At 71.7% G+C, this 56,003-nt stretch carries 53 protein-coding genes; 27 read left to right on the top strand and 26 right to left on the bottom strand.

Annotation, left to right across the window (positions count from 1 at the left end; genetic code table 11):
• Nucleotides 1-139: 139 nt before the first annotated feature.
• A complete protein-coding gene (locus AB0J67_RS07460; protein ID WP_363477508.1) occupies nt 140-661 on the bottom strand; it encodes a hypothetical protein in 522 nt (173 codons plus the stop codon).
• 83 nt (nt 662-744) lie between these two features.
• On the opposite strand from AB0J67_RS07460, the gene AB0J67_RS07465 reads away from it, so the two are divergent.
• Nucleotides 745-1,854: a D-alanine--D-alanine ligase family protein gene (locus AB0J67_RS07465; RefSeq protein WP_363477511.1), complete on the top strand. Its 1,110-nt coding sequence runs from the start codon at nt 745-747 to the stop codon at nt 1,852-1,854.
• A 68-nt stretch (nt 1,855-1,922) separates the two neighbouring features.
• On the opposite strand, the gene AB0J67_RS07470 is transcribed toward AB0J67_RS07465, so the two are convergent.
• Nucleotides 1,923-2,495: a DUF3515 family protein gene (locus AB0J67_RS07470; protein ID WP_363477514.1), complete on the bottom strand. Its 573-nt coding sequence runs from the start codon at nt 2,493-2,495 to the stop codon at nt 1,923-1,925.
• Entirely contained in the window at nt 2,492-2,725 is a 234-nt protein-coding gene (locus tag AB0J67_RS07475) for an Lrp/AsnC ligand binding domain-containing protein (protein WP_203751125.1), read from the bottom strand. Before AB0J67_RS07475 ends, AB0J67_RS07470 begins: the two co-directional genes overlap by 4 nt.
• A 118-nt stretch (nt 2,726-2,843) precedes the next feature.
• Between AB0J67_RS07475 and AB0J67_RS07480 the strand changes: the two genes are divergently transcribed.
• Nucleotides 2,844-3,785, top strand: a complete 942-nt coding sequence (locus tag AB0J67_RS07480; protein WP_363477517.1) for a thiamine-phosphate kinase — start codon at nt 2,844-2,846, stop codon at nt 3,783-3,785.
• A gap of 26 nt (nt 3,786-3,811) precedes the next feature.
• Nucleotides 3,812-4,276: a GNAT family N-acetyltransferase gene (locus AB0J67_RS07485; protein WP_363477520.1), complete on the top strand. Its 465-nt coding sequence runs from the start codon at nt 3,812-3,814 to the stop codon at nt 4,274-4,276.
• Nucleotides 4,277-4,545: 269 nt separating this feature from the next.
• Here AB0J67_RS07485 and rpmB read toward each other — a convergent pair whose 3' ends face one another.
• Nucleotides 4,546-4,737, bottom strand: coding sequence for a 50S ribosomal protein L28 (gene rpmB, locus AB0J67_RS07490; RefSeq protein WP_363477523.1), 192 nt, complete (start codon nt 4,735-4,737; stop codon nt 4,546-4,548).
• A gap of 204 nt (nt 4,738-4,941) precedes the next feature.
• Between rpmB and AB0J67_RS07495 the strand changes: the two genes are divergently transcribed.
• From AB0J67_RS07495 to AB0J67_RS07510, 4 genes are all read left to right on the top strand, one after another.
• Entirely contained in the window at nt 4,942-6,549 is a 1,608-nt protein-coding gene (locus AB0J67_RS07495; protein ID WP_363477526.1) for a DAK2 domain-containing protein, read from the top strand.
• A 124-nt stretch (nt 6,550-6,673) separates the two neighbouring features.
• Complete coding sequence (gene recG / locus AB0J67_RS07500; RefSeq protein WP_363477529.1) at nt 6,674-8,893, top strand: ATP-dependent DNA helicase RecG; 2,220 nt, start codon at nt 6,674-6,676, stop codon at nt 8,891-8,893.
• A 141-nt stretch (nt 8,894-9,034) separates the two neighbouring features.
• Entirely contained in the window at nt 9,035-9,757 is a 723-nt protein-coding gene (locus tag AB0J67_RS07505) for a polysaccharide deacetylase family protein (protein WP_363477532.1), read from the top strand.
• A gap of 10 nt (nt 9,758-9,767) precedes the next feature.
• Entirely contained in the window at nt 9,768-10,892 is a 1,125-nt protein-coding gene (locus AB0J67_RS07510; protein WP_363477535.1) for a hypothetical protein, read from the top strand.
• Between the two features lie 161 nt (nt 10,893-11,053).
• Here the strand turns inward: AB0J67_RS07510 and AB0J67_RS07515 are convergent, their stop codons facing one another.
• A complete protein-coding gene (locus tag AB0J67_RS07515; protein WP_363477537.1) occupies nt 11,054-12,295 on the bottom strand; it encodes a glycosyltransferase family 2 protein in 1,242 nt (413 codons plus the stop codon).
• A gap of 167 nt (nt 12,296-12,462) precedes the next feature.
• On the opposite strand from AB0J67_RS07515, the gene AB0J67_RS07520 reads away from it, so the two are divergent.
• On the top strand, nt 12,463-13,359 hold the full coding sequence (locus tag AB0J67_RS07520) for a glycoside hydrolase family 16 protein (RefSeq protein ID WP_363477540.1): 897 nt from the start codon (nt 12,463-12,465) through the stop codon (nt 13,357-13,359).
• Nucleotides 13,360-13,361: 2 nt separating this feature from the next.
• Here the strand turns inward: AB0J67_RS07520 and AB0J67_RS07525 are convergent, their stop codons facing one another.
• The 5 genes from AB0J67_RS07525 to AB0J67_RS07545 are packed head-to-tail and all read right to left on the bottom strand — an operon-like array spanning nt 13,362 to nt 20,446.
• On the bottom strand, nt 13,362-16,127 hold the full coding sequence (locus tag AB0J67_RS07525; protein WP_363477543.1) for a hypothetical protein: 2,766 nt from the start codon (nt 16,125-16,127) through the stop codon (nt 13,362-13,364).
• Nucleotides 16,124-17,413: a hypothetical protein gene (locus tag AB0J67_RS07530; protein WP_363477546.1), complete on the bottom strand. Its 1,290-nt coding sequence runs from the start codon at nt 17,411-17,413 to the stop codon at nt 16,124-16,126. Before AB0J67_RS07530 ends, AB0J67_RS07525 begins: the two co-directional genes overlap by 4 nt.
• Complete coding sequence (locus AB0J67_RS07535; protein ID WP_363477549.1) at nt 17,410-18,360, bottom strand: glycosyltransferase family 2 protein; 951 nt, start codon at nt 18,358-18,360, stop codon at nt 17,410-17,412. The genes AB0J67_RS07530 and AB0J67_RS07535 overlap by 4 nt, the downstream gene beginning before the upstream one ends.
• Nucleotides 18,357-19,652 (bottom strand): glycosyltransferase, encoded by a 1,296-nt coding sequence (locus AB0J67_RS07540; protein WP_363477552.1) that lies wholly within the window; start codon nt 19,650-19,652, stop codon nt 18,357-18,359. Before AB0J67_RS07540 ends, AB0J67_RS07535 begins: the two co-directional genes overlap by 4 nt.
• Nucleotides 19,652-20,446, bottom strand: a complete 795-nt coding sequence (locus AB0J67_RS07545) for a glycosyltransferase family 2 protein (RefSeq protein WP_363477555.1) — start codon at nt 20,444-20,446, stop codon at nt 19,652-19,654. The genes AB0J67_RS07540 and AB0J67_RS07545 overlap by 1 nt, the downstream gene beginning before the upstream one ends.
• A 347-nt stretch (nt 20,447-20,793) precedes the next feature.
• Here AB0J67_RS07545 and rsmD point away from each other — a divergent pair, with 347 nt between their 5' ends.
• The 5 genes from rsmD (at nt 20,794) to rpmF (ending at nt 23,487) form a co-directional block, all read left to right on the top strand.
• Nucleotides 20,794-21,390: a 16S rRNA (guanine(966)-N(2))-methyltransferase RsmD gene (rsmD, locus tag AB0J67_RS07550; protein ID WP_363477558.1), complete on the top strand. Its 597-nt coding sequence runs from the start codon at nt 20,794-20,796 to the stop codon at nt 21,388-21,390.
• Between the two features lie 7 nt (nt 21,391-21,397).
• Entirely contained in the window at nt 21,398-21,886 is a 489-nt protein-coding gene (gene coaD / locus AB0J67_RS07555) for a pantetheine-phosphate adenylyltransferase (RefSeq protein WP_363477561.1), read from the top strand.
• Nucleotides 21,887-21,993: 107 nt separating this feature from the next.
• The gene (locus tag AB0J67_RS07560; protein ID WP_203751140.1) at nt 21,994-22,488 is read left to right on the top strand and encodes a hypothetical protein; all 495 of its coding nucleotides are present in this window, start codon (nt 21,994-21,996) and stop codon (nt 22,486-22,488) included.
• A gap of 147 nt (nt 22,489-22,635) precedes the next feature.
• Nucleotides 22,636-23,226, top strand: a complete 591-nt coding sequence (locus AB0J67_RS07565; protein WP_363477564.1) for a DUF177 domain-containing protein — start codon at nt 22,636-22,638, stop codon at nt 23,224-23,226.
• Nucleotides 23,227-23,313: 87 nt separating this feature from the next.
• Nucleotides 23,314-23,487, top strand: a complete 174-nt coding sequence (gene rpmF, locus AB0J67_RS07570) for a 50S ribosomal protein L32 (RefSeq protein WP_363477567.1) — start codon at nt 23,314-23,316, stop codon at nt 23,485-23,487.
• Nucleotides 23,488-23,582: 95 nt separating this feature from the next.
• On the opposite strand, the gene AB0J67_RS07575 is transcribed toward rpmF, so the two are convergent.
• The 4 genes from AB0J67_RS07575 to AB0J67_RS07590 form a co-directional block, all read right to left on the bottom strand.
• Nucleotides 23,583-27,464 carry a ThuA domain-containing protein gene (locus AB0J67_RS07575; protein ID WP_363477570.1) on the bottom strand — a complete coding sequence of 1,294 codons (3,882 nt, stop codon included), beginning with the start codon at nt 27,462-27,464 and terminating at the stop codon, nt 23,583-23,585.
• Between the two features lie 889 nt (nt 27,465-28,353).
• The gene (locus AB0J67_RS07580; RefSeq protein ID WP_363477574.1) at nt 28,354-29,211 is read right to left on the bottom strand and encodes a GNAT family N-acetyltransferase; all 858 of its coding nucleotides are present in this window, start codon (nt 29,209-29,211) and stop codon (nt 28,354-28,356) included.
• A 216-nt stretch (nt 29,212-29,427) separates the two neighbouring features.
• Complete coding sequence (locus AB0J67_RS07585) at nt 29,428-29,736, bottom strand: hypothetical protein (RefSeq protein ID WP_363477577.1); 309 nt, start codon at nt 29,734-29,736, stop codon at nt 29,428-29,430.
• A gap of 191 nt (nt 29,737-29,927) precedes the next feature.
• Nucleotides 29,928-30,158, bottom strand: a complete 231-nt coding sequence (locus AB0J67_RS07590; RefSeq protein WP_363477580.1) for a hypothetical protein — start codon at nt 30,156-30,158, stop codon at nt 29,928-29,930.
• On the opposite strand from AB0J67_RS07590, the gene AB0J67_RS07595 reads away from it, so the two are divergent.
• The gene (locus tag AB0J67_RS07595; protein ID WP_363477583.1) at nt 30,157-31,323 is read left to right on the top strand and encodes a peptidoglycan DD-metalloendopeptidase family protein; all 1,167 of its coding nucleotides are present in this window, start codon (nt 30,157-30,159) and stop codon (nt 31,321-31,323) included. The genes AB0J67_RS07590 and AB0J67_RS07595 overlap by 2 nt on opposite strands.
• 180 nt (nt 31,324-31,503) lie before the next feature.
• Here AB0J67_RS07595 and AB0J67_RS07600 read toward each other — a convergent pair whose 3' ends face one another.
• Nucleotides 31,504-32,925, bottom strand: coding sequence for a serine/threonine-protein kinase (locus AB0J67_RS07600; protein WP_363477585.1), 1,422 nt, complete (start codon nt 32,923-32,925; stop codon nt 31,504-31,506).
• A gap of 105 nt (nt 32,926-33,030) precedes the next feature.
• On the opposite strand from AB0J67_RS07600, the gene AB0J67_RS07605 reads away from it, so the two are divergent.
• Both AB0J67_RS07605 and AB0J67_RS07610 read left to right on the top strand, forming a co-directional pair.
• Entirely contained in the window at nt 33,031-34,062 is a 1,032-nt protein-coding gene (locus AB0J67_RS07605) for an NAD(P)-dependent alcohol dehydrogenase (RefSeq protein WP_363477588.1), read from the top strand.
• Between the two features lie 683 nt (nt 34,063-34,745).
• Nucleotides 34,746-36,029 (top strand): ricin-type beta-trefoil lectin domain protein, encoded by a 1,284-nt coding sequence (locus AB0J67_RS07610; RefSeq protein WP_363477591.1) that lies wholly within the window; start codon nt 34,746-34,748, stop codon nt 36,027-36,029.
• A 295-nt stretch (nt 36,030-36,324) separates the two neighbouring features.
• Here the strand turns inward: AB0J67_RS07610 and AB0J67_RS07615 are convergent, their stop codons facing one another.
• Entirely contained in the window at nt 36,325-36,900 is a 576-nt protein-coding gene (locus AB0J67_RS07615) for a TetR/AcrR family transcriptional regulator (protein ID WP_363477594.1), read from the bottom strand.
• 79 nt (nt 36,901-36,979) lie between these two features.
• Here AB0J67_RS07615 and AB0J67_RS07620 point away from each other — a divergent pair, with 79 nt between their 5' ends.
• Nucleotides 36,980-37,486: a hypothetical protein gene (locus tag AB0J67_RS07620; protein WP_363477597.1), complete on the top strand. Its 507-nt coding sequence runs from the start codon at nt 36,980-36,982 to the stop codon at nt 37,484-37,486.
• 172 nt (nt 37,487-37,658) lie between these two features.
• Here AB0J67_RS07620 and AB0J67_RS07625 read toward each other — a convergent pair whose 3' ends face one another.
• From AB0J67_RS07625 to AB0J67_RS07635, 3 genes are all read right to left on the bottom strand, one after another.
• Entirely contained in the window at nt 37,659-38,090 is a 432-nt protein-coding gene (locus AB0J67_RS07625) for a hypothetical protein (RefSeq protein WP_363477600.1), read from the bottom strand.
• A gap of 259 nt (nt 38,091-38,349) precedes the next feature.
• Complete coding sequence (locus tag AB0J67_RS07630) at nt 38,350-39,501, bottom strand: aminotransferase class I/II-fold pyridoxal phosphate-dependent enzyme (protein WP_363477603.1); 1,152 nt, start codon at nt 39,499-39,501, stop codon at nt 38,350-38,352.
• A gap of 393 nt (nt 39,502-39,894) precedes the next feature.
• Complete coding sequence (locus tag AB0J67_RS07635) at nt 39,895-40,617, bottom strand: GntR family transcriptional regulator (RefSeq protein ID WP_363477606.1); 723 nt, start codon at nt 40,615-40,617, stop codon at nt 39,895-39,897.
• A gap of 184 nt (nt 40,618-40,801) precedes the next feature.
• Between AB0J67_RS07635 and AB0J67_RS07640 the strand changes: the two genes are divergently transcribed.
• Nucleotides 40,802-42,073 carry a glycosyltransferase gene (locus tag AB0J67_RS07640; RefSeq protein WP_363477609.1) on the top strand — a complete coding sequence of 424 codons (1,272 nt, stop codon included), beginning with the start codon at nt 40,802-40,804 and terminating at the stop codon, nt 42,071-42,073.
• A 240-nt stretch (nt 42,074-42,313) separates the two neighbouring features.
• Here the strand turns inward: AB0J67_RS07640 and AB0J67_RS07645 are convergent, their stop codons facing one another.
• Complete coding sequence (locus AB0J67_RS07645; protein ID WP_363477612.1) at nt 42,314-42,853, bottom strand: nuclear transport factor 2 family protein; 540 nt, start codon at nt 42,851-42,853, stop codon at nt 42,314-42,316.
• A gap of 52 nt (nt 42,854-42,905) precedes the next feature.
• On the opposite strand from AB0J67_RS07645, the gene AB0J67_RS07650 reads away from it, so the two are divergent.
• Both AB0J67_RS07650 and AB0J67_RS07655 read left to right on the top strand, forming a co-directional pair.
• Complete coding sequence (locus tag AB0J67_RS07650) at nt 42,906-43,511, top strand: TetR family transcriptional regulator (protein WP_363477615.1); 606 nt, start codon at nt 42,906-42,908, stop codon at nt 43,509-43,511.
• 201 nt (nt 43,512-43,712) lie between these two features.
• Nucleotides 43,713-44,375, top strand: a complete 663-nt coding sequence (locus AB0J67_RS07655) for a hypothetical protein (RefSeq protein ID WP_363477617.1) — start codon at nt 43,713-43,715, stop codon at nt 44,373-44,375.
• A gap of 226 nt (nt 44,376-44,601) precedes the next feature.
• Here the strand turns inward: AB0J67_RS07655 and AB0J67_RS07660 are convergent, their stop codons facing one another.
• Complete coding sequence (locus tag AB0J67_RS07660) at nt 44,602-44,829, bottom strand: hypothetical protein (RefSeq protein WP_363477620.1); 228 nt, start codon at nt 44,827-44,829, stop codon at nt 44,602-44,604.
• Between the two features lie 288 nt (nt 44,830-45,117).
• Between AB0J67_RS07660 and AB0J67_RS07665 the strand changes: the two genes are divergently transcribed.
• Nucleotides 45,118-45,705: a dihydrofolate reductase family protein gene (locus tag AB0J67_RS07665; protein ID WP_363477623.1), complete on the top strand. Its 588-nt coding sequence runs from the start codon at nt 45,118-45,120 to the stop codon at nt 45,703-45,705.
• A 48-nt stretch (nt 45,706-45,753) separates the two neighbouring features.
• On the opposite strand, the gene AB0J67_RS07670 is transcribed toward AB0J67_RS07665, so the two are convergent.
• Together AB0J67_RS07670 and AB0J67_RS07675 are read right to left on the bottom strand one after the other, a co-directional pair.
• Complete coding sequence (locus tag AB0J67_RS07670; protein WP_363477626.1) at nt 45,754-47,694, bottom strand: BTAD domain-containing putative transcriptional regulator; 1,941 nt, start codon at nt 47,692-47,694, stop codon at nt 45,754-45,756.
• Nucleotides 47,695-47,796: 102 nt separating this feature from the next.
• Nucleotides 47,797-48,783: an SDR family oxidoreductase gene (locus AB0J67_RS07675; protein WP_363477629.1), complete on the bottom strand. Its 987-nt coding sequence runs from the start codon at nt 48,781-48,783 to the stop codon at nt 47,797-47,799.
• An 81-nt stretch (nt 48,784-48,864) separates the two neighbouring features.
• On the opposite strand from AB0J67_RS07675, the gene AB0J67_RS07680 reads away from it, so the two are divergent.
• Nucleotides 48,865-49,176 (top strand): VWA domain-containing protein, encoded by a 312-nt coding sequence (locus tag AB0J67_RS07680; RefSeq protein WP_363477631.1) that lies wholly within the window; start codon nt 48,865-48,867, stop codon nt 49,174-49,176.
• Nucleotides 49,177-49,211: 35 nt separating this feature from the next.
• Entirely contained in the window at nt 49,212-49,433 is a 222-nt protein-coding gene (locus tag AB0J67_RS07685) for a hypothetical protein (protein ID WP_363477634.1), read from the top strand.
• 342 nt (nt 49,434-49,775) lie between these two features.
• Here AB0J67_RS07685 and AB0J67_RS07690 read toward each other — a convergent pair whose 3' ends face one another.
• Complete coding sequence (locus tag AB0J67_RS07690) at nt 49,776-50,783, bottom strand: hypothetical protein (protein ID WP_363477637.1); 1,008 nt, start codon at nt 50,781-50,783, stop codon at nt 49,776-49,778.
• Nucleotides 50,780-52,582, bottom strand: a complete 1,803-nt coding sequence (locus AB0J67_RS07695; protein WP_363477640.1) for a hypothetical protein — start codon at nt 52,580-52,582, stop codon at nt 50,780-50,782. The genes AB0J67_RS07690 and AB0J67_RS07695 overlap by 4 nt, the downstream gene beginning before the upstream one ends.
• Nucleotides 52,583-52,742: 160 nt before the next feature.
• Between AB0J67_RS07695 and AB0J67_RS07700 the strand changes: the two genes are divergently transcribed.
• The 4 genes from AB0J67_RS07700 to AB0J67_RS07715 all read left to right on the top strand — a co-directional run bounded on the left by AB0J67_RS07700 (nt 52,743) and on the right by AB0J67_RS07715 (nt 55,200).
• Nucleotides 52,743-54,065 (top strand): CHAT domain-containing protein, encoded by a 1,323-nt coding sequence (locus tag AB0J67_RS07700; RefSeq protein ID WP_363477643.1) that lies wholly within the window; start codon nt 52,743-52,745, stop codon nt 54,063-54,065.
• A gap of 9 nt (nt 54,066-54,074) precedes the next feature.
• Nucleotides 54,075-54,458 carry a hypothetical protein gene (locus AB0J67_RS07705; RefSeq protein WP_363477646.1) on the top strand — a complete coding sequence of 128 codons (384 nt, stop codon included), beginning with the start codon at nt 54,075-54,077 and terminating at the stop codon, nt 54,456-54,458.
• Between the two features lie 68 nt (nt 54,459-54,526).
• Nucleotides 54,527-55,075 carry a hypothetical protein gene (locus tag AB0J67_RS07710; RefSeq protein WP_363477649.1) on the top strand — a complete coding sequence of 183 codons (549 nt, stop codon included), beginning with the start codon at nt 54,527-54,529 and terminating at the stop codon, nt 55,073-55,075.
• Nucleotides 55,063-55,200, top strand: coding sequence for a hypothetical protein (locus AB0J67_RS07715; RefSeq protein WP_363477652.1), 138 nt, complete (start codon nt 55,063-55,065; stop codon nt 55,198-55,200). The genes AB0J67_RS07710 and AB0J67_RS07715 overlap by 13 nt, the downstream gene beginning before the upstream one ends.
• A 296-nt stretch (nt 55,201-55,496) precedes the next feature.
• On the opposite strand, the gene AB0J67_RS07720 is transcribed toward AB0J67_RS07715, so the two are convergent.
• Complete coding sequence (locus tag AB0J67_RS07720) at nt 55,497-55,988, bottom strand: GNAT family N-acetyltransferase (RefSeq protein ID WP_363477655.1); 492 nt, start codon at nt 55,986-55,988, stop codon at nt 55,497-55,499.
• Nucleotides 55,989-56,003: the final 15 nt, after the last annotated feature.

The raw sequence follows: 56,003 nt of genomic DNA on the forward strand, positions 1-56,003 counted from the left end.
CCCCGACGTCGCCTTCGTCGAGCCCGAGGCCGGTCCCGCCGCCCCCGACACGTACGCGGTGAGACAAATACGCACCGGTGCGTATTTGTGTGCAGAGCAAAGCGGCTCCGGCGGGTGCCCCGTGACCGAGGCGGGCGGCTCAGGCCGCGGTTCCGACGGCCGGGGCCGGCGCGGGCTGGTCGGCGGCCAGGGCGAGGACGTGGCGGCGCACGATCAGCAGCGGGATGACGCCGACGAGGCCGAACGAGCAGTCGATCGGGATCCACCACCAGGGCAGGTCGCGGATCGGCGCCATGATCAGCGCCAGCGGGATCACGGCGGCGCAGCACAGCATGGCCCAGTGGATCACCCAGAGGTTGCGCACCGGGTCGCGGTACGGCCCGTAGAAGGCCATCGCGATGACCAGGTGGGCGAAGGCCAGCCAGTCCGTGCCGTACAGCAGGAACGGGAAGTCCCGGTCCGCGGTCTGCAGGCCGGCGTGCACGGTGCCGATGAAGTCCGTCAGCGCGTCCGGCGCGGGCACCCAGCCCTCGCGGAGCAGGCCGTCCAGCCATCGGACCTCGGTGACCAGGGGAAAAGCCGTCGCGCCACTGAGCACGAGGCCGATGATGAACAGGACGAGCCAGATCCGGATACGCCGCAAGCGCGCGTGAGGGGTCACGCTGCGGGATGGTAGTGCCACCCTCGGGTGCCCTGCGACGTGCTCTTCACCGGATCCCCACAACGCACGGTAGGGTCAGCCGCGTGAGTGAAAGCAGCCATCGTAAGACTCGTGTCGCCGTCGTCTTCGGCGGTCGCAGCACCGAGCACGCCATCTCCTGCGTCAGCGCGGGCAGCATCCTCGGCGCGCTCGACCCGGCCGAGTTCGAGGTCGTCCCGGTCGGCATCACCCGCGAGGGCCGCTGGGTGCTCACCTCGGGCGACCCTGCGCAGCTCGCCATCTCGGGCACCAGCCTGCCCGAGATCACCGCCGCCTCCGGGCAGGCCGTCGTGCTGCCCGCCGATCCCACCAACCGCGAGCTGGTCGTGCTGGAGCCCGCCGAGGGCGCGGCGGCGCTGGCCGGCGTGGACGTGGTGTTCCCGGCGCTGCACGGGGCGTACGGCGAGGACGGCACCATCCAGGGGCTGCTGGAGATGGCGGGCGTGCCGTACGTCGGCGCCAACGTCTTCGCCTCCGCCGCCGCGATGGACAAGGAGTTCACCAAGAAGCTCGCCATGGCCGAGGGCATCCCGGTCGGGCCGTACGTCGTGCTGCGGGCCGGGCAGGAGCTCACCGAGGCCGACAAGGAGCGGCTGGGCCTGCCGGTCTTCGTGAAGCCGTCGCGCGCCGGCTCCTCGTTCGGCATCACCAAGGTCAGCAGCTGGGACCAGCTCGACGCGGCGCTGGCCACGGCTCGCGCGATCGACCCGAAGGTGCTGGTGGAGCAGGGCATCGTCGGCCGCGAGGTCGAGTGCGGCGTGCTGGAGAGCGAGGTCGGCGGCAGCCCCGAGGCGTCCGTGCTGGCCGAGATCCGGGTGGTCGCCGGCGGGCACGAGTTCTACGACTTCGAGGCGAAGTACCTCGGCGAGGACTGCCAGTACGACCTGCCCGCGAACCTGCCCGAGCACGTCGCGGCGCAGGTGCGGGAGCTGGCCGTGCGCACGTTCACCGCGCTGGACTGCGCGGGCCTGGCCCGGGTCGACTTCTTCGTCACCGACGACCTGCAGGTCTACCTCAACGAGATCAACACGATGCCGGGCTTCACCTCGACCAGCATGTTCCCGCGCATGTGGGCGGCGAGCGGCCTGGACTACGCCAAGCTCGTCTCCCGCCTGGTCCGCACGGCCCAGCGCCGCGGCACCGGCCTGCACTAGCTGATGGTCGAAGCTCCGTCCCGCCGCACTCACCGCGGGGACGGAGCTTCCATCATGAAAGGCGCAGGTCAGGAGCGGGTGCCGCAGCCCGACGGGATCTGTTTGGCGGAGGGCACGGTGGCGATCAGCGTCTTCGAGAAGGCGATGACCCACTGGCCCGGCGTCTCGTACGAGGCGGGCACGGTGACGCGGACCGGCACCTCGCGGTCCACCGTGGTCCAGGCCTGGCCGGCCTGATGCCAGCACACGCCGTCCAGCGTCCACACCTTCTCGTCGGCGGCGAGGTTTCGCGCCGGTCCGCCGCAGGCTACGGTCAGCGCCGGATCGCCGTACGCGGCGTTCTGCTCGTGGCCCGCCACGACGGCGCGGCGGGGCATGTCCTGCACCTGGTCGGGCAGCTGGGAGAGCAGCGCCCGGCATACCGTGGTCTGGCGCGCGTCCAGCGCGGGCGCGGGCACCGCCACCGGGGCGGTGGGCATCACCCGGGGCGCCGCGGCGCTCGGGCTCGGGGTGGCGGCGGGCGCGGGCCGCATGACCTGGAAGAAGCCGAACCCGGCGACCAGCGCCAGGGGCACCGCGATCAGTGTCGCGATCGTCTTGGCGGAGCGGTCGCCCGACCGTGCCGTCTCGTCGTTACTCATAGGTGGATGATCGGGCACGTGAGCGTACGGGTGATGTTGGGGATCAGCTGAATCTGTGAGAGCACGAGTTTGCCGAGCTCATCGACGGTGTTCGCCTCGACCATGGCGATGACGTCGTACGGGCCGGTCACCGCGTCCACCCGGGTGACACCCTGGATCTCGCCGATGGCCGCGGAGACGTCGACGGACCGCCCCACCGACGTCTGAATCAGGATGTAAGCGTGAACCACGGACGACTCCTTCACACGTGCCGCCAGTGAAAGTACCTCACTGAGGGTGCATGGGCTGCGGCAGGAGGCGCAAGGGCGAGGAAGGGAACAGTATGCGAGAACCTGGCGAGGGGACAGTATGAGCGTCGCGCGGACCGGAGAGTTCGGGCTGATCGAGCGGGTGGTGGCGCGGCTGGGCACCGGCCCGGCCACCATCGTCGGACCCGGTGACGACGCGGCCCTGGTGACCGCCTCCGACGGGCGGGTCGTCGCCTCCACCGACGTGCTCGTCGAGGGCCGGCACTTCCGGCGCGACTGGGCCGAGGCCGAGGACATCGGCCGGCGGGCCGCCGCGGCGAACCTGGCCGACATCGCCGCCATGGGCGCCACCGCGACGGCGCTGCTGGTCGGCCTGTGCATGCCGCCCGACCTCGACGCGGCCTGGGCCGAGCAGCTCGCCGACGGCCTGGCCACCGAGGCCGCCCTGGTCGGGGCGAGCGTCGTCGGCGGGGACATGACCGCCAGTCCCACCCTCACCATCGCCGTGACCGCCCTGGGCGACCTGCACGGGCTGCCGCCGGTGCTGCGCTCGGGCGCGCGGGCGGGCGACGTCGTCGCGCTGGCCGGGCGGGTCGGGTACGCCGCGGCCGGGTACACCGTGCTGTCGCGCGGGTTCCGCACGCCGAAGCTGCTGGTCGAGGCGTACCGGCGGCCGGTGGTGCCGTACGCGCTGGGTCCGGCGGCGGGCCGGGCCGGGGCCACCGCGATGATCGACGTGTCGGACGGGCTCATCGCCGACCTCGGGCACATCGCCGCCGCGAGCAAGGTCGGCATCAACCTGAACCGCAGCACGTTCAAGGTGCCGGAGCAGATGCGCGACGCGGCGCTGGCGCTGGGCGTCGACCCGTACCAGTGGCTGCTGGCCGGGGGCGACGACCACGCGCTGGCCGCCACCTTCCCGGCGGGCGCGCCGCTGCCCGAGGGCTGGCAGGTCATCGGCGAGGTCACCGAGGGCAGCACGGTCACCGTGGACAGCCGCCCCTGGTACGGCCCCAAGGGGTGGGACCACTTCCGGGCATAGCGGGCGTGATCAGTATCCTCGGCGCCGTGACCCAGATTGAGATCAAGCCGACGCGGTACGGCGCGCCGGTGGCCCGCAAGCTGATCGCCGAGCTCATGGCTGACCTGGCCGAACGCTACGGCGACGCCGACGCCACGCCCATCGAGGCTGTCGAGTTCGACCCGCCGGACGGGGGCTTCTTCGTGGCGTGGCTGGACGGCGCGCCGGTCGGCTGCGGCGGCTGGCGCAGCTGGGGCGGCTCGGAGGAGATCGCCGAGATCAAGCGCGTCTACACCGCCGGGGGAGTGCGGGGCAAGGGCGTCGGCAAGGCCATCATGGCGGCGCTGGAGGCCGACGCGCGGGCGCACGGCCGGGTGCGGGCGATCCTGGAGACCGGCACCGCCCAGCCCGAGGCCATGGCGCTCTACCACGCCATCGGCTACCAGCTGATCGAGAACTTCGGCCACTACCGCGACGAGCCCGGCTGCCGCTCCTTCGGCCGCACCCTCTGATCCGCGCTCTGCTCGCACGGGCCGTCACCGCCCCGGTCGCCGGCGCCCGCGGGCGCTGCTTTTGCATAGACGTTGGCCTATGTGGATGAAGGTTCGTAGATCACGTTCATCCACATAGGCCAACGTCTGTGACGGGACGGGCCCGCGCGGCGGCGTCCGCGGCGGAGGGCGGGAGGTGCCGGGTGGGCGATGCCGGGTGTGCCGTGCCGGTGGGCGCACGGCGAAGAGGCCGCCGAGCGGGTGCTCAGCGGCCTCTTCGTGAGTCTGCGTCAGGCGCGGACGACCTTGCCGGCCTTCAGGCAGGAGGTGCAGGCCTGGACCTTCTTGGAGTTGCCGCCACCAGCGGGGGTGCGCACCGTCTGGATGTTCGGGTTCCAGCGGCGGTTGGTCTTCTTCTTCGACCACGGCACGTTGTGACCGAAGCCCGGTCCCTTGCCACAGACGTCGCACACGCTAGCCACGGAATTCTCCTGAGTTCGTCTTGATCAACAACCCGACCAAGCGTCACTGTGCCGGGAACTTTGCCAGGGTACCTGACGCGCAGGGCACGTGCCCAATCGGGGCGGAGCCACACGGCACCGACCGCGCACGATGTGGCTGCCATGACTGTACCGCCCGCCACGCCGTGCGTGAGAAGCGGGTGCGGCACCGATAGGCTGGCCCCCGTGCTGGAGGTCCTGGACATCGCGGCGGTACGGCGCTGGAGTGGGCTGGCGGTCGCCGGCGTGGGTCGCCACGAGCAGGCGTTGAACCAGCTGAACGTGTATCCCGTGCCCGACGGCGACACCGGCACCAACCTGCTGCTGACGCTGACCGCGGCCGAGCAGGCGCTGGCCGGTCCGCTGGTCGAGCCGCAGTCGGCCGGCGGCGTGCTGCGCGCCATGGCCCGCGGCGCGCTGATGGGGGCGCGTGGCAACTCCGGCGTGATCTCGGCGCAGTGGCTGTCCGGCCTGGCCGACAGCGTCGACGCCGACGGTCTCGTGCCCGCCCTGGACGCGGCCGCGAAGTCGGCGTACGCCGCCGTGGCGCGCCCGGTGGAGGGCACCATCCTGACCGTGGCCCGCGCGGCGGCCGAGGCGGCGCATCGCGGCTCCGGCGACGCCGAGGCGGTCCGCGCCGCGGTGCAGGGCGCCCGGGAGGCGCTGGCCCGTACGCCGGAGCAGTTGCCGGTGCTGGCGGCGGCCGGGGTGGTCGACGCGGGCGGGCAGGGGCTGGTGCTGCTGCTGGAGGCGCTGCTGGAGGCGCTGACCGGCGAGCACGACGAGAGCACGGTGGACCTGCACGCCGCCGGGCGTGGCGGGTATGACGCGCACGGCCACGCGCACGGTGACCATGAGCACGGCGCGGCGCGGGCGGTGTCGACCTATCGCGGGCCCGCGTACGAGGTGCAGTTCATGATCGACACTGGGGCGCCGGAGATCGCGGACCTGCGCGCCGCGCTGGACCGGCTCGGCGACTCCCTGGTCGTCGTGGGCGGCCCGGCGACCTGGCGGGTGCACGTGCACGTCGACGACGCCGGTGCGGCGCTGGAGGCGGGCCTGGCGGCCGGGCGGCCGTACCAGATCCAGGTGACCCACCTCACCAGCGCCACCGCGGAGGGCGCGCCGCGGCGGCCCGATCCGACCGCCCGCGCGGTGGTGGTCACCGCCGCCGGCGACGGCATCGAGGAGCTGCTGATCGCCGAGGGCGCGGTCGCGATCGGCGGCAACCCGTCCACCGCCGAGGTGCTCGACGCGATACTGGCCACCGGCGCGGGGCGGGTCGCGGTGCTGCCCACCGACACCAACCTGCGGGCCGTCTGCCAGATGGCGGCCGAGGAGGCGTTCGGCGAGGGTGTGAAGGTGCGCGTCATCCCGACCCGCTCGCCGGTGCAGGCGCTGGCCGCGCTGGCGGTGCGCGACCACGCGCGCCGCTTCGAGGACGACGTGATCGCGATGGCGGAGGCGGCGGGCGCCTGCCGCTCGGCCGAGGTCACCACGGCGAGCCGGGAGGCCCTGACGGTGGCCGGGCGCTGCCGCCCCGGTGACGTCATCGCGCTGGTCGAGGGCGAGGTCAACCTCATCGGCGACGACCTGGTGACGGTATGCGCCCAGCTGCTGGACCGGATGCTGGCCAGCGGCGGTGAGCTGGTGACCCTGCTGACCGGTGCGCAGGCGCCGGACGGCCTGGTCGAGGCGCTCACCGCGCACGTCGCGGCGCGCTGGCCGTTCGTCGAGGTGCACGCCTACTCCGGCGGCCAGCCGCACTACCCGCTGCTGGTCGGGGTCGAATGACGGCCGGGCGCCGGGGCCGCCGCGCGGCCGCTGTCGGAGGGCTGCGGCAGGATCAGGCCGCGGGAGGGGCGGGCATGGGCGAGGCGACGAGCGGATCCGGCGGCAGGCACGGCGGGAGGCGGCCGTGACCACCGCCGACGTCGACACCGACCTGTCCAAGCTGGTCGGGGAGAAGACCGCCAAGGCGCTCAAGACGCACCTGGACCTCTACACCGCCGGTGATCTGCTCTACCACGTGCCCCGGCGGTACGACCAGCGCGGCGAGCACACCGACATGCGCACCCTGGAGATCGGCGAGCAGGTGACGGTGCTCGCGCAGGTGCTGCGCACCACCACCCGGCCGATGCGGCAGCGGCGCGGCAACATGCTGGAGGTCGTGGTCGGCGACGGCGAGGGCGGCCAGCTCGTGCTCACCTACTTCCAGCAGGCCTGGCGCGAGCGCGACCTGCGCCCCGGGCGCTGGGGCCTGTTCGCCGGCAAGGTGAGCGACTTCCGGGGCCGCCGCCAGCTCAACAGCCCCGAGTACGTGCTGCTCGACCAGGGGGCCGCCGACGGCGAGGTGGCCGCCGAGGTGGAGGAGTTCGCCGGGGCGCTGATCCCGGTGTATCCGGCCGCGGCCGCCGTGCCCACCTGGGTGATCGCCCGGTGCGTACGGGTGGTGCTGGACACGGTGACCATGCCGCCGGACGCCACACCGTCGCGGACCCGGGCGCAGCGCAAGCTGCTGGACCTGGCCACGGCGCTGCACGAGATCCACCGGCCGTCGTCGCGGGAGATGCTGGCGCTCGCCCGCCGCCGGCTGGCCTGGGACGAGGCGTTCGCGGTGCAGCTGACCCTGGTGCGGCGCAAGCGGGAGGCGGCGGCGTGGCCCGCCAGGCCCAGGCCGCGCCGCGAGGACGGCATGCTCGCCGGGTTCGACGGATCGCTGCCGTTCACGCTCACCGACGGGCAGCTCGCCGTCGGCGAGGAGATCGCCGCCGACCTGTCCGTGGCGCACCCGATGCACCGGCTGCTGCAGGGCGAGGTCGGCGCGGGCAAGACGCTGGTCGCGCTGCGCGCGATGCTGCAGGTCGTGGACGCGGGCGGGCAGGCCGCGCTGCTCGCGCCGACCGAGGTGCTCGCCGCCCAGCACCACCGGGGCATCACGAAGCTGCTCGGCAGGGCCGCCCGCGACGACGCCGACACCCTGTTCGGCGCGGCCGGCGGCGACGAGGTGCCCGGCACGCAGGTCGCCCTGGTCACCGGCTCGCAGGGCGCGGCGGCCCGGCGCAAGGTGCTGGCGAAGGTCGCCGACGGCTCGGCGGGCCTGGTCGTCGGCACGCATGCGCTGCTCTACGAGGGCGTCGACTTCGCCGATCTGGGCCTGGTCGTCGTCGACGAGCAGCACCGCTTCGGCGTGGAGCAGCGCGACGCGCTGCGGGCCAAGGCCGAGCAGCCGCCGCACGTGCTGGTCATGACGGCCACCCCGATCCCGCGTACGGTCGCCATGACCGTCTACGGCGATCTCGAGGTGTCGACCCTGTCCCAGCTGCCGGGCGGGCGCTCGCCGATCGCCTCGCACGTGGTCCCCGTCGCCGAGAAGCCCGCGTTCCTGGACCGGGCCTGGCGCCGGGTGGTGGAGGAGGTCCAGCAGGGCCACCAGGCGTACGTCGTGTGCCCCCGCATCGGCGACAGCGGCGCCGAGGACGACGACACGCCGCCGCCGGACGACGCCGTCGAGGACGAGCGCCGCCCGCCGGTCGCCGTGCTGGAGGTGGCGCCGCTGCTGGCCGAGGGGCCGCTGCGGGGCCTGCGCATCGGCGTACTGCACGGGAGGCTGCCCGCCGACGAGAAGGACGCGGTGATGCGCTCGTTCTCCGCGGGGCAGCTCGACGTGCTCGTCGCGACCACCGTGATCGAGGTCGGCGTGGACGTGCCCAACGCGACCGCGATGGTGATCCTCGACGCCGACCGGTTCGGGGTGTCGCAGCTGCACCAGCTGCGCGGCCGGGTCGGCCGGGGCGCCGCGCCGGGCCTGTGCCTGCTGGTCACCGAGGCGGTCGCGGGCACGCCCGCCCGCGAGCGGCTGGACGCGGTGGCCTCCACCCTGGACGGCTTCCGGCTGGCCGAGCTGGACCTGGAGCAGCGCCGCGAGGGCGACGTGCTGGGCGCGGCGCAGTCGGGGCGGCGCTCGCACCTGCGGCTGCTGTCGCTGCTGCGCGACCGCGACCTGATCGGCGAGGCCCGCGCCGAGGCCGAGTCCCTGCTCGACGCGGACCCGGACCTGTCGGCACACCCGCTGCTCGCCGCCCAGATCGGCCGCCTCGTCGACGCCGACCGCGCCGACTACCTCCAGAAGGGCTGACCGCGGGCGGGGTTGGTCATGATCGCTGATCGGTGTCAGAAAGTCAGGTGGGACTTCACTTTCTGACACCAGCCAACGATCTTGCTGGCCGGCCAGGCCGTCCGTGAGCCGGTTTCGCGCTTTCTGGTACCGTCACCGACCGTGATCCTCCGCTCCCTCGTGCACCCGGTGTACCGCTGGGTCACCCGGCCGGTGGGCACCGTGCGCGCGGTGGCGACGCGCGAGCCGCGGATCGTGCTGACGTTCGACGACGGGCCCGATCCGGTGCACACGCCGCGCGTGCTGGACGCCCTGGACCGGCACGGCGCCGCCGCGACCTTCTTCGTGCTGATGACCCGTGCCCGCCGCTACCCGCACCTGGTCCAGGAGCTGCTGGACCGGGGCCACGAGGTCGCGCTGCACGGCGTCGACCACACCCGGCTGACCCGGCTGACCCCGGCCGAGACGCAGCGGCGCACCGCGGCGGGCAAGGACGAGCTGGAGCAGCTCATCCAGCGCGAGGTGCGCTGGTTCCGGGCGCCGTACGGCGCGATGCTGCCGGGGCACAAGCGGGCGGTCGAGCGCACCGGCCTCATCCCGGTGGGCTGGGGCCCGTTCGTGGGGGACTGGCGCGACCTGCCCGAGGAGCAGCTGGCCGCGGACGGCCTGCGCGACTGCGCGCAGGGCTCGATCATGCTCGTGCACGACGCGGCGGCCGGCCCGGACGACGGCGCACCGGACGACGCGCCGCCCCCGGCGATCGACCGCGGCAAGGTCGCCGAGCTGCTGCTGGCCGGTGCGGCCGCGCGGGGCTGGCAGAGCCGGTCGCTCGGCGAGTTGTCTTCCAGCGGGCGCCTGCGCCGCTGGGGTTGGTTCTACCGCTAGAGGGTGCCGCATGGCCACATCCCCCGTCCCCGCCTTCGTCTTCGCCGAGCACGCCCGCCAGGGCGCGTTCAGCCTGCTCGCGGCCGCGCTGCGGCGGCGCGGTATGCGCACGATCCACGTGACGACGGCCCGCCCGCTGTGGATCAACCGCTTCATCTCGTGGCTGATGTACGACCGGAGCCTGTTCGTCACCGAGGAGCAGCTCGGCCGGATCGGGGAGCTGCTGGGCGGCGAGGACGTGCGCGACGTCCAGCACACCGAGTACGTCCTGGAGCGGCTGGCCGCCGGTGCGGCGACGCTGCCCGGCGAGCTGGGCGCGCAGGTGGCGCACCGGGCGGCGCTGCTGGACAAGTTCGCCCTCGGCGAGCTGTGCGAGCGCCGGGGCATCCGGGTGCCGGAGAAGATCGAGGCGGCCGGGTGCAGCCCGGCGCGGGCGGTCGCGGCGTTCGGCCTGCCGCTGGTGGTCAAGACGAAGGTCGGCGCCTCCGGCCTGGGGGTGCGCATCGCGTCGACCGAGGCGGCGGTGGCGCAGGCGCTGGCCGAGCTGGGGCCGGTCGAGAACGTGTTCTACGAGCGCTTCATCGAGGGCGACTACCTGGACTACTCGGCCGTGGCAGGGCCGGACGGGCCGCTGCAGGAGATCGGCACCCGCACCGTGGCCGCGACGAGCACGGCGCCGCCGTCGTCGATCGAGACGGTGGACGATCCCGGGCTCATGGAGATCGGCCGGCAGACCGTGCGGGAACTGGCGCTGACCGGGTTCATCCACCTGGACACGGTCCGCGACGCGCAGGGCCGGTTCTGGATGATGGACGCCAACCTGCGGGTGTGGGGCTCGATGGCCTCGCTGCGCAGCGCGGGCATCGACTTCACCGAGGGCTACCTGGCCATGCTCGGGCTGTCCGACCGGCCGCCCGGCTGCGAGACCGGCACCGCCGGGGTCACCGTGACCACGTTCACCGGGGTCGTCGACGCGCAGATCAGCCGCAAGCGGGTGTTCGGCACGCTGCTGGCGTTCGGGCGGTACTCCCCGCCGTACATCCGGCGGTTCGGCCTGCGCTACGCGGCGGGCTCGCTGACGTCGTCGATGGCCAGCGTCGCGGCCCACCTGCTGACTGCGCCTATTCCGTGGTGAGGACGCTGGGTGGGGTGATCACCGTCCGGTGTCAGAAAGTGCGGTGAGACTGCGCTTTCTGACACGGAACAGCGATCTTGCCCGGTGGCGGGAGGGCGCCGAGCCGCCGTGCCGGGTCACGCGGGAGGCGCGTCGTCTCGCCGGCCGCCGTGGGCGAGGGGTCAGGCAGGTGGGGTCAGGGCGCGGGTCCAGCGGCGGACCGTGCGGCGGCTGCGGAGGTAGCGCCAGGGACCCGCGATCAGGCCGCGTAGTTCCAGGCGGGACAGCTCGCGGGGGAACTCGCCGGTGGTGACGGCCTCGCGGCGGGCGCCGCCGAACTTGCGCAGCAGCAGCCCCACCGCGCGCAGCCCGAACGCGGCCAGCCCGAGCACGTGCCGGGGGTCGCCGAAGGCCAGGCCGGTGAGCATCGCGGTGTAGCCGCAGCCGTAACCGAACATCCGGCCGCGCAGCTCGTCGTACTCGCCGACGTGGGTGTGCAGGATGTACACGCGCGGGTCGAAGACCAGGGTGTGCCCGGCGAACAGCAGGCGCACCAGGATGTCCGGGTCCTCCCCGGCCAGCGCTGGCGTGCCGGTGCCGAGCACCGTGTCGAAGCCGCCGATCGCGCGCAGCACGTCGGCCCGGAACGACATGTTGGGCCCGTCGCCGAAGTGGCCGGACTGGTAGAGCGACCTCACGTCCCCGCCCGAGGTGGTGACCAGGAACGTCCCCGGGCGGCGGCGGAAGGCGACCCGCCGGTACACGGGCGCGGCGACCCCGCCCGCGCGCTCGAACCAGAGCTGGGCCGGTGTCTCCAGCTCCCGTGGCAGCAGCGGCCCGGTGACGCAGGCGGCGCCGGGGTCGGCGGCGAAGGCGTACGCGATCGCCGACAGCCAGCCGGGGGCCGCCTCGACGTCGTCGTCGGTCATGGTGACGATGTCGCCGCGGGCGGCGGCGATGCCCCGGTTGCACGCGGCGGACTTGCCGCGCAGCGGCTGCTCCACGACGGTCACCTGCGGGAACGACTCCAGCTGCGCGATCAGGTCGCGGTGCGCGGGGGACGGCCGGTTGTCCACCACCACGACCTCGAAGCGGGGGTGGTCCTGCTTGAGCATCGACTCGACGGTGGCCAGCAGCAGGTCCGGCCGCTCGAACACCGACGGGATCACCACGCTGATCAGCGGCGGGTCCGCGGCGACCGGCCCCGGCGGGGGCAGCACCTCGACACCCGCGGTGACCTCGTCGATCCGCGTACGCAGCTCGTCGGCCTCGATCCCGCAGGGCACGGTGAGCCGGCCCACCGGCACGCCCCGGCGGAACAGCAGCAGCAGCGCGCTGTCGTAGCGGTCCAGCGAGTCGACCGGCGGCAGTGGCGCGGTCAGCTCGACCAGCAGCACGCGGACCGGGCCGGGCGTGGTGTTCATCGGAGCGGGGTCCCATCGGGCCAGGCCGACGCCGTCGGGCGCGGGCGCGGTGTGGTGCGGATGCGGGCCGCCGCCGAGTGGGGCCCGGGCGGCGGGGGCACTACAGTGTCCGCAAGCGTAGGCGAGTCATGGAAAACGGCTCGTGTCGACCGGAAGGGGCAGGCCACATGAGCGATCCGCAGCCGGGAAAAAGGGTGCGGAAGGGGCGGGTCAAGGACCACCTCGTGACGGTGGTCTGCGCGGTCCTGCTCATCGCGGCGGGGGTGTACGTCGTCGTGCGTAACGACGGCACCGAGGCGCAGGGCACGCCGCCCCAGGCCGCGCCGACCGAGCCCGCCGACTCGCCCGCCGCGAGCGCCAGCGCCGCACCCGGCCACATCTCCGGCAAGCCGATGCCGGTCGGTGACCTGCCCGGCTGGAAGCAGACCCTGGCCGACGACTTCACCGGTCCGCTGTCCGACGACTGGGGCACCTACAACGGCCAGCCCACCGGCGATCCGGGTGGCTGGTTCGACCCCACGCACGTGGCCGCCGCCAACGGTGAGCTGGTCATCAAGGGCACGCGCAAGCAGACCCCGAACGGGCGCATCTACGCCACCGGCGGCATGATGGCGCAGCGCTCGCAGGTGTACGGGCGCTTCGAGGTGCGCTTCAAGATGGACAAGGGCCGCGGCATCCAGTTCAACCTGCTGCTGTGGCCGTCGGACGACAGCTGGCCGCCGGAGATCAACTTCGCCGAGGACAACGGCAAGGAGCGCAACGGCTTCGCGACCACGCTGCACTACGGCCCGCCGCACAAGACGGTGTCGCGCTACCTGAAGGTCGACACGTCGAAGTGGCACACCGCGGGCGTCGAGTGGGCGCCCGGCAAGCTGTCCTACCTCATGGACGGCAAGGTGTGGGCCACCGTCGAGGCGTCGTACGTGCCCAAGGTGCCGATGTCGCTGGCGGTCCAGACGCAGGCCTGGCACTGCGGGACGCAGTGGGCGGGCTGCCCCAACTCCTCCACGCCCAAAGAGGTCAACCTGCACGTGGACTGGGTCGTCATCTACGAGAAGGCCTGACCTCACGGCTGCGGCACCGGGGCGTCCGCCTCGGTGGTCGGCGCGGCCGGTCCGGGCACGTACTGGTAGATCTGCGTGTCCTCGTTGCCGTGCCAGAGCCGCCACTGCGCCGACCCCGCCACCAGGCCGCGCAGCTGCTCCAGCTTGCCGGGCGGGTAGTAGCCGAAGTACGCCGCCGCGTTGGCCTGGCTGCGGCTGAACACCAGGTACACCGGCACCGTGTAGACGTCGAAGTAGCTGTTCAGCGCCGCGAGGTCGGAGTCGTCCATCGCCTCGCCGAAGATGACCGCGCCCTCGTACGACACGTCCGGCATGATCGAGTCGGTGGCGCCGACCGCGCCGAGCACGTCGGTGTAGCGGGCGCCGATCCGGTCCGGGAAGTTGACCCCGGCCAGCACCACCGCGCCGCCGGTCGGGATGTTGGCGTACAGGTACTGCGCGGCCCGCACCTCGGCGGTGGTGAACCTGTTCACCATGAGCTGGCCGTGCTCGCCCTGCACGGCGACCACCGCGGCCAGGGCCAGCGCCGGGGCGGCCAGGCCGATGCCGAGCCGCCGGTCCAGCCGCAGCCGCAGCATGCCGACCGCGATCAGGAAGGCGCACCAGGGGCTGGAGAACAGGAACACCCGGAACACGGCCTCGCCGCCGTAGCTGTTGCCGAGCAGGACCGCGAACGGCCCGGCCGCCAGCGCCGCCGGGACGGCGAGCGGCCCGAGGCGCTTGCGGTTGGCCACCACGACGATCGCCGCGGTCAGCCACACGGCCAGCGCGAGCACCTCGACCGCGAGCACGGAGAAGGTGCGCCCGGAGCTGACCATGCCCTGGGTCGGGCCGGTGGGCTGGGCGTTGGCGAACAGGTTGAACCCGTCGAACAGGCCCCAGCTCTCCACCAGCCGGTAGCGCGGGATGACCTGCAGCACCGCGATCACGCCGAAGATGGGCACGATCTGCACCGGCTGCACGAGCCGGAACGCGACCAGCGCGAACGCGCCGACGGCGACGAGGTACGGCGACAGCTGGTGCGACACCACGATCGCCGCGTACACCAGGTAGAGCGTGACCAGCGACAGCTTGCGGGCCCGGCTGGAGGTGTAGGGCACCGGCCCCACGCCGACCTGCACCCACGTCCACAGCCGGGTGAGCAGCCGGTGCTGCTCGCGCGACGGCATCGGGTCGCGGCGCAGCCAGCGCAGCATCACCAGCACCACACCCAGGGACAGGGTGTACGCGAACGCCTGCGGCGCGAGGTAGTCCTGCCCGACCCAGTTGACCGCGCAGAACACGAACGCGGTGAGGTGGGGCACCCGCCGGTCGGTGCTCAGGGTGCGGGCGATGGCGTACACGGGCAGCAGGTTGATCAGCCCGAAGAACAGCGGCGCCCAGGACGCGACATCCAGCGCGGTGGTGCCGGCCGCCGTGGTGAGCTGCGCGACGAGCGCGAAGAAGGCGGGCCACTGCTGGTAGACGTCGTAGGCGTTGTCCAGCGGGCGGCCCACGGCGATCAGGTCGATGACGCCGAGGTGCTTGTAGGTCCAGGAGTACTCGGGCTCGGCGACCAGGATCGGGACGGTCGCATGCATGATCAGCAGGAGCGCGGCCGTGTTGCCGAGCGCGGCCCAGCCGCGCGGGCGCCGCCTGGCCAGCTCGGTGACGAAGCCGAGCACGCAGATCACGATCGCCAGGAAGTACGCCGGGTGCACGGCCGACAGCAGCCCGAAGTCGTCGACGTCGTCGATGCGCGTACCGGCGACGGAGAACGCCCAGACCACGACGGCGGAGAGGATGGTGCCCAGCGCGGCGGCGGTCTCCCAGCGGCGCCGGGAGCGGCGCTGGCGGGCCGACAGGCGGCGCGGGGCCGCGTCCTGGTGCGGCGGCTCGGCGGCGGCCTCCGCGGCCGGCGCGGTGATGCGGGGGATCAGCGACGTCGCGTCCGGACCGGGCCCGGCGACCCGCGGCAGCAGCCCCGTCGCGTCCTGCGGCGCGGCCGGGATCCGGCTGGTGACCCGGGGGATGACGGTGGTCTGGTCGGCCGGGACCGCGGGGCCGCCGATGCGCGGGATGACGCTGGTCTCGTCGGGTGCGGCGGGGCCGCCGATGCGCGGGATGACGCTGGTCTCGTCCGGCGCGGCCGGGCCGCCGATCCGGGGGATGACGCTGGTCTCGTCGGTCGCCGCCGGGCGCGGGGCGGCGGGGCCGCCGATGATCGGCAGCAGCGTGGTCTCGTCGGGCAGCCGCTGGGTGACCTCCGCGCCGACCGCGAGCAGCAGCGCCTCGTCGGCTCCCCGGCGTCCACCGATGACCGGGAACAGCGCGGTCTCGCTGGCGGCGGGGGTGACCGCGCCGGTGCTGCCCGGCCGCTGTCCGGGCAGGACGGGGCCGGGCTCCGGCGGCGGCCCCTGCTGGTCCTTGAGCACCAGCGCCACGGCGCAGGACGCGGCCGACAGCGTGGCCAGGACGATGAGCCCGACCACCGGCTCCCACCAGCGCGCCCAGACCAGCGTGACGGACGTGAGCACGGACAGGGACATGCTGAGCACGAGCACGACGGCCCAGGCCGCCACGGGGTCGCCGAGCCGGACGTGGCACACGCACGCCGCCCCGGGCCCGACGCAGGCGAAGGCGACCAGCGCGAGGAACGCCACGGCGCTCGGCACCGGCGTGAGCGCCAGCGTCACCGCCGCCAGCGCGCTGACCAGCCCGGTCCAGGCGATGGCCCGCTGCACCTCGCCCAGCGACTCCCGGGGGAGTGCGAACCTCAGCGAGCTCACGGCGCCGCGTCTCCCGTCGCCGGCACCGGGGTGAACCCGCCCCGGCCGGCCGGCGGCCGGGCCGGACCGGCGTGCTCGCGATACCACGCGATGACCGGGCGGAGCAGGATGAGCCCCACCACCACCTGCGAGACCAGGTACGCGGTGGCGGCGCCGGTGACGCCCGCGGCGCGCATGGCGGGCACCGCGGCGCCCAGGAACAGCACCGCCGCCAGGGTCTTGGTCAGCAGGCTGACCGAGGAGCGCAGCCGCACCAGCTCGGCGGCGTTGAAGAAGGTGCCGATCGCGGCGAACGGCAGCGCCGCCGCGAGCAGCCGCAGCACGGGCGCGCCGTCGTGGGCGTACGTGCTGCCCGCGATGACGAGCAGCACGGGCCCGGCGAGGAAGAGCACCGCGCCGCCGCCGAGCGTGATCAGGGTGCCGGTGCGGATCATCAGGCGGACGTTGGCGCCGAGGTTGGCCCGGTCGGCGCCCGCCTCGACGACGAACGGCACGACGACGTTCCACAGCAGCCCGAGCAGCGCCGTGGCGATGGTCCAGGGCAGGAAGAAGACCGCGTTGGCCTCGGGGCCGAGCACGGCGGTCACCAGGACCGGCGGGGCGAACATGATGACCGCGTTGACGACGCTGTTGGCGTACTGGCCGCCGATGAGGCGCACGATCTCCCGGCGGGTCGGCACCTCGCCGCGGTCGGTGGCGCGGGCCGGGTCGGCCCGGCCGAGCAGCAGCAGGCTCGGCACGGCCACCGCCACGGCGGTGGGCAGCGCCCAGGCGATCAGGACCGGGTGGTGCACGGTGGTCCCGGCGAGCACCGGCAGCAGCGCGACGCGGGCCACGGCCAGGGCGGCGTTCTTGACCGGCACCCAGCCGGCCCGGCCCAGCGCGACCAGGGCGCCGTCCTGCACCACGGAGATGGCGGTGGTCGCGACGGCGAGCCCGAAGCCGAGCGCCGTGGCCGAGCTGGTGGTCATGAAGCCGTCGCTGAACCCGGCGGCGAGGAAGCCCGCGGTCAGCAGCAGCGACGCGAGCGCGACCAGCGCATACCCGGCGGCGACGAACCGGGCGCGGCCGGCGGCCATGGTGGGCAGGACGCGGGCGTACACGGAGGTGAACGCGAGCTGCCCCAGGGTGGCCAGCAGCAGGATCGCCGAGGACCCGGCGGACGCGCGGCCCACCTCGGCCGGCGCGAACCGCCACGCCGCCTCGGCCCAGAAGAACATGCCGAGCCCGGCCGTGGCCACGGTCGACAGCATCAGCGCGAAGGAGCTGCGGGCCAGGCGGCTCACCCGGGCGCTCCCGCCGCGCGGCGGGCGGTGAGCCGGCCGCCCAGGTAGCCGAAGCCCGCCCCGGCCAGCCCGGCCACGATCAGCGCCGCGCCGCGCCAGCCGGCGGCCTCGCCGCGCAGGCCGCGGCCCAGGTCGCGCAGGAGGGCCCGGGGCAGCACCCGGCTGACGTAGCTGCGCTCGCTGGACAGCCCCGCATCCTGGCCCACCAGGCGGGCGACGCGTGCCTTGGACTGCCCCTCACCCAGGCAGCGGCGCAGGAAGTAGCCGGTGGTGAGCCGGTCGGGGCTGACGCGGTGGCGCACCTCGTACTGCGGCAGGTAGCGGATCCGCAGCGACGGCTTGGCCTGCCGGATGCGGATGCACAGCTCGGTCTCCTCGCACCCGGTCGGGGCGGTGCCGACCCGGCCGACCACCGCCGAGAACCCGCCCGCCAGGTCGAAAACCTCGCGGCGGAACGCCATCCCGGCGCCGATCACGTTGCGCACATCGGCGGGCCGCGTGGGCAGGCCCCGGTAGGTGCAGCCGACGACCCAGTCGAACTCGGGCGGGAACCAGGCCGGGCGGGCGCCGGTGGGCCAGTGCGGCCGGATGGCGCTGCCCGCTCCGGCGACGTCGGGGTCGTCGAAGGCGGCGCGGATCCCGGCCAGCCAGCCGGGCGAGGCGGTGGCGTCGTCGTCGAGGAAGCAGACCAGCTCGCCGCGGCTGCCCGCGACGCCGGTGTTGCGCGCGCCGGACAGGCCGCGGTCGGCCGTGTTGGCCAGCACCCGGACCTGCGGGCCGGTCAGCTCCCGCCGCGCGCGGTCGAGCAGGCCGTCGTGGTGGTCGATGACGACGAGGCATTCGTCGTTCGGGAGCAGCTGCGCGGTCACCGAGGCCACGGCCGCACACAGGTCGTCCCAGCGCCGCTCGGTGTAGGCGCAGACGACGACCGAGGTGGTGGGGTTCACGGCAGGTTCCCGGCGTGTTCGAGGGGTGGTGTGGCGGCGTGCGACGCCCCGCGCCGGCGCGCCAGGGCGAGGCGGCTGCGCAGGTAGGCCAGGGGCCCGGACAGCAATCCCCGTCGTTCCGCCCAGCGCAGGGAGGAAGGATACTGCACCGGCGTGCGGGCGGTGCCGCGCCGCCGGGAGATCCTGGCGAGCGCCGTGACCAGGCGGGCCAGCCCGGCCAGGTGCCGCACGTCGGCGGCGATCAGGGCGGTGAGGGCGGCGGTGTATCCCGTGCCGTAGCCGTACATCTGGCGGCGCAGGTCGGCGAAGTCGGTGCGGTGGTGGTGGAATACCGCGACGGCGGGGTCCATGGTGACCCGGTGCCCGTGGTGCAGCAGGCGGGTCAGGAACTCGACGTCCTCGCCGCCGCCCGCGACGGTGCCCGCGCCCAGCGCCGGGTGGAACGCGCCGCGCTCGGCCAGTACGGCGGCGCGTACGGCCAGGTTGCCGCTGCCGCCGAAGACGCCGCGGAAGACCGGCACCCGCTCGTCCGCCGCCGGATCGTGTGCCCGGTGCGCGCGCACGGTCCAGCGGTCGGCGGTGTCGCGCTGGTAGCTCACGACGCCGAGCTGCTCGCCGATGGTGCTGCCGGAGTTCTCGAACCAGACCTGGGCCGGGGTCTCCAGCTCGGCGGGGAAGACCCAGCCGGTGACGCAGTCGGCCCGCGGGTCGGCGGCGAACCGGGCGGCGATAGCGGTCAGCCAGCTCGGGTCGACGTCGATGTCGTCGTCGGTGAACGCGACGATCTCGCCACGCGCGGCGGCGATGCCGCGGTTGCGGGCGGCCGAGGCGCCGCGGACGGGCTCGGTCACCACCCGCACGCGGGGATGTGCGCTCAGCTCGGCGTGCAGCCGCGCCCGCTCCGGCGCGCCGGTGGGGCGGTTGTCCACGACGACCACCTCGAACGACGGGTAGTCGAGGGCGGCCAGGCGGCCGATGCAGCGGGCGAGCGGCACGGGCCGCTGCATCGCGCTCGGCACGACGACGGAGATGAACGGCGCGGGCTCGGGCGGCCGCAGCGCGGGGCGGGCGGGCCCGCCGTGCCACAGCCCGGACAGCCGCTCGGCGAGCGCGTCGGGGTGCAGGGTCTGCTCGCCCAGCGGCACCAGGCGCCGGCCGACGACCTGGCCGCCGTCGCGGACGATGACGTACGCGGAGCCGTAGCGCCGCCCGTCGGGCCGCTGCGGCGACAGCTCGGGCAACGGCTGTCCGACCTCGACCCGCACCACCCGGACGGGCGCCGGGGCGGGCATCAGCTCTCCTCGGGCGCCAGGGCCGGTGCCGGGTGAGCCTGGCGCGGGCGGGGGATCGCCGGCACGGGCCGCCGCAGCCGGCGGCGGTCGGCGTACTCGGTCAGGATCGTGCGGAGCACGCGCAGGCCGTCACGGGTGGCGTTGAGCTTGCTGACGCCGTGGATCCGGGCGTACTCGACGCTGGGCACCTCGGCGATGCGCATGCCGAGCACGGCCACCCGGACGTTGAGCATCGTCTCGATCTCGAACCCGTCGCCCCACTGGCGGGGGCCGGTCAGGTGCGCCGGGGGCAGCCGCAGCGCCGGCACCCGGTCCCGCCAGATCGCGTTGTATCCGTAGCACAGGTCGGAGTACTTGGTGCCGAAGAGCAGGTTGACCAGGGAGTTGAGCGCGCTGTTGCCCCACCGGCGCAGCCGGGTCAGGTCCAGGCTGGAGCCGCCCGGCGCGAACCGGCTGCCCTTGGCGAAATCGGCGCCATCCTGCAGAACCCGGACGAACTCCTTGATCTCACACGGATCCGTGGAGCCGTCGGCGTCGATCAGGACCACGATGTCGCCGGTGCAGGCCTCGATGCCGCAGACCAGGGCGTTGCCCTTGCCCGTGCGGGTCTGCCGGATCACCTTCGCGTCCGGCCGCAGCTCCAGGGCGACCTCGACGGTGCGGTCCGTGGAGCCGCCGTCCACAATGACCAGTTCGGTGACGGTCTCCGGGATCTGCGCCAGAACGTAGGGAAGGTTCTGCTGCTCGTTGAGAGTGGGAATGATCAGGCTGACAGACGGCTGTTGCGCCCGCATGGCTGCTGACATCGACAATGACCCACTCTTCCAGGCTCGGATCTCACAGGACGGTGACAGAGCAGCGCGACAACGAGGTCCCACCCCGCGGCAGAACATAGCAGTCAACTGTGAAAAGGCTTCAAACGGAAGGTGGCACGACCTGGCAACTTTTCCGGATGGTCGTACCCCCGGCTCTGCCCGACAGGAGCTTGCATCATGCCAATAGCCCCTATAGCTGTCAAAGGCAGCCGAACAGTGACCTACCAAATCGGACTCCGGTGCGGGCGGCACCGGCACGGTGGGTGAGCGGGCGCTGTCGCGCGGTCGTCGGCGGCGGCACCGCCCGATGCCGTAGCGTCGAGATCGTGACGAGGATTGTGGCCGGCCGGTACGGCGGGCGCCGCCTGAACGCCCCGACCGGCCGCGACACCCGGCCCACGTCCGACCGCGTGCGCGAGGCGCTGTTCTCGGCGCTGGAGGCGATGACCGATCTGGCCGGGGCCCGGGTGCTGGACCTGTTCGCGGGCTCGGGGGCGGTGGGGCTGGAGGCGCTGTCGCGCGGCGCGTCGCACACGCTGCTGGTCGAGTCGGACGCCAAGGCCGTCCGCGTGATCCGGGAGAACATCGCCGCGCTCGGCGCCGGGGCGACGGCGCGGGTCGCGGCGGGCCGGGCGGGCACCGTGCTGGCGGCCGGTCCCGCCGACGGCCCCTACGACGTCGTCTTCGTCGATCCGCCGTACGTCCTGCCGGAGGCGGAGCTGACCGCGGTGCTGGCCGGGCTGGCCGGGCACGGCTGGCTCGCCGAGGACGCGGTGCTGGTCGTCGAGCGCTCCAGCCGCTCGCCCGAGCCCACCTGGGTGGAGGGCGTCACTGGCGAACGCGGCCGCCGGTACGGCGAGACCGCGCTTTGGTACGGTCGCGCCGTTGCGCAGAGTGGCGGAGCAGACTTACCGGAAGGGTGAGCAGCTAGTGAGGCGTGCGGTCTGTCCCGGGTCGTTCGATCCGTGCACCCGGGGTCATCTGGACATCATCGATCGGTCTGCCCGGCTCTTCGATGAGGTGATCATCGCCGTGCTGGTCAACCAGAACAAGCAGGGCCTGTTCTCCGTCGAGGAGCGCCTGGAGATCCTGCGCGAGGTCACCAAGAACCTGCCCAACGTGCGGGTCGAGGCCTTCCGGGGGCTGCTGGTCGACTACTGCCGCGACAACGACGCCCAGGTCGTCGTCAAGGGCATCCGCGCGGTCAGCGACTTCGACTACGAGCTGCAGATGGCGCAGATGAACATCGGCCTGTCCGGGGTCGAGACCCTGTTCATGCCGACCAACCCGCTCTACTCCTTCGTGGCGTCCAGCCTCGTCAAGGAGATCGCCAAGTGGGGCGGTGACGTCTCCTCCTTCGTCCCCGAGCTGGTCGAGCGCCGGCTCCTGGAGAAGTTCCGTCCGGCCGACGGGTCCTAGCCGCAGGTCACGGCGGCGACGCGCCGCAGGGGAACCCGGTCTGCCGCAGGGGTGGCCCGGGGACGCATCATGGTGTGGACATGACACTGGACAAGGAGTGACCGTCGGTGGACCCACTCGACCGGATTGACGACATCATCGCGATGGTGGAGGCCGCGCGATCGGTGCCGATGTCGCGCAACTGCATGGTCGACCGCGGTGAGCTGATCGGCGCGCTGGACCAGCTCCGGGCAGAGCTGCCCGGGGAGCTGCGCCGGGCGGCGGCGCTGCTGGAGGAGCGCGACAAGATCCTCGACGCCGGACGGCGCGAGGCCGATCGCATCATGCACGAGGGTGAGCAGGAACACGCCCGCCTGGTGTCTGTGAACGAGATCACCGTCTCCGCGGAGCACGAGGGCGCCCGCATCGTCGGCGAGGCCCGCGCCGAGGCACAGCGCCTGCGCGAGGAGGTCGACGAGTACGTCGACACCGCGCTGGGCAACTTCGAGCAGTTCCTGACGCGTGCGCTCGCCTCCATCGAGCGCGGCCGCGACAAGATGCATGCGCTGCGCGAGATCGGGTCGTTCGTCCCCGGCGACGACGACCGTCCCCTTCCGTTCTGACCCCGCCGGCCGGCCGCACCGTCGCGGCCGGCGGCGGGACCGCGACGCGGTCCGGCCCGTTCGACGAGCCCGGACCGCTTCGGGTAATCTTCTACTTCGGCCTGCGACAACGGCCCGATTCCCGCTGCCTGCTGATGATGAAAGCCCATGCCTGAGCACTCGACCAAGCACCTCGACCCGCGAGCGCCGCTCGTCCTGGACACCCGGGACCTGCCGCGAGGCGCGGGCGCCATGCGTACCCTGCACCGGGTGGTCCCCGCTCCGGTGGAGCTGGGGCTGCAGCTGATCGGGGTGCCCGAGGGCGCCGACCTCACGCTGGACCTGCGGCTGGAGTCGGTGACCGAGGGAGTGCTCGTCTCCGGGACCGTCACCGGTCCCGTCGAGGGCGAGTGCGGTCGCTGCCTCACCGAGATCGGCGAGACCCTCACGGTCAACATCCAGGAGCTGTTCGCGTACGAGGACAGCGCCACGGACGAGACCACTGAGGAGGACGAGGTCGGGCGGCTGCAGGACGACATGATCGACCTGGAGCCGGCGCTGCGGGACGCGGTCGTGCTGGCGCTGCCGGTCAATCCGCTGTGCCGAGAGGACTGCCCAGGCCTGTGCCCCGACTGCGGGGTGCGGTGGGACGAGCTGCCCGAGGGACACTCCCACGAGCAGATCGACCCGCGCTGGGCGAAGTTGAGCAAGCTGACCGGCTCTTCCGGGCCGGACGAGCCGGTGGAGCCGGCGCCCTGATCGGTGCGAGCCGAGACCGGGTCGACGGCTGCGGCCGTACCGAGATAATGGTCGGCGACCAGCCGACTACTACTGAGGAGTAAGACAGTGGCAGTCCCGAAGCGCAAGATGTCGCGCAGCAACACCCGTCACCGCCGGGCGCAGTGGAAGGCGACCGCGGTCGCGACTGTCGCCTGCCCGCAGTGCAAGTCGGCCAAGCTGCCGCACGCCGCCTGCGGTGTGTGCGGCACCTACAACGGCCGCCAGGTTCTCGAGGTCTGAGTTACAGGCCTGCCCCGGTGCGCCGGGAAGCTGCGAAACGTCACGTCGCGGGGGGGGGGGGCCGCGCCCCCCCCGCCCCCGGCTGGTCTACGGCGTCAGCTGTAGACCTCGAACTCGAACAGTGAGTAGCCGTATCCGGTACCGCGGGCCGTGCCGTTGATCCGCACGTACCGGCCGGTGCCCCCGAGCGCCGTGTTGTCGTCGACGCCGCCGTTGCCGCCGGTCACCGAACGCACCGTCGTCCAGGTGACCCCGTCGGCCGAGGTCTGGATCTGGTACGCCGAGCCGTACGCCGCCTCCCAGGTCAGCTTCACCCGGTTGATCGCATACGACTGACCGAGGTCGACCCGGATCCACTGCGGGTCGGCGAACGCGCTGCTCCAGCGGGTGGTCAGCGAGCCGTCCACCGCCGCCGCCGCCGTGAAGGCGCCCTCGACGCTGGACGCGGTGGCGGGCCGGTTCAACGCGAGGTTGTTGGTCGGCGGCGGCGGGCTGCCGGCGCCGTAGACCTCGAACTCGAACAGCGAGTACCCCCACGCGGTGCCGCGGGCCGTGCCGTTGATCCGCACGTACCGGCCGGTGCCGGTGAGCCCGGTGTTGTCGTCGACGCCGCCGTCGCCGCCGGTCACCGAACGCACCGTCGTCCAGGTGACCCCGTCAGGCGAGGTCTGGATCTGGTACGCCGAGCCGTACGCCGCCTCCCAGGTCAGCTTCACCCGGTTGATCGCATACGACTGACCGAGGTCCACCTGGATCCACTGCGGGTCGGCGAACGCGCTGCCCCAGCGGGTGGTCAGCGAGCCGTCCACCGCCGCCGACGCCACATAGGCGCCCTCGGCACTGGACGCCGTCGCCGGACGGTTCAGCGCGAGGTTGCTCCCCGTCGGCGGCTGGGTGCCACCGGCGGTGAAGGTGAAATCGTCGATGTCGAACAGCGAACCCGTGGCGGCACCGGTGAACACCAGGTACAGCTGCTGGGTGCCCGCCGGCACGGTCACCGTGCCCGTCACGTCGACCCAGGTCTCCCAGCCGCCGGTCGGGGCGACCGGCACCGTGGACACGACCGTGCCGGTGGGCGAGCCGACCCGGACGGTCAGCGTGCCGCCGACACCGGCCGAGGCGACCCGCGCCTTGAAACCGGTGACGCCGGTCAGGTGGTACGGCGTGAAGGAGATCCAGTCGCCGTTCTCGATGTAGCCGACGGCGTTGCCGCCGTGCGCGCTGGCCTTGGCGGCGATCTGGACGCCGCTCATCGTGCTGAAGTGCTCGGCCTGCCGGGTCCGCGGCTGCAGCACGTGCTGGGCCTGGACCGCGGTGCCGGTCGGCGGGGTGTACACGGCGGCGAGCACCCCGAAGATGTTCGCGGCCGCGTCATGCTCGCCGTCCACCGTGGTCTGGATCGACCCGGTGCAGCCGTTCTTGCTGGTGATGGGGTGTCCGTGGCTGTCGTGGCCCAGGACGTAGTTGACCACGACCCGGTTGCAGTCGACCGTGCCCGCGTTCGGGTCGGTCACCCGGATCTCGTAGGGCACCAGGTCGCCGAACTGGAACACCGTGCCGTTGCCCGGGACGATGATCTGGATCCCGGCCCGGCCGACGCCGACGACGACGCTCGCCGTCGAGATCCGGCCGCCGGTGTCGCGCACCGTCAGCGTCGCGGTGTACTCGCCGTTGGCCGCATAGGTGAACGTCGGGTTGGCCGCTGTGGAGTCGGTGCTGCCGTTGCTGGTGAAGTCCCAGGCGTAGGTGATCGCGTCGCCGTCCGGGTCGTTGCTGCCGGCCGAGCTGAACTGCACGGTCAGCGGGGCCGACCCGGTGGACGGATTCGCCGCGGCCTGGGCGATCGGCGCCCGGTTGCCGCCGCTGTTGTACTCGATGCGGTACACGGCCGAGTTGGCGTCGCCGCCGAACCAGGTCGTGCCGTAGTCGAGCACGTAGAGCGCGCCGTCCGGCCCGAACTCCAGGTCCATGATCGCGGTCCCGGACCACGGGATCGGGTCGATGGCGCCGGCGGTGCCGTTGGCGTTGACCGTGGCCGCCTTGATCCAGCGGCTGGTGAACTCCCCGAGGAAGACCCTGCCGTGGTAGGAGGCCGGGAACTTCACGTCGGAGACCAGCGCCGGGTTGAAGTTGTAGACCGGGCCGCCCATCGGGCCGCCGCCGCCCAGCTCGGGCCGCCAGGGTCCCGCGCCGCCGTACGGCAGCCACGCGGCCTGCGACGGCGGGAGGGTGGTGATGCCGGTGTTGTTGCGCGAGTTGTTCGTCGGGCCGCCGGCACAGTTGAACAGCCCGGTCGACGGACCGCTGGGGAACGTGTACTCGTGGTACGGGGTGTTGTAGTTCGAGCAGTACGGCCAGCCGAAGTTGCCCGGCTGCGTGATCCGCTCGAACGACACCGTGCCCGCCGGTCCGCGGTTCGGGTCGGCACCGCCGTCAGGGCCGTAGTCACCGAGGTAGACGACCCCGGTGGCCTTGTCCACGCTCATCCGGAACGGGTTGCGGAAGCCCATGGCGTACACCTCGGGTCTGGTGTTGGGCGTGCCCGGCGCGAACATGTTGCCGGCCGGGATGGTGTAGCCGCCGGTCGCTCCCGGCTTGATCCGCAGCACCTTGCCGCGCAGGTCGTTGCTGTTGCTCGCGGTGCGCTGCGCGTCGAACGCCGGGTTGCGGTCGGCCCGCTCGTCGATCGGCGCGGAGCCGCCCGAGTCGAACGGGTTGGTGTCGTCGCCGGTGGACAGGTACAGGTTGCCGGCTGCGTCGAAGTCGATGTCACCGCCGACGTGGCAGCACTGGCCCCGGCTGGTCGGCACGTCGAGGATCGTGACCTGCGACGCCGGGTCGATCGTGTAGTCGTCGCGCACCGTGAATCGGGCCAGCTTGTTGGAGCCGTTGAACGGGGCGAACTGTGCCGCCGTCCCGGTCGCCGGAGCGTCGCCGCCGGGCGTGCTCAGCGGGGGCGCGTAGTAGAGGTACACCCACCGGTTGCTGGCGAAGTTCGGGTCGGCCTTGATGCTCTGCAGACCCTCCTCGTCGTGGGTGTACACCTGCAGCGTCATCGCGATCTTGGTGTTGCCGTTGACGTCGGTGTACCGGACGACGCCGTCGCGGGAGGTGTGCAGCACACCCCGGTTCGGCAGCACGGTCAGGCCCATCGGCTCGCCGGTCTCGGCCACGCCCTTGGCCAGCGTCACCTGGTTGAACGTGCCGACCGGCGGGGGGCCGCCGACCGTGCAGTTCCCGGTGCCCTGGGCCGCGTACCGGATGCCGCCGAGCAGGTGGGTGCGGAAGTGGGTCTCGCTGAAGCTGGCCTGGGTGTGGCCGAGGCCGGTGTACCACGACCGGCCGCCGTCGTAGGCGCGGCACCACGTGATCGGGTGGTCGGCGCCCATGCTGCCACCGGTGTAGGTGGACTCGTCGAGGTTGGCCAGCACGCGCACCGACGCGCGCGGGTTGGTGCGGTAGTTGTACAGCTCGTCGGTCCGGGCCCAGTTCGCCGGGATGCCGGCGTTGGACGGGTGGGCCGTGTCCTCGATGCGCACCGTGACCGGCTGGATCGCCGGGTGGCTGGCGAAGTACGCGCCGACCAGGCCGCCGTACCAGGACCAGTCGTACTCGGTGTCGGAGGCGGCGTGCACGCCGACGTACCCGCCGCCGGCGCGGACGTAGCGCTCGAAAGCGGCCTGCTGGGTGGCGTCGAGCACGTCGCCGGTGGTGGACAGCCACACCACGGCCTTGAACCTGGCCAGGTTGGTGTCGTTGAACTGGGTGGCGTCCTCGGTCGCCTCGACCGCGAAGTTGTTCTGCGTGCCGAGCTGCTGGATCGCGGTGATGCCCACCGGGATCGAGTCATGCCGGAACCCCGCGGTCTTGCTGAAGATCAGCACCGAGAAGTCCGGGGCGGCCTGCGCGGGGGCGGCGTTGAAGCCGGCCCCGGCCAGCACGAGGGTGGCACAGAGCAGCACTCTGCGAAGGAACATGATCGGTTGGCACCTCTCCCGTAGAGAGAACAATGCAGACGTGCGCCGATCACGTCTGGTTGGTGAACTGGCAGCCGCACCGTGGAGCGGTGGGCCTCAGAGTGGGCTGGACTTGGCCGGTGGTTCCGCACGCGCCGGACAAAGTGGAGTCCGACGATCGTCCCTGCTGCCGTGTGGCGGCACCGGGTCCGATGCCGCGCCGGCATCGGACACTCCACGTCTGGCCGAAGTCGACCGATGCCATGAACCGGAAGCCGCGAGCAGACAGCGTGTCGTCAGCGGCCTCACGTGAGCCACGACCGAAAGGGCGTACGTGCCCTCACCTCCTTCCCGCCCCGTTCCTATTGGGAGAGCGCTCTCCCATCGAAGTGCAGACAGTTAAACAGACTTCCCAGCCGTTGTGAAGGCTCATCATGTGCCGACCGTCCAAAGCCTCCAAAAAGCACTGGAAGCGGCGATCGTGCTCGTCGCGCGCCGGGATCGGCACCTGTGCCGGGTGCGGCCGGGTTGCGGCGGCCCGCCTCGTCGCAGCCGTGTCCTGCGGGTCGTCCACATGAGAAGGCGGCCGGGAGGCACTCTTCCGGCCGCCTCGATGCGCCGCCGCGGACCGGTCAGCAGACGTGCGCGAAGTTCGGTTCCGCTGTCGCGCCGGCCTGTGCGGCGCTTGATCCTGGCGCGATGCGGGGTGGGACCGATCTACGCAGACGGCGCAGCCACGTCGAGCATCGGCGTCGCATCCGGCACCGGGCGACACGTCGACATCCTGCTACGCATCGCCGACGCCGCCATGTACCAAGCCGAACCCCGACACCGGGATCCACCTGCACGGCGCCGACGCCGACTGGACACCGCCCGACGCCGACGATGACCGGCCATGACCCTGCCCCGGTCAATAGAGGATGCTCGGTAGGTAAGCTCCCGCCGGCTTGTTGAAGAGGCCGATGCTCATCAGGGTCATCAGTTGGGTGATCTGCAGGCCGTTAAGCAGACACCACAGGAGCAACGCGCTGTCGCTCGCCGGGACCAGGATGCCCGGGCCGGCGAAGGCCGGAGCCGCCCCGATCAGAGCCTTGACGTCGTCTGTCGTCTGCCCGACCGCATGGGCGAAGAAGGCCAGGTCCGTGGCGTAGCCGGTCAGGTGGCCGTCGTGCTCGACAACCCGTGCCGTGCCCTGCTTGAGGGCGTCGACGACCTCGCCGCCGCGGTCGACTCCATGCACCCGGCGACACAGGTCGTTGCAGGCTGCCAGGTCCGCGTCCGTAGCGGTGCGCACGCCACGGCCGGCGATGCCGACACCGATCGGCGGGCCCTGAAGACAGGCCAAGGTCTCGCGGAACTCGAACCCCATGCCGGCGTACAGGGCGAACGACCTGCAGTGGTAGCTCGACTGCAGTAGCCGGATGCCCGGGGCATGCCGATCGGCAGCCCGGTGCACGACATCCTCCATCAGCCGGCGGCCCACGCCACGGTTCTGGCGATCCGGGTCGACGGTCACCGGCCCGACGCCGACGACAGGTGAGCGTTCGTCAAGAAAGTTGCTCCCGACGACCCGACCGTCGCGCTCCGCCACCACGCTGTAGAAGCCCGGATGGTCCAGCAGGGATTCCACCAGCTCCGTCGCAGCCTCCACGCTCGGAAAGTCACCGCGGAAGCCATGCTCGCGGGCGATGCGATCGAACGCCTCGAAGCAGATCCGGCCACACTCAGCCGCATCGGCGCGCGTAGCCGGGCGCAAGAGGAGATCCATGGCCACCTCCGACATCGGGTGCCGGCCAGATACGCCGTCGCTCGGTGCCGCTGCGCATCCGACCTGATGACGGCACCTTCAACTCCATGAAACACCTGCCCGCTCGGCCGCGCCAGACGCAGTATCGGCCCTGCCGACACCGCGACGACCCGCGTAGCGCACGAAGACCGGTGCGGTCCCGCCGGGCGATCGATGACCGGGCACCCGGCGCCGTGATCACGATCCGTGACGGGCCCGGTCAACCAGTGTGGCCATCACCTGCTCGCAGGCGACCCGAAGGCGGCGCACGCCGTCAGGGATATACGGGAAGTTGATCGAATACATCACGGCGGCGGGAATCTCGCGGACCTCGCCCCGCTGGCGGACCAACAGTGACAACTGTCGCGTCGAAGCTCGCAGACCGTGGAGCGTCCCTCGTGCCGCCTGGAGCGCCACACCCGCGGAGCCTGCCGGGTCGCCATGGAATTGCACCTCGATGATGGCCTCGTCGTCGAATCCCAGCTCAGTCGCCGTCAACTCGACCATGTACCAATGGTGCTCCCCCACTCACAAACCGTAACCTCGCCATCTGCGGCCTACCGCGACGTGCAAGCGCGTTTTTCCGATTCGCCCGACTTTCAGGCCTTAAGTAGCTTTATGGCGGTACCGGGGTCGGATGGCGATCAAGGCCGGTAGCTGGTAACGGACGTCCGGGCCGGCGGGGCCGGCCCGTCCGCTCATGCCGGGCCGCTTGCCAGCAGGTGGCGCGCCATGACGATGCGCTGGATCTGGTTGGTGCCCGCGCAGATCGCCTGTGCGCGGGTGACGGCATCGGGCCCGCCAGCCTGCCACGAGCAGCAGCGCTGAGAAGTTTCTTCACCATGTGCCAGCACGACGTAGACAACCTTCAGGGTCGAGACATACCGTACAGCGATATCGGTAAATTTCTCGATCTGGAGGTGTGACATGGCGACTTCTCCACGGCGAGCCGGGGTGCTGGCGGTGCTGCTGGCGGCCGCGGGCCTGGTGCCGGCTGTGCCCGAGGCGGCGCAGGCCGTTCTCCGACCCGATGCCGCGGTGGCCGAGGCGGTGACCGCGAAACTCCTCGCCCGGGCCTCGACCGACGGGAAGACCTCCGCGGCCGCCGACGCCCGGGTCACGGTCAGCCGGCAGCACCGGGGCTGGGCCTTCGGCACCGCGGTGCTGGTCGCCCCGCGCTCCCACGACGCGCACCCGACCGGTTCGATCTTCGTCGCTCGGGCCGAGGCCGGCCGGTGGCAGGTCGCGTTCGACGGCGAGGCCGCGTTCGCGGCGCTGGCCGCCGAGTCGCCGGTGGTCACGGCGGACGAGCGGACGGTGTTCACCACCCCCGCTCCGACGTACGCGGGCGGAGACTTCCGCACCGGAATGGCGTTGCCCTTCGCGGTCGGACAGACCTGGACGCTGTCCGGCGGACCGCACGGGTGGGGCGGCAGCGAGGCGCCGTTCAGCTCGATCGACCTGGCCGGCGGCGACCAGGTCGTGCGGGCGGCGCGGGGCGGCACCGCGTACACGATGTGCCAGGGCTGGATCCGCGTCATCCACGACCGCGGCTACTCGACCGACTACTACCACCTGTGGAGCAGCATCTCGGTGAACGGGGCGGCCGTCGCGCAGGGGGCGTATCTGGGATACACCGGCACCGATGTCACCTGCGGCGGCGCGGCGTCGGGGCGGCACGTGCACTTCGCGCTGCGCCAGAACAGCGCCTACGTCCCGATCGGCGACCACGGAATCGGCAAGTGGGTGTTCGTCGGCGGCGCGGCCTACCAGGGCGGAGCCCGCCACGGATCGTCCTGGGCAGGCGTAGGCGGCGCCCTCTACAACTACGGAGTCCTCGGCTTCACCCAGGGCGTCGTCGACGCCAACGGCGGCGGGACGCTCACCCGACGCTCCGGACCGGGCAGCGGCTACACCGCCCTGGGATCGCTGGCCGACGGCGCGACCGTGAGCATCTCCTGCTCGGCCAACGGGACCACCCACACCGGCCGCTACGGAGCCACCGCGATGTGGAACCGCCTCACCGACGGCAGCTGGGTGTCCGACGCGTACCTGTGGACCGGCGTCAACGGCGCGGTCAACGGCTGGTGCTGACCCGCCACGCCGGTGACACGTGAGACGTCATGACACCGGCGACGGTCACGCCCGGGTGTCCCGCGGGACGCACCGTGCGGGGGCCTCAGCACCTGCCGAGGGCCCTGCACGGTGGTGTCAGCACGGTGTCCTGGTCACCGACCGGAGCCGTCGCCAGAGACCGGCCGGGTTCCCAGCCGGTCAGGCTGCCGCCCCGAACACCGACCCGGTGGGCTCGCCGCCCTCGGGACGCCTGGCCAGGCAGTACAGCAGCCAGGTGTCCCCGACCTGGATCGGCCAGGCCTCGCGCAACCAGCCGTCGGTCGTCGAACCGGCCCGGGTTCGCTGCGCCACGGCCTGCGCCGAGCAGAGGGCGGCGACATCGGCCCGGTCCATGAGCTTGACCTCGCCGATGACCTGCGCCCCGGCCGGCAGCGCTCCCACGACGACCGTCTCCCACGAATGCGGCTGATCGCAGGCGATGCGCCGCGGCGGGTGCGCCGTGGCGCCCGACGCGGTCAGGCCGCCCCAGCACTCGGGCGTGGGCGGGCAGGCCGCCGCGCCGCACGCCACATACCCGGCGGGCGGCCACTGCTCGGCGGTCGCCCCGTCCGGCGCCGTCCACCGGGCGAAGGCGTCCGATCCCCACACCGTCCAGCCGGCCAGCCCGCCGCCCGCGAGCACGACGAGCGCGACCACCGCCGCGGCGAGCACCGGGATCCGGCGGCGCGCGGAGGTGCCGGCGGTGTCCTGCCCCGGCCCGGCACCGGTGTGCGGACCGCGGGCAGGGGCCACCGCGTCGGGCGAGGCGCCGCCCAGCACGGCGTGGGCGGCCTCGGCCAGCGCCGCGGCCGACGGCCAGCGCAGCTCGGGATCTTCCGCGAGTGCCCGTAGGACCAGGGCGGCGACGGGGGCGGCGACATCGGCGCCCAGCGGCGGCGGCGGGTGCCCGACCCGCTGCATGGCGACCGCGAACGGATTGTCGCCGGTGAACGGGCGGCGTCCCGCCAGGCACTCGTAGGCGACGACGCCCAGCGCGTAGACGTCGCTACGCGGATCGGCGGGCCTGCCGAGCACCTGTTCCGGAGCAAGATAGGACGGTGTGCCCAGGATGCCGCCCGGTGTGGTCAGTGCGGTGCTGTCCTGCCCGCGGGCGATGCCGAAGTCGGTCAGCGCGATGGTTCCGTCGGGGCGCACCAGCAGGTTGCCGGGTTTGACATCGCGATGGACGATGCCCTGGTCGTGCACGGCCTGCAGCGCCTCGGCGGTCTGCGCGACCACGGCCAGGGTGGACTCGGCGGTCAACCGGCCGTGCCGGGCGAGTGTCTGCGACAGCGACTCGCCCGGCACATGCTCCATCACCAGGTAGGCGCCGTCGGCGTCGCCGTGGTAGTCGTGGATGGTCACCACGCCGCGGTGGCGCACGCCGGCCATCGCGCGCGCCTCGGCCAGGAACCGGCGGACGAACCCGGGATCGTCGAGCAGGGCGGGCAGCACGGTCTTCACCGCGACGACCCGGCCGAGCACCGTGTCGGTCGCCCGCCACACCTCCCCCATGCCGCCCGCGCCGATCCGCTCGTCCAGCCGGTAACGGCCGCCGAGCAGCGCTCCTGGACTGTGCATGGCCTGCCTCGCTCCTCGCCGTGATCGGGTCGCCCGCCGACGATAGCGTCGCCCCCCGGTGCCCCGGCGGCAGGATCGCATAGTGGGAACGACCTCCATGGACGCGTGGCGGCCGACCGCTTGTGCCGGCGTGCTAACGATTGCGGAAGGCCGCCGGGCCGTGGAGGGGTTGCAGGTGGGTCGATGAGAGCGATCGTGTACGACCGTTACGGGCCGCCGGAGGTGCTGCGGACCGAGCACCTCCCCACGCCGACTCCGGCCGTCGGCCAGGTGCTCGTCAAAGTCGCGGCGACCTCGGTCAACCTCAGTGACTGGGAGACCCTGCGCGGCTCGCCGCTGTATTCGCGCATCGGCGGACTGCGCTTGCCGGCCCGCCGGGTGCTCGGTTCGGACATCGCCGGTCGGGTCGAGGCGGTCGGCCCGGCCGTCACCCGGTTCCGGCCCGGTGACGAGGTGTACGGCGACAACCTCATGCTCAAGGGCGGCTTCGCCGAGTACGCGATCGCCCCCGAATCGGCGCTGGCGCACAAGCCCCCGGCGTTGTCCTTCGCCGAGGCGTCGGCGCTTCCGCAGGCGGGCGTCATCGCGCTGCAGGGCACCGACGGCGTCATGGCCGGGCAGCGGGTCCTGGTCAACGGTGCCGGCGGAGGTTCGGGTTCGTTCGCGATCCAGCTGGCCAAGCGACTCGGAGCCGAGGTGACCGGTGTCGACAACGCGAAGAAGCTCGACTTCATGCGAGCTGTCGGCGCGGACAGTGTGATCGACTACCGTGACCAGGACTTCACCCGCAGCGGCCCGTACGATCTCATTCTCGATCTGGTCGCGCACCGGTCGGTGTTCGCCTACCGCCGGGCGCTGGCCCCGGGTGGCCGTTACCGATGCGTCGGCGGATCGGTACGAGCCCTGCTGCGCATCCTGACGATCGGTTCGGTGCTCGGTCGGCTCACGCACCGCCGGCTGGGCGTGCTCGCCGTCAAGGAAGGGCCGGCGCATTTCGCACCGGTCGCCGGGCTCTGCCTGTCGGGTGATCTGAGCATCCACATCGGCCGCACCTTCACCCTGGACGAGGTGCCGCAGGCGTTGGCCTGGGTGGGCGAGGGACACGCCCTCGGCAAGGTGGTCGTGCACGTGAGCTGACCGAACCCGGCGGGCGCTTCGCAGATCGATGCTGCGAAGCCGCGCACGGTCCGGTGTGCCGTTGAAGCCGGGGCCGAAGCCCGGTGTGTGTCCGGGTGCGGAGGCTCGCAGTCCGGATAGCCGGCGTGCTCGCCAAACCAACATAGACGTTCATTGACGTAAGACATCATACGACCTATAGTTGCTGACGCGGGCGGCACGAAGCTCCAGCCGGAGTTCCTCCGGCCATGTCCATAAGCGACGCAGGAAAGGCCAGAAGCTTCTGGCCCGGTGTCCCGGTGCGGCTCCCGCCCGGGCGGGGCGCAGAAGTGCACCGAGGCGAGCCCCACAGTCCTCGGCGCAGGCCTTCTGCGAGACAGGCGCGTTCGTCGCCGGTCACCCCACCGGTGCACCGATACCGCCGCAGGGTCGCCATCGCCGCCGGCTACCGCCGACCGCGATGGCGGGCCGGTTCGCCCTCGACGCAAGCGGACCTGCCGGCCAGACCTGGTCGATACCCCGGCCCGCCCGCCGGGCGACGGGTGCCGCGCGCGCATCCCTGATCGCGGCGCGTGAGGCGGCGGAGCAGCACCCGCATCCGACACCGACGAGCAAGGGAGACCGTAGTGAGATCGTTTCTCGGCGTGGGCCGTCACCGGCATACCGCCGGCCGTGGATGGGCGGCGGCAATGGCCGCCGTGGTCATGACTGCCGCAGTGGCCTACGTCGCCGTGGCCGCCTCGCCCGCATCCGCGGCAAACTCGGCAGGTTGCGGCAAGACCCCCACCCTGACCAGCGGCACACGTTCGATGCAGAGCAGCGGCAAGAGCCGCAGCTTCATCCTGAAGGTCCCCGATACCTACGACAACAACCGCCCCCACCGGCTGGCCTTCGGCTTCCACTGGCTGGGCGGCACCGCCGGGCAGGTCGCCTCAGGCGGCAGTGACGGCGCCGCCTGGGCCTACTACGGGATGCTCTCGCAGTCGAACAACTCCACGATCTTCGTCGCGCCCCAGGGCATCAACAACGGCTGGGCGAACTCCAACGGCGAGGACGTCACCTTCACCGACGACATGATCAGGCTGATCGAGGCCGACCTGTGCGTCGACACCACGCAGCGGTTCTCCGTGGGTTTCAGCTACGGCGGCGCGATGAGCAACGCCCTGGCGTGTGCCCGGCCCACCATGTTCCGCGCGGTCGCGGTCATCGCCGCTCCCGGCGCGATCAGTGGTTGCAGCGGCGGCACCCAACCCGTCGCCTACATGGGGATCCACGGCATCTCCGACAACATCACGGCCGGTCGGTCGCTGCGCGACAGGTTCGTCGCCAACAACGGCTGCACCCCGCAGAACGCACCCGAGCCGGCACGGGGCAGCCTCACCCACATCATCACGACCTACGCGGGCTGCCGGGCCGGTTTCCCGGTCGTGTGGGCCGCCTTCGACGGCGGTCACCAGCAGGGCCCGGTGGACGGGTGCGCCGGCTGCGAGAGCGGCGCCAGGAGCTGGGTCAAGCCGGAAGTTTGGCGGTTCTTCACGCAGTTCCAGTCCGGACCGTCGCCGAGTGACCCGCCGTCCAGCAGCCCGCCGGCCGGTCGGCAGAACGTCCAGATCGTCGGTGTCCAGTCCGGTCGTTGCGTCGACGTCCCCGGCTCCAGCACCACCAACGGCACTCAGCCGCAGTTGTGGGACTGCCACGGCGGCACCAATCAGCGCTGGACCCACACCGCCTCCCGGCAGCTGACGGTGTACGGCAACAAGTGCCTGGACGCCAGCGGCCAGGGCACCGCCAACGGAACCCGCGTGGTCGTCTGGGACTGCAACGGTCAGGCCAACCAGCAGTGGAACATCAACCCCAACGGCACGATCACCGGAGTGCAATCCGGCCTCTGCATCGACGCCAGCGGAGTCGGCACCACCAACGGCACCCTGATCCACCTGTGGACCTGCCACGGCGGAGCCAACCAGCAGTGGAGCTTCCGGAGCTGATCGCCAGGTCCGGTGGATGGAGTCAGACGACGGGGCCCGCCGTTCTCCGCGGGCCCCGTCACGAGTGACCGCCGCCGGGATCGTCGCCCGCCCCGAACCAGGCACCTGAGGTTCACTCGGATCGCGGGCCGAGGCGGACCGGCACCGTGTCTGACGTCCTACGTCCTAGCGTCGCTCTGCCAGCGCAGGCGAGACAGCTCGCCGAATCGAATCCACCGGTACTCGCGCTGCCCCGGCCGTGCGCGCCACCGAGCCCGCCACCGCCGGTTCGACCGGGAGGTCGCCGGCGCGGCGGTCAACGACCGAGCAGCCGAGCAAGAACCGGTCGGGCCGCATCCAGGGGGTCGGTGCCAGGCGGGACCGGAATGGCACCGGCTATCCAGAGGCTGGCGAAGCCGTGGGCGATGGACCAGCCCGCGCGGGCGGTGGTCGCACCCCCGTCCGCGGTGGACCCGACCGTCTCGGCGCCTTGCCGCAACAGGCGGCCGGCCCGTTCGCGGGCGACCTGCACCGCTTCGTCGTCGGCACGGTAGATCTTGGGCTGGAACATCACGCCGAAGTGAACCGGGTGCGCCACGGCGAAGCGCACGTACGCCAGCCCGGCTTCGAGGAAGTCGGGGCCTGCCGCGGCGAGGGCGTCGGCGAGCAGTGCGTACCCCTCGGCGGCCAGGGCGGTGAGCAGCCCGGCCTTGTCGCCGAAGTGGTGTGCGGGGGCGGCGTGCGAGACACCGGCGCGGCGGGCCAGCTCGCGCAGGCTCCAGCTGTCGAGGCCGGACTCGCCGATGGCGTCGACGGCGGCGGCGAGCACGGTGCGCCGCAGATCTCCGTGGTGGTATCCGATCGCCCTCACGCCCTTCCGATGCCGAGGCATACATCTTGCCATTGACAACTTCTCGGTGTCCAGCGTACGGTCGGGCCACCTTGACAATGTCTAGATTGCAGGAGCCGTCGTGGTACTCGCCGTTCTGCTCACCGGACTACTTCTCTTCCGCGGGCTCGGCGCGCTCGGCGTGCGCCGGTTCGCCGACTGGCCCGCCGCCGGGGCGCACGCCCTCGCCGTCATGCTCGTCATGACCGCCGCCGCGCACTTCGTCCCGGCCGGGGTCACCGCCATGCCCAACCACGCCGACCTCGTGGCCATGGTGCCGCCGTTCGTGCCCTTCCCCGGCGCCGTCGTGTACGCCACCGGCGCGCTGGAACTGCTCGGCGCGCTCGGCCTCGTCGTGACCCGCACCCGGCGACCGGCCGGCCTGGCGCTGGCCGCCCTGTTCCTGCTCCTGCTGCCCGCCAACGTGTACGCCGCGGTCGCCGACGTGCCGTTGCACGGCGAGCCCGCCTCGCCGCTGTGGCAGCGCATCCCGGAGCAGGCGCTCTACATCACCGTCGCGCTCGCGGCAGCCCTACGTGCACCCACCTACCGCGGCAACCCCGCGGCCCGGCAGCCGGTCGACGCCTGACCTGGTTTCGCGGGTCCAGCAGACCTGGGGCATCGCCGCCGCGGCGGCGATGCCCCAGGTCCGTGCAGGTGGAGGACGGGACGCCGCCTCGACCCGGCCAACGGCAGCCGACCGCGCGACGAAGACCGCAGCCCGCGACGACCACAACTCCGACAACCCCGCCGACGAGCGGCTACGCACCCGCTGCGCCGCGACGCGCCATCCGGGCCCGCACCACGTCGATGTAGTAGTCACGTCGCTCGTCATCCAGGTCGATCTGTTCCAGGATGTCGATTGCTTCCTCGCCGTTGTGCCGCAAGCCCTCGTTGAGGATCACCCAGACGCCTTCTCGCGCCTTGTGGCGGCACTCATCACCGAGATGTGTACGCCCGAAGGCCATCTCGGTGTGGTGGGCTTCGCCGCAGACCAGGCGCCAGAGGTTGATCATCAGCAGGTGGCGTGCGAACGGTGCCAGCTCACCGGCCAGAGCCGCGAGGATCACACTGACGGCCGGCACCGCGACATCGAACAGATTGCCTTCGAGCTCCACGTGTCCGTCGAGAACCGCGTCCATGGCATCGGCGGGTTCCTCGGCTTGCACGATGCGCGTGAACATCTCGCGCACGTGCTCTGCAGTACGACCGCAGCCACAACGGAGGCCGCCCCAGTCATGCCTGGCAAGCTCAGCCAACGCCAATCTGTTCGCAACCATGTCCGTCCTTGCCGGCCGACGCCGTCGTTCGGCTGCCGAGTGTATGCCGGTCCCCCGCAGCCCGATCACGCCGTCGAGCGGTCCCCGTCCTCGCAGTCCCGCCGGCACAGCCGCTCGTCTGAACAGACGCCCCGGCGTTACGCCGATCGCCCGCAGTCGGGCCCAAGCGGGATCAGACCGCTGAGGCCAGGCGCCGCACGCCCTCGGTGAGCAGTTGCGGCGAGGTCGCGAAGTTGAGTCGGGCGCGACCGTCGCCGCCGGGCCCGTAGTCGGGCCCGGCGCTGAGCGCGACGCGACCGCGTTCGAAAAAAACTTGCGCCGGATCACCGGGCAGCCCTAGCGCGCGGCAGTCCAGCCAGGCCAGGTAGGTGGCCTGCGGCGGCCGGTAGCCGACGGCGGGCAGCTGCTCCGCCAGCAGCTCGCCGAGCAGCCGACGGTTGCCGTCCAGGTCGGCCAGCAGGCGGTCGAGCCAGCCGCGGCCGTGATCCAGGGCGGCGCTGTGGGCGATGACGCCCAGGTGGCTCGTCGCCTCCCGGACCTCCTCGGGAATCGAATCGAGATCGGCCGCCCCGCCGGGGCCGGCCACGACGACGGCGGCCTTGAACGCGACCAGGTTCCACGCCTTGGACGCGGACAACACCGCGAACGCGTCCTCGGTGCCCGGCAGCGACAGGTACGGCACGTGCGGCTGCCCGGGATAGACGAGCGGTGCGTGGACCTCGTCGGCGACGACGCGTACGCCATACCGCCCGGCGAGCTGTGCCACCGCGGACAGCTCCTCGCGGGTGTGCGCGGTGCCGGTGGGGTTGTGCGGGCTGCACAGCAGATAGGCGGCCGCGCCACCGGTGGCGGTGGCGGCACGGAACGCGGCATCCAGCACCGACAGGTCCAGGCGGTGCTCCGGGTCCAGCGGCGCCGGGACGGCCCGGCGCTCGATGTTCTCGATGGCCTGGTAGAACGGCGTGTAGACGGGCGGGTTGAGCACGACCGCATCGCCCCGGCGAGTGACCGCCTTCAACACCTCGCCGATGCCCACCGTCACGTCAGGCACCGTGACGGCCCGCTCAGGGTTCAGCGTCCACCCCCACCGGTCGGCCGCGAACCCGGCCAGAGCCAGCGGGTAGGCCCGCCCCTCGGGATAGCCGGTGTCGCCCAAGGCGATCGCGTCGGTCACCGCCCGCACGACCGGCTCGGCGAGGTGCACGTCCATCTCGGCCACCCACATCGGCAGCACGTCTGCCTCGAACCGGCTCCACTTCATGCTGGTCCGCCGCCGCAACTGCGCCAGAGACACGTCCAGCACCGCGGGCACGAACGCACTCACAGCTCGACGATACCGGCGAAAGTCGTCCCCGTGGCGGCCATGACGCGCGCGACGCCCACTTGAGGCGGCCTGGCTGAGCTCGACGACAAGGCGCTTGGTCCAGCAGGACCGGATGGACGGGACCGGTCCTGGAGGGGTCACCCGTTGCTGAGGCCGTCGTCTGCTGCGTCGCCGTCGCAGGCTGGCGGCACCAACCGGGAAGCGCAGCCTCAAACCCGGCGAGCGCCCACGTGATCATCCGCCCCGGCTGCTGACACATTCACCCGCTTCGGCCTGGACCGGCGTGCAGGCGTACGCGCCGGGGCGCTGGTCCCGGTCCTCACCGTCGTCACGCATGAGCCGGGGTCGGGCTGGGCGGTGATCATGGCTCGGCGGGCTGGGGCGACGACACGGTCAGTCGTGACCAGCGGCCGGGCCTGGTGGACCGGCAGGTGTCGTGGCGAGCTGGTGGAACAGGTCACGTGCCGCTCGGCCACTGTCCTTGATCAATCGCGGTAGGTGCTCGGCGATCTCTTCGGGCCGCCGGCCTGCTATGTCCCGGTTCCAGCGGGTTATGATCCGCTGTAGCTGTTGCGGGACTTCGCGGTCCTTGAGCAGGGTGACCCACAGGCGCGACATCTGGTTGGAGAGCTGGTCGAAGGTCGACCGCAACCAGCGGTTCGCACTCGCGACGGCCAGGATCTGGAAGACGCGCATCGACAGCTCCGAGAAGCGCAGGACAGCTTCCAACCGATACTCACCGTCGATGTCGGGTGGGGACCACTCGGTCAGCAGCCGGGCAAGCTCCTGCGCCTGGCCGTCGGAAAGGCGCTGCAAGCCCAGCCGGACAAGCTCGGGGCCGATGAGATCCCACGCCTCGACCAGCTCCGACACGTCCTGGGCGTCGAGGGGGCTCACGACGTAACCGGCCCGGGGCAGCGTGATGATCAACCCTTCGCGGTCCAGGCGGGCCAGCGCCCGGCGGATCGGAGTCAGCCCGTACGGGGTCGATCGGGCCAGTCCCCGCTCGGTGAGCGAGGACCCCGGAGGAAGCTCACAGGCCACGATCCGGGTGCGCAGAGCCGCGTAGGCCTGCTCCGTCAGCGAAGCCTCCCCCGTCGCACCCCGGTCGGTCACAAGAGGAAAGCCTAGCCCGCCCCGCCACTCCGATCGCACGGGACATCACACACATCTCGCAACCGGACTTGACCGTCCCCGCCCTGGCATACATGATCGGGACTGAAATTTCAGACAGGTCAGAAGGCGTACTGCCGGCGCAGATGTCCTCATGACGCGGTCCGACAGAGGGGATCCCACCCAGATGAAGGCATTCGTGCTCGCGTTCGGCACGCGCGGCGACGTGCAACCGTTCGTCGCCCTGGGACGCGCGCTGTCCGATGCCGGCCACGAGGCTCTCGTGGCCGGCCCGGCTTGTTACCGGTCGCTCGCCGCTGCCCACGGCGTTCCGTACGCGCCCGTCGACGACCAGTGGAACCGGCTCACCGACGAGCCCCACATCCAGGAGGCACTCGCGACGAACTACCGCGGGCTGGCGGCGAAACGGACAGCCATCGAGGTGGTGCGCAGGACCCGGCAGCATATCGCCGCCGCGCTCGACGACATCGCCGCAGCCGTTCCCGCCCGAACCGACGTCGTCGTGCACCACACCATGCTCCCCGGCCAGCACCTCGCCGAGGCCCTCGGCGTGCCCTCAGTCCCGGTGGCACTGCAGCCGAACTGGGTGCCGACCAGCACCTTTCCGTGCCCGATGTGGGCCCCGCCATGGCTGCCCAGAGCCTTCAACCGGCTGAGCTACCGACCGGCCGCGCTCGCACCGCAGATGCTCCTCGGAGCGGTAGGCGAGCACTGGCGTGCGCGACTCGGGCTGAGGTCTCGGCGTGGATCCGGTAACGCGTTCCGCCGCCCGGACGGAGGCCCCGCCTTCGTACTGCAGGCGTTCAGTCGCCACGTCCTGCCGCAGCCGGCCGACTGGCCTGGATACGCGCCCGTCACGGGATACTGGACGCTCGCCGGCGAGGACCAGGGCCCGTCGCCCGCCCTGGCCAGGTTCCTCGACAGCGGAGCACCGCCGATCCACGTCGGCTTCGGCAGCATGCGAGGCCGGAACCCCGAGGCGAGCGGCGAGATTGTCCAACAGATGATCCACGCCACCGGCCTGCGAGCCGTCGTGGCAACCGGCGCCGGCGGGATCGCCATGGCAGGCTCCAACGACTCCGTCCACGTCGTCGACGAAGCTCCGCACGACTGGCTCTTCCCCCGTACCGCGGCGGTCATCCATCACGGCGGAGCAGGAACGACAGCTGCCGCGCTGCGCGCCGGACGTCCACAGGTGATCTGCCCCTTCACCGGCGACCAGCCATTCTGGTCCCGGCGAATGCAATCCCTCGGCGTTGCCCCAGACCCCATCCCACAGCGGCAGATGACCGCCGAACGCCTCATCGAGGCAGTCGAGGCGACGAGATCCACAACGACGATCCCCCGTAGGGCCGCCGAAATCGGAGAGCTGGTGCGCTCCGAAGGCGGAGCCCACCATGCAGTCGAGCTTCTGCTCGAGCTTGTCGGCGAGAGGTGAAAACCGGATCCGGCCGCCAGGTCCCTCGCGGCATCGTGGTTACGACCCCGCGACTGGCGGCTGATGAGGATGCCGTCGAGGAGGCCCGGTTCGCCGCTGACCGGCGTAGTCGCAGCAGGCTTCGCGCTGGTCGCCGCACTCCTTCACGGCACGTTCGGGCTCTGCCTGGGCTGCGGGCCGTTCCCGGCCCCTGGCCGGCCCGCGTCCGGCTCCCTGACCCCCGCCGGGCCGCGGGCCGGGTCAGGACGCCGCTGCCGCCGTCCGCCCCGCGCAGAGCGGGTTGTCGAACGTCAGGCAGAAGGTGAGCGGGTTGGCGTACTCCTCGACCGCGACGATCCGCTCGCCGCACCAATCGATCCGGAAGACGTACACGTTCTGGTACAGGCGGCCGTCGGCGGTGGTGAGGTCGCCGTCTGCTTGCACGAACGCGGTAGCCCCACCGGCGACGACGCTCGTCCGCCGGTTGGCGAAGCGGATGCGGCCCATCATGGTGAACGCGCCGTCGAGGTAGCCCAGCACCTGATCCCTGCCCTCCCACCGGCCCGCGTCCGCCCGCCGGCCCGACAGCGACAGCGGGTGGGTGAACGTGACCTCGGGATGCAGCATCTCCACGATCGCTGCGGCGTCCTTGCGTTCGAGCCGGTCCAGGAACCGGCCGGCCTGCTGCCGGGTCTCGCGCTCGACCCGGCGCCTTCCCCGGCCGGTCACGGTCCCGCCGGCGAGCCACAGCATGCCGGCCAGTGATCCGAGCATCCTGCCCGGATGGCGGGACTGAGTCATGACAGGTATTTAATCCCTAATGGAACTGAGTATCAACAGGTACGATGTGCGCGTGTCCGAGCCGGCCCGCCATCGCGTACCGCTGCGCGAGCGCAAGCAGCAGCGAGCCCGCCAGGCGATCGTCGAGGCGGCGCTCGCGCTGTTCGCCGAGCGGGGCTTCGATGCGGTCACGGTCAGCGACATCGCCGAGCGGGCAGAGGTCGGCCGCAGCACCTTCTTCCGCTACTTCGGCGACAAGCAGGAGGTGCTGTTCGCCGACGACCACCGGGCGCAACTCGCCGAACAGCTCGCGGTGCAGGCCGCGACCGGCCCTGCGATCGGCGACTCGCTGCCGGCGGCACTGTTCTACGTGCGTTCCTTGGTGCTGTCCACCGTCGAGATCATCACCAGCGAACCCGACGGCTACGAGCTTCATGAACGGCTCGTCGCGCAGCATCCCGAGCTGCGCGCCCGCAGCCTGAGCAAGCACCGCGCCTACGCCCGCACCCTGGTCGACCTGCTGGTGAGCCACGGAGCCGAGCGTGCCACCGCCACCCTGGCCGCCGAGTTCGGCCTGGCCTGCTACTACGCCGGACACGCGGCGGACGGCGACGACCCCCGGCGGCTTCGCGGCGCCGTGGACGCGGCATTCGCCCGCCTCGGCTCACTGCGGCCCTGACCACGACATGTCTTGGTGGGTGCGTGAGCCAGCCCCATTGAGGAGCGCACCAGCGTGACACCGGCTGCGTCCCATCACGCTCGCGTCGCCAGAGGCGTAGGAGTGCGGTCCTCCGCGCCAACGGCTGAGGTACTCGGGCTGAATGCCGCCGGTGCGCAGGCCGACCAGCCGATGCGGCGGGCGGCGGTTAGATTGGCGGGCATGACGTCGCTGCTGTCGTTGTCGGTCGAGGGCCTGCGGGTCATCGTGCGTATCGACGGCGACGATGTCAGTCGCGCTGACGGCAACGACGGCCCCGATCCATGGCATGTGCTCGTGCCGGTGAACCGCTTCGTGGCGACCTGCGAGCCCACTACCGCGACGGTTGCGTGCTGTCCGAGCTGCGGCCCTGAGTGCTTCTCCATCGAGGCGCGCATCCGCCGCGACGGTGACGCCGTGCGCTGGGAGTGGGGCAGGCGGGGTGCGCGATGGGAGGGCGAGCGGCGAACGACGCTGTTCGACGCTGCGGCCTATGACGCCGAGGTGACCCGCGTCGGGTCCGAGCACGGTTGGGAGACTGCGGAGCGCCGGGCCGGGCGGCTCATACTGACCGACCTTGCCCTACCACCACGAGTCGAGGGGGTCAGGGTTCACGCGGACCGCACCGGCGAGCTCGTGGTCTGGCTCGAGGAACCGGACGAGTACCAGATCTTCGTGTCCGCGCCCTGGGACGAAGAGCGGCCCGACGAGAGCGCCGCCGAGGTGCGGGCCCTGCTCGCTGGACCGGCCGCTCGATGGCCCGCGCGGTGGCACAGCATCAAAACGTACCGTGAGGATCCGCCAGCGTACGCCGGTCCATCCTGGCGGCCCGCAGACGGGTTCTGAGGCGAACGCGGCCCGACGTCGCGCTCTCCGGCTCCCGCGCGGCTCGGCGATGGCGGCACCGGCGGCTTCGAGCTTTCCGCGTCTTGTTCATCTTCGCCGTGATCGCCCGCGCAACCTGTTCAACAGCCCAAGCCTCGCGGACCGCCATAGGCCGGCACCCGGCGCTGACCGCCGATGAAACAGCCGGGCACCCACGGCACCCGGCCCGTCTGGCAACCGCACGCCACTACACGGGCGGCCTGCGGCGCAAAGCCCGCCGCCGGTGCCACCACCTGGCGACCGCGGGCATCACCAACCCGGCTATGCCGACGTACAGCACGCCCACGGTTCCCCAGTAGCGCCACCCGTCCTCGCCAGGCAACAGACGGCCGACACCCACGCTCAAGACCACGAACAGCAGCAGCTCAGCAACGCGCGCCCGCCAGCCGAACAGGTTCGGCCCGTCGTCGGTCATCGTGTCCCCCAGTCCGATGTCCGCCGACTGTAGCGGCTGCTGACGGCCGTGTCGATCACCGCCGAAATCGGCGTCGCGTGGGGAGGGACCCTCAAGTTCTCGCCCCACGGATGAGGGCGTCACCCGATGCGTGGTCCACAGCGCGACCTGGCGGGCGGACGACCGGTACAGGCTGGAGCTGGGCAGTTCCGGGTCGGTTCACGGCGGGCGGTGTTCGGGGTATACACGTCGCGGACGGACACGAAGGGCCGTCATCGAGTCGATCACACAGATCAGGCGGAGGTTGACATGCCGGCGTCAGTATCGATGCTCTACATGGCGATGTCTCTCGACGGGTACATCACCGGTCCGCACGACGGACCGGACAACCCCGGCGGCGACGGCTTCTCGCGGCTGCACGACTGGTTCGTCGACCCGGACGGCGCGTTCGTCCGCCCGCCCGGGCCAGCCGGTGAGCTGTTCGACGAGCTGGAGCGGTTCGGCGCGGTGCTGGCCGGTCGGCGCACCGTGGAGCAGGTCGACCACTGGGGCGGTGATCATCACGGAGTTCCGATCTTCGTGCCCAGCCATCGCCCGCCGGGCCTGTCGGTCGCCGACTATCCGCTGGTCACGTATGTCAACGATGGGATCGTCAGCGCGATGGCACAGGCCAAGGCCGCCGCCGGGGGCCGCTACGTGCTGGTGCACGGCGCCTACACGGCGCAGCGGGCGCTGGAGGCCGGGGTGCTGGACGAGCTGCAGATCAGCCAGATTCCGGTGCTGTTCGGCGGCGGCCGCCGGCTGTTCGACGTACTACCGTCGCGCATCGAACTGGAGATCGCCAGGGTGATCGACACACCACAGGCCACGCATATCCGCTACCGCGTCCGGCGCTGACGGCCCACCCAGCACGCAAGACCGGGCCGACGTGCACCATGGCGGACGTCAGGGTGCTGCGCGAGCGGTGAGGATCGCGGCGTCCAGCGCTGCCAGATGATCCGCGACCCGGCCGATCGTCAGTGCTCCACTGGCCGCGCCGGCCCACTCCGCCGCCGCCGGGAGCAGCGCTTGCCTGACCCGCTTCATGGTGTCCGGATCGCCGGCGGCGATGGCGGCGCGGCCCAGCAGACACCACATCGCTTCGGCGAGCACGTCCGCAGGCGGATCGGGCACGTCGGCGAGCCGGGCCGGGGGACGTACCCATGGCTCGTACGGGCCCCAGTCGTCGTCCGTGGCCTCCGGTGGCAGCCCCCGGCGTAACCGCATCCCGAGCAGAGCCAGCGGCAACAGCCCGTCGCGCATACCAGGCATCCCGGCATCGTCCAGCCGCGCACCCGCCTGCCGGTAGAGAACCTCGGCCCGGTCGTCGCCGGCCAGGTCGGCCCGCAGCGCCCGATACCACTGGGTGAACACGGCGACCAGCGGCCGCTCATAGCGGGCGGCCAGGTCGTCGGCGGCCTGCGCGTGCCGATCGGCCCGGTCGAAGGCGGCCACCGCGCAACTCGACTGCAGCCGGATCAGGTGACCGAGCACCTCCACGCTGGCCAGGTCGTGCCTACTCGCCAGGCCGACCAGCTCGGCACCGATCCGATCCCGGTCCGCCGATCCGCCGGTGCTCGCGAAGCTCTGCATGAACACCCCGTTCAACGCGAACGCCAGCAGCGCGGGGTCGTTGCTCTCGCGGGCGATCGCCTCGGCCTGCCGGGCACACTCCGCCGGCCGTGGATCGCGGGTCCCCCGCGACTCGATCGCGATGGTCGCCAGCAGCCGGGCCCGGGCCGGGTCCCGGCCGACCGGCGGGAGGATCGCCAGGGCCCGTTCCGCCGCGGCCACGATGCCGGCCGACAGCTCCGCGTCATCGGCACGGGGCCAGATGGCCGGCACGTCGTAGGCGCCGATCACCCGCGCGGTCAGCTCCGGATCGCCGAGCTGCTCGGCGGCCGCGACCGCTGCGGCCCGCTGCTCACGGGCCACCTCAAGACCGCCGGCGCCGGTGACCGCGAGGTTGCGCAGCATGCCGACCGCCGACTCCAGCCGCATCCGGGCGCCGACGTCGACCCGTGCGTAGGCGGAGGCGACCCGGGTCAGCATCTCGGCGGCCGGATCCGGCCGGCCGGGGGCGTCCAGGCCCGGCTCCTGCCGCAGGATGTCGATCTCCAGGGTGCGCAACGCCGGGCCGGGCTCCACCCCGAGGTGACCGGCGAGCAGTTCACGGGCGCGGCGCAGCATCGCGAGGGCATCGCCCTGGCGACCCGACCGGTAGAGCGCCAGCGCCAGCAGTGCCCACCCCCGCTCCCGCCAGGGATGTGCGGTGACGTGCCCGTCCAGGTCCACGACGGCCTGGCCGGACTGTCCGAGGTCGAGGTGGGCTTGCGCACGCTGTTCGACGGCTTGCAGGCGCAACTCGGTCAGGCGGGCCCGGTCGGCGCGCGGCCAGGCGGCGTCCGGGAAGTCCGCGTACGCGCGACCCCGCCACCAGGACAGCGCCTCGTCCAGCCGGGCCAGCGCGGTGACGGGGTCCGCGTTGGCGGCCTCGGCCACGGCCCGCTCGAACCGCCAGGCGTCCACCTGATCGGGCGCGCACGCCAGCGCGTACCCGAGGCCCCGGGTGACCAGCAGCGTGGCGGGCGCCCGCGCCGGGCGGTCCGGCTCGATGGCCTTGCGCAGCGCCGCCACGAACGTCCGCACCGCGGCCACCGCGCCCTCGGGCGGGGCAACCCACAGATCATCGACAAGATCATTTATGGGTACGATCCGCCCACGCGCCACCAGGAGCCGACCCAGCACCGCACGGTGCATCGGACCTTTCAGCGCGACCGGCCGGCGCTGCGCGTCCTCGGCGGTCACCGGGCCGAGAACGCCGAAAACAATCCGCCCGCCGTGCATGCCGCCACGCTATCGCGATTGCCTAGCTCAGACGGCCGGCAGCGTCCTGCCGACGCCGTCCGGTCCCGCATCGCGGCGTGCGCCCCGGGGTATCCCGCGGACTCAAAGCACCGTGGTCAGCACTCCGCCGTCGACGCGTACCGCCGATCCGTTGATGGCCGACGCGAGCGGGCTGGCGATGAAGGCGATCGCGTTCGCGATCTCGCCAGGTTCGATGAAGCGGCCGAGCAGGGTCGTCTGGTTGGCGCCGATGATCGCCGCCTTCATCTGCTCCTCGGGCAGAGACTGCGCGGCGGCCAGTGTCTTGACCGTCGCGGCGACGCCGTCGGAGTACGTCGGGCCGCCCAGCACCGAGTTGACGGTCACCGCGGTGCCCTTGGTGAGCTTCGCCAGGCCGTTGCCCACCGACAGCATCGCCGTCTTGGACGTACCGTAATGGATCATGTCGGCCGGGATGTCGACACCTGACTCGCTGCTGACGAACACGATCCGGCCCCACCCTCGATCGAGCATGGTGGGCATGAGCCGCCGCGCCAGCCGGACGCCGCTGAGCACGTTGACCTCGAAGTAGAGCCGCCAGTCGTCGTCTGAGATCCTCTCGAACGGCTTGAGCTCGAACAGCCCCACGTTGTTGATCAGGATGTCGACGCTCGGGATCCGGTCGCACAGCCGGTCGACGTCTTCGGTGACCGCGAAGTCTGCGGGCAGACCGCTGACCGAGGCGCCCGGCACCTCGCGCCGCAGCCTGCCGACGGCCTCGGTCAGCTGCCGCGAATCACGGCCGTTGAGAATCACGTCGGCGCCCTCGGCAGCCACGGCCTTCGCGGTCGCGTAACCGATGCCCTGGGTCGATCCGCTGATGAACGCGGTCTTGCCGGTGAGCTGCAGATCCATTCGTCCTCCTCGTGAGCGCCGCCGGCCGGAGCCGGGGCTTCGCACCGCGCCGGAAGGTCCGGCAGCGGTCAGGTACGAGGTTGCCGCGAACGAATGAGCATCCGATGAGCAATCGATGGAAACGACTTCCGAGCAGTCGGCTGCGTCGTGAGGACCGGAACGATTGCCTGTTCGGCGGGACGCACTGAGCCGCATCGTGGCCGGCGCCCTTCCGGCTCCGGAAGCTCCCTGCAGGACCTGCCCTTCCCTGCGACCTATGACGTCATCGAGGACCTCGTGGCCGCCTACAACGGCACCGCACGTCGCCCGGCCCGGACCGTGTATGTGCTCGACGTGTCCGGGTCGATGGCCGGCGAACGCCTCGACGCGCTACGGCAGGCCCTGGACACACTCACCAGCGGCACCCTGCTGGCTGACGAGCAGATCACCCTGATCCCGTTCAGCTCCAGCCCCGGCACACCCGCCACCTTCGACCTGTCGGCGGCTCAGCCGCAACGCGCCCGGGTGAGGATCCGGGCGTTCGCCGAGACGCTTACCGCACGGGCGAGACCGCCATCTATGACGCGCTGGCCCAGGCCTACCGGCTGATCGACCAGGGCGACGCGAACCGGATCACGACCATCGTGCTGCTGACCGACGGCGAGAACAACCACGGCCAGACGCTCGACTCATTCCTGGCGTTGCACCGCACCCTGCCCTCGGCCCCTCCGGTCCTGCCGATCCTTTTCGGGGAGGCCGACGCCGCGGAGATGACCCGGTTGGCCAACCGCACCGGCGGCCATACCTTCGACGGGCGCGCCGCGTCGCTGACCGACGTCTTCGCCCGTATCCGCAGCAGCCGCTGAACCCGCCGAGCAGCACACGGTCGCGCACGAGTGTGCCGAGAAGAACCCGCCGGCGGCGCCGGCCCATGACCGCGGCCGGGGGCGTCCTGCCGCGTGCCCGCGATGCCGCCGCCGTCGAGCCGCAAGGACCGGTTCCGGTGCGTACGCAATCGCGGTTGACCCGCAGGGCGTGCGGGACGGCTCTGCCCCCCGTGCTCACACGGCGTGAGCGTCCCGGTGGAGGTCGCGGTGATGCTACTCGTCAACCGGGCCGGTGACCTCCTTCTCCCATGGCGCAGCAGCACGTCGACGCGATTTCCGGGGGCGTGGGGCATCATGACCGTCGGGGTGGCCTTCCTGCCCTTATCGGCGGTGCCGGAACTCGTTCCTCCGGTGCAGTGCCCACTCGTGGAACGCGATCGCCTCCTCGTCCCGTCCTGCGCGGGCCAGAATCATCGTGTGTTGTGCCATGGCGGCGACAAGTCCTGGAAGGTGGAGGGGGTCTTCGGCGGCCAATGCCTCATGGATCCGCACGCACAGCCAAGATGGCCGGACGCCACCTTCGGGACCGGAGCGCTCAAGCGAGCTGCGGAGCAGGCCGCTGGCCAGTCGGGCCATGTCTCGAAGTGACTCGCGCCGTTCGTCCTCGTCCATCCGCTGGGATGCGGCCAGTGCCTGATCCACCGCATCGACGGCGGCGGCCACCTCCCCGTTCGCGTCAAGCACGACTGCGTGCTGGCGCAGCGCTCGGGCGAGGTTGGCGAGGAGGTCGGGAGACTCGTCGGCAACGGCCTGCCATAGCGCCACCGACTCGGTGGATCGCTCCAGAGCCTCCTCCCATCGGTCTGCGTTCGCCAGCAGCACCACCAGGGTCGACAAGGTGGCGCCGAGTCCCAGCCTCATCGTGGGGTCTCCGGCGACCAGCTCGGGCCACATCTCGGCCGAGTGCTCCGCCAGCCGGGTCGCTTCCGCGAGGTTGCCGGTCATCTGCAGCGCCAGTGCATGCGCGGTCAGCGCCTCAGCGAGCAACGGCCGGTAGACGGTCCCGCCGTCGTCGACGAGCCGCCGCCAGCTCTGTAGGGAGAGCTCGCTGAAGTGCAACGCGTCGGTCCACCGCTGCTCAGCCAGCAGCCGTTTGGTGTATTGGTCCACCACGCCGATGATCTCGAACAAGTACGCGGAGCGGCCGCCGTCGGCGAGGCGCCACCACACGTCCAGCGCACGGTGGCACTGTTGGAGTGCCCCTTGCCAGCTCCCCGCTTCGGCCAGGGCGTGGGCCTCGGCGAGCGCAGTTCTTGCCTGGTCCGGCAGATAGTCGACGCTGAACGTCGTTGCGGCTGTGTGGCCGGTTGAGCTGGTGCCGTGAGTCATCGGTTCTCCAGTTCAACGACTCCGAGCTGGTCAAGTCCGGCCCGGCAGGCGGACATCCGGCGGGCGAGATCTGCGTCTGCCTGCTCAAGGCGGGTGAGGTCGGTGCGTGTGGCCAACAGTTGCGACCACAGCACACCGCGGCCCTGCTCGAGGCGGGCCACCGCGGCGGCGGGGTCGCCGTCGGCGATGGCTGTGCTGGCTGCGTCGGAGGCCAGGCCGGCCGTTTCCACCTGCAACAGGCGAAGCTGGTCGGCGCGGCCGATGCCGCGCCATGTCGTGAGCTCGAGCAGGTCCAGCGCGGTGGCATAGGCTCTTGAGGCGGACTGTGGTCGGTGCAGGCGGGCGATCGCCTGTGCAGCGTAGTGAGCAGCGCGCAGCCGATGTACGGCTGGGGCGGTCGCCGATCCGGCCGCGGTCGACCAGCGGTTGATGCTCTCCTCTCTATCGCGGCGATCACCGGTGCGGTTGGCACGATCCGTCAAGACGGCGCCCAGGTCCAACAGGGCCATCGCCAGGTCAGGATGGCCCGGAGGCAATAGTTCCACGCAGCGTCGGCCGACGTAGACCGCTTCGTCGATGTCGGCGCCGTCGTCGGTGCGTCGGTGCCGCACTCGCAGCGCGAGCAGGAGTCCGACGGCGATGCGGGCGGCGGCCGCCGAACCCGTCGGCGTGGTCAGCATGGCCTCGCGCGCCGCCTCGACTGCCTCGTCCAAGTCAGCGCCGGCGGCGTCGCTGTCCTGCTCGGCACGCGCGCGCAGCACCGCGGCGAGGTTCCGCAGGATCAACGGGCGCTCCGGGTGCGACGCTGGGGTCAGGGCGATCGCCTGACGTCCGGCTTCGGCCGCTTCGTCAAGTAGTGCGGTGTCGCCGGCACGTCGGAACTCGGCCGACAGAACCATGACCAGGTTGTTGTACAGCAGAGGCTGAGCAGCTCCATCGGCACCGGATGTCTGGACTGCCTGCCGTGCGGCAGTGACCGCTCCGGTCTGGTCGACGGAGCCGCCGATGTGCTCGGCACGGGCTTGCAGCGCCAGGCTTAAGTTGGTCAGTGTCGCCGCGCCGCTGCCGGGCGTGACAGCCGGGGCTTTCGCCGCTTCGCGGAGCGCCCGGATCGACTCGTCGAGGTCGGCCGGTGTGCCCAGGCGCTGGAAGCGCTGCAGCAGCACGGAGCCCAAGGAGGTGAGCAGCACCCTGATATCGGTCGGTGGCGGCTGCATGGTGCGTGCCTGCCGGATAGCGGTGATGCTGCGCTCAAGGTCGCCGATTTCACCGTGGTGCTTGTACCGCCACCCGTATCCCACGCCGAGGCTCGCCTGCATGTCGGCGCGAATCGGGTGGCCGCTGGGTAACGCTGCGATCGCCGCCGACAATGCGTCGATCGCGGCGTCGAGGGCTTGCGTGTCTTCCCGGTCGCCTACCCGGGTGATCTCCTTGACTGCTCTGACCGCCCGGGCGGCGGGACCGTTCCGGCCCCCGGCCGTCAGCAGGCGCGCCGGCGCCGGTGCGATCTCCGGCACGGCGTCCATGAGCAACGCGAAGTAGTCAAGCGCCTCGTACAGGTCCAAGGCGTTCTCACCTGCTGGCAGCGCCTGGTAGCGGAACCAGTGGAACAACGCCAGCAGTGTCGCTGGATGGACGTCGAGCACGCCGGGCTTGGCTGCCGAGGCGGCGTGCAGCAACGCGGAGGCGTCTGCCAGCGCGCCGTCGTCCAGCAGTGCCTCCGGGTTGCCATCTCTGGCCTGCAGCAGCCGCTGCTCCACCGCGGCCAGCAGTTCGGGTAGTTGCCGGCGATCGTTCAACTCATCACTCCCACTGTGGTGACGATCCCAATGTGAAGCGGTCGGGCACCGGGCGCGATGGGCCATCCGATCGGCAATTCCTGCCGTGCCGGTGGAGCCGCCCCTGGCCAGGCCGCGTTACGGTGGCCGAAGCGTCCACGTCGGAGGATGGTGACAGTCGATGGCCGATCGGAGCCTGGACAGGATCGCGGACGCCGAGGAAGCCGCCGACGCCCGGGTCGCATTGGCCCGCGAGTGGGACGAGCTGGTGCTGCGGGCACGGGAGCTGCCCGAGTTCGCCGACTTCCTGCGTCCTCTGCAGTTGAAGGATTTGCTCGCCGCAGCCGAGGATGGCCCGGTCGTCGTCGTCAACGTGAGTCGGTGGCAGTGCGACGCGCTGATCGTGCAAGCCGGCGGTGTGACCACCTGTGCGCTGCCCGATCTCAAAGCCGACGACGCGGCGGCCCGCGCAGACCACTACCTGAACACCTTGCAGGCCGGCGAGGTGGCGGCAGAGGCCCGCGACGCCGCCAGGCGACGGCGGGGTAGCGCCGCCACCATGGCCGAACGCCAAGCCGCCCAGCGTGCCGAACGCGCGGTGGCCGAGGCGACCCGCACGATCGAGACGATGCTCGCGGACCTGCTCGGCTGGCTGTGGGACGCCATCGCCGAACCGGTGCTGCGGAACCTGAAGATACTCGACGCACCGGCCGACCTCGCGCTTCTGCCGAGAATATGGTGGTGCCCGACAGGCCCGCTCACGTTCCTGCCCATACACGCTGCCGGCCATCACGCCGGGACGAGCAAGACCCCCAGCTCGGTCATGGATGTCGCCGTGTCCTCGTACACACCGACGCTGCGTGCACTGATGCAGGCCCGCAGGCCACAGACTCGAAATGAACCCGGCACGGACCGTCTGCTCGTCGTCGGTCTGCGTGACACGCCGGGGCAGCGTGAGCTCACCGGCGTCGACAAGGAGCTCGATGCCCTCGCGGCGTTGACGCCCCCGCACCTGAGGACGCAACTGGTCGGTCCGGCCGCGACAAGAGAATCCGTGCGGCAGCTGCTGCGGACTCACCAATGGGTGCACTTCAGCTGTCACGGCAACCAGGAACTCGACGATCCGTCCCAGGGAGGACTGGCACTCCACGACGGCGTACTCAGCATCGCCGACGTCACCACCGAGCAGTTCCACGCCGAATTCGCCGGACTCTCGGCGTGCAAGACGGCGACGGGCGGACGCCACTTGCCGGACGAAGCGATCACCCTCGCCGCGGCGCTGCACTACACCGGCTACCGGCACGTGATCGCGACGCTGTGGTCGGTATACGACTCGGACAGCACCACTGACCTGTTCGGCGCGATCTACCGAGACCTGATCGTCGACGGCCGCCTGCACGCAGAGCGCAGCGCACGCGCACTACACCGTGCTGTCCTCGAACTGCGCGACGCCCAGCCAGGTCAGCCCAGCGCCTGGACCCCGTTCACACACACCGGCCCGTAAGGAGCGAACATGGCCGACGCCGCACCGGCGCACGGGCAGGACAACGCAACCTACGTCGAAGTCAGCGACGACGCATTCGCGGTGCACGTCGCCGGCACCTTCGACGCCGACCGGGCACGCGAGGGCAGCCTCATTCTGCGAGGCACCTGTCCACGATGCCGACACGCGATGGAGTACGTGATCACGTCCGGGGTGATCCGGTCGTGGCAGCAGCAGCCTTCTGCGGAGCCCACGCCGACCGCGGCATCACCGGCACCGTCTACGGCACCGTCCGTCGATACCGGTGCACCTGTCGAGCAGATGTGCTGCACCTGCGACCAGGAGCACATCGGCAGGCCCGCCGACTACCTGGGCTGCGGCGCCTACTGGAATCTGGCGATCAGCGTCGCATGAGAATCACCCTTCAACCGCTCAGCGCCAGCCAGGTCCAAGGCCCGCACCAAGCCCAAGCAGTACAACGGATGCTTCGGGAGGAGCTTCCGGTCGTGCGGGCGGCTGCCCTCGCATGGCGTAACGGCTTGGCCGGACTGCTGGCAGCGATGCTCGGATTCAGCCTCATCAAGGGCCGGGCCGACATCAGCAGCCTCGCCGTCTCCTGGCGGACCGCGGTCGGCGTGCTGCTGCTGTTCGCTCTCGTCGCCGGCATTTACGGCGCTACACGCCTACTGCGTGCCGCGCACGGACGCCCCAGATTCATACCACGCAGTGCCGTCGTGTCAAAGCTGGCAGCAGACCGAGACGAGGCCGGTGACTCAAGAGCGGCTCTCAACCAGGGAATCGCCGCCTCATTCGTCTGTGCGGCGCTGCTGGTAGCCGCTGTCGCTGTGACCTGGTACGGCCCGCCGGCGAGTGGACCTATGTTGCAGGCCGTCGTCGACGGCGAAACGGTCTGCGGCAAAGTGGTTCGCACAGCCGCCGGACAGTTGACGCTGGAAACGGGCAGCGGCCAACGCGACATCAGCCTGATGCGCATCGCGGCGCTCAAACCAGTCGACCAATGCGTCAACTGACCGCCACCGCCGACCGGCACGGATACGCCGCGCTGCTGGGCTGGCTGACCGGCCACGGCCGCCTGGTCGACAGGAAGTATCCGGTCTCAGGGGGTCACTTCATGCCCGCCCTCCGCGCACACTGAGCCCCTTGGGCAAAGGGTGATCGGGCGGGCCGAGTTCGACGTGCACGCGCCGCGATCGGAATGCGTCCCGCCAGCTGAAGATCATGTGGCAGATGCACGGAAGAGCGGGCTTCATGCTGCTTGGCCACCACGACCTGCTCGGTTGATCTCACGCACGGGCACCACCGGAAGTGCGCCAGAGTTGTTTGCGTCCCCGACCATCGAGTCGACATGACCTCGCCCGATGATCTTCATTCCGATTGACGGCGTTGCCGTGGGCGTAGCCGCCAGCTGGACACACGGCCGAAATGGGTTAGCTACAGCGACAGCTCATAGGCCAGGAGTCGGCGGTCGTTCCACTGCTGGTCGCTTGCGGGCACCCGCTGGAAGCCCAGGCGGCTGTACAGGCGCTGAGCCGAGTCCATGATCGTCTGAGTGGAGAGCACCATCCGGCTTCGGCCGAAGCCACGCGCATGCTCGATGCAAGCAGTGACCAGCGCCGCGCCGATGCCGCTCCCGCGCGCATACGATGCCGTGGCCAGCAGCCGGATCTCCGCGTCATGATCGCCGGCGAGGTGAACCAGTGGACTTCCGGCGTGACAGACGACCACGTGACCCGCCAGAAGCCCGTCGGCTTCGGCGACATACGTCCACGTGGCGGGTAGGGCGAAGCGTCCTGCCACATCTGTGACGAGGTGGCCGTATCCATCGGGCGTGTAACCCTCGCCGACGAACACTTCGTCCAGTAGACGAGCGGCCTGCTCGAAGTCGGCCATCCCGATGCCGCGGACGATCAAGGACTTCCCCATGTCACGGAGAAGATC

It is taken from the genome of Catellatospora sp. NPDC049609 (assembly GCF_040675365.1).
Classification (GTDB): domain Bacteria; phylum Actinomycetota; class Actinomycetes; order Mycobacteriales; family Micromonosporaceae; genus Catellatospora.

What these genes read in the sequence shown, in the direction of transcription:
- AB0J67_RS07590 (WP_363477580.1), bottom strand. Translation starts at nt 30,158, where the DNA reads ATGTCACACCTCCAGATCGAGAAATTTACCGATATCGCTGTACGGTAT.
- AB0J67_RS07600 (WP_363477585.1), bottom strand. Translation starts at nt 32,925, where the DNA reads ATGCACAGTCCAGGAGCGCTGCTCGGCGGCCGTTACCGGCTGGACGAG.
- AB0J67_RS07705 (WP_363477646.1), top strand. Translation starts at nt 54,075, where the DNA reads ATGGCCGACGCCGCACCGGCGCACGGGCAGGACAACGCAACCTACGTC.
- AB0J67_RS07615 (WP_363477594.1), bottom strand. Translation starts at nt 36,900, where the DNA reads ATGCCTCGGCATCGGAAGGGCGTGAGGGCGATCGGATACCACCACGGA.
- AB0J67_RS07575 (WP_363477570.1), bottom strand. Translation starts at nt 27,464, where the DNA reads ATGTTCCTTCGCAGAGTGCTGCTCTGTGCCACCCTCGTGCTGGCCGGG.
- AB0J67_RS07720 (WP_363477655.1), bottom strand. Translation starts at nt 55,988, where the DNA reads ATGGGGAAGTCCTTGATCGTCCGCGGCATCGGGATGGCCGACTTCGAG.
- AB0J67_RS07565 (WP_363477564.1), top strand. Translation starts at nt 22,636, where the DNA reads ATGCCTGAGCACTCGACCAAGCACCTCGACCCGCGAGCGCCGCTCGTC.
- AB0J67_RS07545 (WP_363477555.1), bottom strand. Translation starts at nt 20,446, where the DNA reads ATGCGGGCGCAACAGCCGTCTGTCAGCCTGATCATTCCCACTCTCAAC.
- AB0J67_RS07665 (WP_363477623.1), top strand. Translation starts at nt 45,118, where the DNA reads ATGCCGGCGTCAGTATCGATGCTCTACATGGCGATGTCTCTCGACGGG.
- AB0J67_RS07670 (WP_363477626.1), bottom strand. Translation starts at nt 47,694, where the DNA reads ATGCACGGCGGGCGGATTGTTTTCGGCGTTCTCGGCCCGGTGACCGCC.
- AB0J67_RS07595 (WP_363477583.1), top strand. Translation starts at nt 30,157, where the DNA reads ATGGCGACTTCTCCACGGCGAGCCGGGGTGCTGGCGGTGCTGCTGGCG.
- AB0J67_RS07480 (WP_363477517.1), top strand. Translation starts at nt 2,844, where the DNA reads ATGAGCGTCGCGCGGACCGGAGAGTTCGGGCTGATCGAGCGGGTGGTG.
- AB0J67_RS07690 (WP_363477637.1), bottom strand. Translation starts at nt 50,783, where the DNA reads ATGACTCACGGCACCAGCTCAACCGGCCACACAGCCGCAACGACGTTC.
- AB0J67_RS07580 (WP_363477574.1), bottom strand. Translation starts at nt 29,211, where the DNA reads ATGGATCTCCTCTTGCGCCCGGCTACGCGCGCCGATGCGGCTGAGTGT.
- AB0J67_RS07710 (WP_363477649.1), top strand. Translation starts at nt 54,527, where the DNA reads ATGCTTCGGGAGGAGCTTCCGGTCGTGCGGGCGGCTGCCCTCGCATGG.
- AB0J67_RS07510 (WP_363477535.1), top strand. Translation starts at nt 9,768, where the DNA reads ATGGCCACATCCCCCGTCCCCGCCTTCGTCTTCGCCGAGCACGCCCGC.
- AB0J67_RS07700 (WP_363477643.1), top strand. Translation starts at nt 52,743, where the DNA reads ATGGCCGATCGGAGCCTGGACAGGATCGCGGACGCCGAGGAAGCCGCC.
- AB0J67_RS07585 (WP_363477577.1), bottom strand. Translation starts at nt 29,736, where the DNA reads ATGGTCGAGTTGACGGCGACTGAGCTGGGATTCGACGACGAGGCCATC.
- AB0J67_RS07675 (WP_363477629.1), bottom strand. Translation starts at nt 48,783, where the DNA reads ATGCGGCTCAGTGCGTCCCGCCGAACAGGCAATCGTTCCGGTCCTCAC.
- AB0J67_RS07470 (WP_363477514.1), bottom strand. Translation starts at nt 2,495, where the DNA reads ATGAGTAACGACGAGACGGCACGGTCGGGCGACCGCTCCGCCAAGACG.
- AB0J67_RS07640 (WP_363477609.1), top strand. Translation starts at nt 40,802, where the DNA reads ATGAAGGCATTCGTGCTCGCGTTCGGCACGCGCGGCGACGTGCAACCG.
- AB0J67_RS07715 (WP_363477652.1), top strand. Translation starts at nt 55,063, where the DNA reads ATGCGTCAACTGACCGCCACCGCCGACCGGCACGGATACGCCGCGCTG.
- AB0J67_RS07655 (WP_363477617.1), top strand. Translation starts at nt 43,713, where the DNA reads ATGACGTCGCTGCTGTCGTTGTCGGTCGAGGGCCTGCGGGTCATCGTG.
- AB0J67_RS07610 (WP_363477591.1), top strand. Translation starts at nt 34,746, where the DNA reads ATGACTGCCGCAGTGGCCTACGTCGCCGTGGCCGCCTCGCCCGCATCC.
- AB0J67_RS07660 (WP_363477620.1), bottom strand. Translation starts at nt 44,829, where the DNA reads ATGACCGACGACGGGCCGAACCTGTTCGGCTGGCGGGCGCGCGTTGCT.
- AB0J67_RS07515 (WP_363477537.1), bottom strand. Translation starts at nt 12,295, where the DNA reads ATGAACACCACGCCCGGCCCGGTCCGCGTGCTGCTGGTCGAGCTGACC.
- AB0J67_RS07520 (WP_363477540.1), top strand. Translation starts at nt 12,463, where the DNA reads ATGAGCGATCCGCAGCCGGGAAAAAGGGTGCGGAAGGGGCGGGTCAAG.
- AB0J67_RS07540 (WP_363477552.1), bottom strand. Translation starts at nt 19,652, where the DNA reads ATGCCCGCCCCGGCGCCCGTCCGGGTGGTGCGGGTCGAGGTCGGACAG.
- AB0J67_RS07645 (WP_363477612.1), bottom strand. Translation starts at nt 42,853, where the DNA reads ATGACTCAGTCCCGCCATCCGGGCAGGATGCTCGGATCACTGGCCGGC.